We start from the raw sequence: 57,375 nt of genomic DNA on the forward strand, positions 1-57,375 counted from the left end.
GCATAAGGTAATTGGGTTAATACATAGACCATATACGTATATGGCTCAATATCATTGGCCTTAGCGGTTTCAATAAAACTATAATGAACTGCACTGGCATGTGCACCCTTTGGCGTATCTGAAAATAACCAGGCCTTTCTACCCACGCAGAATGGACGGATAGCATTTTCTGCCAGCACATTACTGATATTCAACCGACCATCTTCACAATAAACAGTCAGCTTAGGCCATTGATTATTAATATAGGTGAGTGCTTTTCCTGTCAAGCTGTCGTTCGGCACTTTGCCCAGGGTGTTATCGACCCATGTTCTTATTTTCTCAAGAAGCGGCAGGCTCTGTTTCTGACGAACCTTAAATTTTTCATTAACACTGGCTTCTTTTATCTCACGCTCAATTAAATACAGCTTATTGATATGGGCCAGTGCCACATCGGCTTTGTAGGCTTTTGATTGCTCTTTTTCTTTGGTTGTGCCGTCTGAGAATCTTTGAATTTACGGCGAGTGTGATCCCAGCAGCCGACCGATGTGGCATTATTTTGTGCACACACGGCATTGTAACCGGCATAGCCATCGGTTTGCAGATAGCCGCTAAAGCCATCAAGCAGGCGCAGTGGTACTTCCTTCTTACGAGAAGGATCGTATTCAAACAGCACACTGGGTTGTCAGGTGGCCCGCCACGACTGACCCACATGTATTTGTTCGAATGAGCACTGAGTCCCGGCTCTTTTAATACTTTGAGCACCGTTTCATCCATTTGGATGATGTCACCCGACAGTTGATGTTCTCGCATGAGGTTGATGAGCGGCTGGAACTGATGAGCCAGTTTAATAGCCCAATTGGCCATGGTGGCTCGGGTTATATCGCCGCCATAGCGTGATAATATGCCTTCCATTCGATACAGAGGCAAACCATCGGCATATTTTGAGATAATGATGTGTGCCATCAGGTGAATACTGCCCATTGATTTAGGTAATGGATGTTTTGGCATGACCGCAGCTTTCATTGAACGACTGTCTGTGTCATTGGTGCCTGCAAAGACGGCTTTTTCCTGGAAGTATTCCAGTATTTGGACTTTAGCTGGAATGATATCCAGCTCTTCTCTGACTTTAGTGTAAAAACCTCAATGGCACCGGCTTTTTCTTCATCTGTCAGATCGATGAAGACAGGGACTCTTGGAATAGTCTTTGAGAAAGGCTTCCTGCCTGTTTTTCTTTCTTCTTAGGCGAAGTGGTTTTAGGTTCAGGAGCCCCTCATCGTCAGCCGCCTGCTCAGCTTCATCAAATAAGCGTTCCTGACCATCACTTTTTTCACTGCTGGGTGCAAAGCGTTTACTACGAGCCAGACAAAGGGCTTCTTCCAGTATTTTTATACGGTGGTTTTTCTGTTCAATGACACTCAACAATTCATTCTTGTCCGCGTGTGAAAAAGCGGAAAATATAGAGTCGTTTTTGTGGATTCAGCCTTGTTTTGCATGGCTTTATTATAACAAAAAATAGACTAAAAGTACTTAAAATACAGACTCATAATGCAATTTCTTATGCGGTTTCATGACACTGATATCATAGCCGTCTAATAGCCAGTTGATTTGTTGTCCGGTGATATTCATCAGGTCATCTTCACCCTTTGGCCATTGAACTTTTCTTCTGAGAGACTTTTGTAATAGAGTACAAAACCGGTATTATCCCAGAAGAGGCATTTAATTTTATTACGCTGACGATTGGTAAAGGCATACAGATGGCCTGCAAAAGGATTATGACCTAATTCACATTCAACAATGGCACTGAGGCCAATAAAACTTTTACGAAAATCAACAGGCTTCAGATAGAGATACACCTGTGGCAGGCTGAGTGATGGACGTATGGCTGACTTCATTGGAACAGTCCTGCTAATTGTTTTACCAGCTGTACATTATCGGCAGTCACTCCTTCAATGCGTAGCTGATTGGGTAATTCTACAATTAATGCTGAGGTGCGGGCTGAATAGTGTTTCGGGGAGGATAGTTGAATAAAACCATTCCCCTTTGTCATCGCACTGGTTTGCGTTGTTGCACCCAGCAACTTACGCTTGTAATAGCCAAAACGTTTGATGGATAGCCCATGTTCCTGACAATAGGATGCCTGGCTGATACTGTTTTCATTCCATTGATTAACGTGGTCTTGCCAAAATTGTTTTGAGTTGGCTTGGGTTTCTGGTTTCATTGATATGTCTCATAATTAATCGATGGATTGATTATGAGGCAGGGGAGATATTTTTTGAATAACGCTAGATGGTTAAGCGCTTACGATGGAATTGGGATTTTCTTAGAATTTAAGGGGTAAACCCTTGAATATTTATTATCTATTAATAAATACAATGAGATAAATGTTGTTCTTAATTTAAAATGTCGGATTTTAAATTATGTGAACTGCATCACAAAATTACAAATATAATGGAATAGTAATACAGTGCTTGAAAAACTGTTTTTAGTGGAAATGAAGGGGAATTAATTGATGAGTAAAACCTGTTTTTTGCCAGTTTTTAAAAGCCAAAACGAAATGGAATGGGTCAAATATGAATCCATTTCATTTTGATTGTGAGACATTTGAGATTAGACAATGGTAAATTTTATTGCCGCTTTGAAGGCTTACAAAATGTTGTTTGCGCTCGCTTGAATAGTCGTTTTGACCAGTTGTGCAACGGAGCTGGCTTCCATTTTTTCCATCATTCGGGCACGGTGAACTTCCACTGTTTTAATGCTGACATTGAGTTCGTGAGCTATGACTTTGTTAGGCTTGCCTTCGGTGACTCGCATCATCACTTCATGCTCTCTAGGTGTTAGAGAAGAGATGCGTTTATCAATGGATTCGTTTTGAATGAGTGATTCCATTGCTTCGCTATTATTTTTCAGGCCTCGTTGAACAGCATCAAGAAGTAACTGATCATTAAAAGGTTTTTCAATAAAATCAAAGGCTCCGCGCTTTAAGGCACGGACTGCCATCGGTACATCACCATGACCGGTAATGAATATTAGCGGTAATGACATAGCTCTGTTTTTCATTTCTTCCTGGGCTTCTAAGCCGCTCATTCCGGGCATGCGTACATCCATGACAATACAGCCGGGCTCATTATTATAGTTTTCCAGAAACTCATCTGCACAGGTAAATGTGGTGACTTTCAGGCCAATAGATTCGATCAACCAAGCAGTTGATTGTCGGACAGCTTCATCATCATCTACGATAAAAACGATGGCATCATTGCTCATTAATATTACTTCCTAGTTGTTCTTCCTGAATAGGCAATGTTAAACAAAATCGCGCGCCCTGTTCGGTATTATTTTCAGCATAGAGTTTGCCATCATGTGCTTCGATGATGGAACTGCTGATAGATAAACCCATTCCCATGCCGCTAGTTTTAGTGGTAAAAAACGGATTGAAAATCCGCTTGAGCTTATCTTCACTGATTCCGTGACCACTGTCAATAACGCACAATTCGATAAATTTGTGATCCGAAAGTCGAGTGGAAACAATTATGCTGGGTTTTTCAATATTGGCCATCGATTCGATACCATTTTTGAGTAAATTGATCAGGACTTGTTCTATTTGAATAATATCCGCAAGGACCGGTGGTAGGTCTTCGGTGAGATCTAAAATGAGTTCAACCTGCTTGTTTTTTAGTTGAGTCTCTAAAAATCCAGTCACCTCATTGACGATTTGGTTGATTTCACTATAGGTTTTATGGGATTCGCCTTTTCTGACAAAACTACGCAGGCGGCGAATGATCCCCCCGGCTCTATCTGCTTGTTGTGCGGTGAGTTTAAGGGCATTCACAATGGCATCCAAATCAGTATTGCCCATATTGATTCGACGGATACAGCCCTGAACATAGGTATTGATTGCTGAGAGGGGTTGGTTCAGTTCATGGGCTAAGCCCGATGCCATTTCCCCCATGGTGCTTAGACGTGCTACGTGGGCTAATTCGGCCTGGTGAGTCAATGCTTGTTCCTGAGCATGCTGACGTTCTTTAATTTCCTGTAGCAAGGACTCTTTGGAGCTGGTAAGGCGATTATTCAAATCTCTTGACGATCTTAGGTATAAAATTAATATGATGACTAGAAAACAGATAATAATGAAGCTGATCCAATATTGCATTTTGCGTGAGGTGTCATTATTTTCGCTGAAGTTGCTATTACTGGATTTTTTTTCAAGAGAAAATAGCGCATTGAGGGAATGATAATTTTGCGCAATATCCCAATAATATTGTGATTGTTGCGCTGTTGATTGAGTAAGAGTGAAACTACTTCTCTGGCTGTTTGATTATCAGTGAACCATGCTTTGGCCAGAGGCCATTCTGGAATGAGTACTGAGCTATGCAAAAAAGGAGCTTGCCAACCACGGCGTGGATTAATGAGGCGTAATTGCTCTAAGCTTTCGTGGCTAAAGGTGTTTTCAAGTATGCCGGACTTTGCCACAATGGCATCGAAGCTACCGGCATAGAGTTGCGCTAAGGCCTGATTAATATTTTCGATGCGTTTAAGTTGTATGTTGGTGTTATTTATCAGGCCATTATTGGCAAGAAATTTTTCCAGAAACAGCCATGAGAGAGAGGAGTGGTCATTCACTATACCGAGGTTTTTATTTTTTAAATCTTGCAGGCGGGTGATATCTGAATTGTCATTTAAAGTATAAACAGACAAGCCTTCGGTAGTGACATATTGGTCACCATATTGCACTGTGCGAGAGAGTAGGCGTAATAGGCCGTATTTTTTTTCCAGCAAAATATAATTGATGGCATCAGTGATAATAAAATCAAGTTCATCGACATCTAAGGCGCTGCGAATTTGTTTGGCATCTAAAAATCGTGCACTGAAATGGTATTTTGGATGATTGTTTAAGCGTTCAAAGGTGTACTGCCAGGGGGTGTTTTTTATTGAATTCTGTGGGGTTTGGCTAAGAATACCGATGCTGATATTGTATTTTTTGTTTACTCTTGATTCTTTGACTTGGACTTGAGGCTGCTCTGAAATGATAAAAGGCGTCTGGCTGGGAATATCGCTGATCGCATAAGCCGGGAGGCTAGCGTTAAGTAACCCGCTACAGAGAAGAAAACTAAAGGACAGCATGAATTGCTTATTGAAGCCTTTGAAGCGCCTGCTGGATGTCACGATTACAGTCAAAATTGTTCCTTACCCGCTATGTCTTATGCCTATCCTATTGTCTACATAATCCTAAAAAAATCAGTTGAACCTACTGCGACCGCCTTATGCACTGAATCTTAAGGATTTTCCAGAACATTTTGACTTCACCCGTAGGGTGACTACGAATAAAGCCAAAATAACCTGTAAAACCCTTAATCTTCAGCACCTAAGTCGCTCTCGCTACGATTCAACTGATTATTTTAGGATAATGTATTTCTCCATGCCCTGTTTTTTTGGCTTAAGGATAGATAGCGTTAAGATAACGTGTAATGAATGAAAGGTAAAGCCCTGCTTTGGTTGCGGGCTTTGGTTTCTGGGAGTTTTAGGTTAATGCCTTTTTGCTATTATGGTTGAGGATTTCGACTAACTTATTGGATAATTCCTTTGGCTCAAACTTGGCAACATAGGCATCTGCACCGACACCGCGTCCTAATGACATATTGGCATCAGCGGATAAGGAGGAATGCATAATGACGGGGATGCCTGCAAAGCGTGGGTCATTTTTAATGTGTTTTGTAAGTACATAACCATCCATTTCCGGCATTTCAACATCAGTTAAAATGGCTTGAATATAATCTTTCACGGGTAGCCCAGTGGTTTCTGCCCGGGTGGCGATATCTTTGAGCTTTGTCCAGGCTTCAGCGCCATTCATTGCACTGACATGAGCGATACCCATGTGGTTTAGAGTGCGTTCAATTTGTGAGCGTGCTACGGATGAATCGTCGGCAAACATAATGGTATAACCCTGATCTTCCAGTGTGGCTATATCTTCGTAATAGGAGTCTTCCTGAGCAAAATGGGCGGTTTCAGCTAGGATTTTCTCCACATCCATAATCATGGCAATGCGCCCGTCTTGTAATTCTGTGACGGCAGTGACCAGACCGCCGAGCTTATCTTGCATCATTTGTGGTGGTACTTTAATGTCATTCCATTGTAAGCGTAAGATGTTTTCCACTGAATGAACCAGAAAACCCTGCATGTGTTTATTGTATTCTGTGACGATAAGGATCTGTGGTTCTTCGGAGATGTTGAGGTCACAAAATTTAGATAAATTAACCACCGGTACCATCGTGCCACGTAGACTGGTCATGCCCTCAACTGAATTGGGCATATCCGGTGCATGGGTAATGTCCGGTACTTGCATGACTTCACGTACTTTAAATACGTTGATACCATAAACTTCCTGGCGTGCGGTCGAATCATCCTTACCCAAACTGAATAGCAACACTTCGAGCCGGTTGGTACCGGCTAGATTGGTTCGCTCATCAACAGATTGAATAAAATTAGGCATAGTGGCGTTCTCTTTGTGTTGTATACGTTACTTGGTATTAATTTTATAAAAGTTTCTTTACACGAGATATATCGACAGTAAAAAATATAACTTTAATAGTTAATGCTATATGCAAAAATTATCTAAGTCCGATAGATACCCGTGATACTCTTCTTTCATAACTTATAGTAGTACAGAAGTTTGTATTTTTCCAAGAATAAAATGATACGGATGTGAATAGCTTAATTTCTTGTTTAGAAAATAATGGAATGTTTATATACTTGAAAAAAAATAGAAATTTTTCGATTTTTTCATCAATAATAGGTAAGATGTAAAAAAATTATTTTTAAACGCTCAATAACATAGTGTAATTTGAGTATGAATTAAGTAGTAAACAGGATATAAAAATGGCTGATACAATAACACAAGAGCGCCGCGTTCAATCTCGTTCGATCATTGAATCGTTAATTGATTCGCGCACCGATACATTGGCCCAATACAAGGATGTGATGTCCTATAAGCCTTTTGAGATGAATGACACTTTGAAGGAGGTTCTGGAAGATTTTTGTGAGTCGATGGTTGATTATAGCGCCAAGGCACACTTTAACCTCTATAATTATTTGGAAAACAACACCGAGCGCCGTCAGAGTGTCATTAAGATAGCCGATAGTATTTATCCTGAATTAGTTGATAATACCCAGCAAATTTTAGATTTCCATGATAAATATAATAGTGATGTGAATACTTTAGATTGTGAAAAATTGGAAGAATATCTTAATTCAGTGGGAGAGATTCTAGCCGATCGGATTAATCTTGAAGATGATGTAATCAGCGCGTTGTTATATGTAGATGGTGCTTAAACCCTTTATTAGAAAATAGTCTTGGCATACATGACACAGATCAAACCTTGTTTACCAATCAGATGTAGGATGTGGTGAGGAACGAACCGCATCAAAGACGTACATTTAAAACCATTGATGCGGTTCGTTCCTCACCACATCCTACCAATGTAAAGATAAATTAGCTTATTTGAGCTGTCCCGAATGCATTATTTTAAGACTCACTTTAAGTCAGACATCTCTTTCCTCAGATGCCATTCAGCATTAAAATCAGATCAATTTAATTCCCCTTATTATTCAAAATAAGCGCTTCATGGGGTAAAATAATCCAAGGATATAAGCTTAATTATGCAACAACTCACTCGCTTACTGGAAATTATGACGAAGTTGAGAGATCCCCAAAATGGTTGCCCGTGGGATCTGAAACAAGATTATCAATCGCTGGTGTCCTATACGCTTGAAGAGGCCTATGAAGTTGCAGAGGCGATTGAATTGGGCGATATGAATGAGCTCAAAAAAGAGCTGGGCGACTTGCTATTTCAGGTGGTTTTTTATGCGCAATTGGCCAAAGAAGAGGGTGTTTTTGAATTTGAAGATATTGCTCAGGCCATTTCAGATAAAATGATTATGCGTCATCCTCATGTCTTTGCCGGACATCATTATGAAGATGAAGCGGCATTTCTCAAAGCCTGGGAAGAACAAAAAGAGCTGGAAAAACAGCAGGCACAGACAGATACAAGTTTAGCATCTGAGACTGCCCAGCCTATTAGTTTAATGGCTGGCATCAGCAAAAATTTACCGGCGATGACCCGGGCTGTAAAAATCCAGAAAAAAGCCGCACAAATTGAATTTGACTGGGAATGTGCAGAAGAGCTACTGCCGGTGATTAAGGATGAGTTAGATGAGTTATCTGCTGAAATGGATCAGGCTAAGCAGGTAGAAAATTCCGAGCAATCAGTGCAATGTATTGAAGAAGAACTGGGTGATGTGTTATTTAGTTGTGTCAACTTGGCACGTAAACTCGATATCGATCCAGAAAAAGCATTACGTATGAGTAATCATAAATTTTCCCAACGCTTTAAAGCCATGGAAGCGCATTTTCAATATGATAGACAGAGCATGGAGCAAGCAACAATGAAAGAACTCGATGCTGTTTGGGCGATCATTAAAAAAAACTTAGCGGATAAAGAAAAATCCAGGGATTAGAAGCGTGTTATTTTTAGTCATAAAACAAAAATTGCTTAGCAGCAGATTGAGACCCATGCTGTTGTTAACAGTGTTATTAATCGTGCTATTAACGGGACTGCTCGCCAATGTGCCTGCCTTGGCTCAAGGCAATTTGTTAGCTAAAGCAATACCCGTTACGGTTAAAGCCTTGCAAGAATTAACCTTTCATCCAATAAAAAAAGCCCCGGCTCAGGTGGTGAGCCTGCAAAGTAGTTTACTGAGTGCAGAGCTTTCGGCACGAGTCATCAGTGTTGAAGTTAAAATTGGTGATAGCGTCAAAAAAGATCAATTACTCCTGAGTTTAGAGTGTGATGATTATGTGCTCAAGCAGCAACAATTGCTGGCTGAAAAGCGAGCTCTGCTTGCGGAGAAAAAATTTGCTGATTATCAATGGCAACGTTCTAAACAATTGATTAAGAGTAAAAGTGTTTCTCAGGAAGCCCATCGACGTTTGGCCACCGAAGTTGAAAAGTTATCAGCACGTATTGATTTACAGCAGGGCAGAGTCAAGCAGGCGCAGAAAAACATATCCCGTTGTCAGGTTGTCGCACCTTATAGTGGTGTGATAGCAGAACGTTTTATTCATGTCGGTGAATATGTCAGACCGAATACACCTTTAGTGCAATTGATTGATGTTGATGATCTTGAAGTTGAAGTACAAATGCCTATCGTTTTAGTGGATACTTTGGATTATACTGCGCTCAATTTTATCTATCGAAAGCAACGCTATCCTTTACACCTGAGAGCAATTATCCCCAGCGTTGAAACACGGGCAAGACATCAGCGAGTGCGTTTGAGCTTTGTTGCTAAAAAAGCCTCTCCCGATGCAGCAGGCATGGTGGAAATGATTTTACGATCAAACAATATACCGGCAAATTATTTAGTGAAACGAAATGCACAAGTCGGGCTCTTTCTCTTAGAAAAAAGAAGCTTAGAAAAAAGAAGCTTAGAAAAAAGAAGCTTAGAAAAAAGAAGCTTAGAAAAAAGAAGCTTAGAAAAAGGAAAGTTAGAAAAAATCAATGACAAGTCATCGATTCAATGGCAGGCACGTTTTTGGCCATTGAAAAACGCCTTAATTGGACGAGCAGCTGAAATCGACTTGCCCTCGGATACACAGGTGATTATCTCCGGTCGCAATGCCTTGAGTGATGGACAGCCTGTCCTATTAAACACTACTCAACAGCGGCTTAAATAGATTTTATGCCTAGCTCACTTCTACAACGTTTTTTACAACACCATGTGTTAGCCAATCTGACTTTTATTTTAGTGCTGGTGATGGGCACGTTAAGTTACCTGGCCATGCCCAAAGAAAAAGATCCGACAATTAATTTTAACTGGATACAAATTAATACCGTATTGCTTGATGCCTCAGCCGAGGATATTGAAAAGCGCATCACTCAGCCGATGGAAGAAGGGATCGCCAAAGTCTCGGATATTCGCTTTATATCATCCAGCTCCAGAGAATCGATGTCCAGTATTCTGGTGCGTTTTGAAGATCTGAGTGAGCGTATTTTTGATAAGCGCCTAGCCGATTTACGCCGGGAAATACAAAAAATTGAAAATACCCGACTACCCGAAGAAGCTGAATCACCACTGATTCTTGAACTAACGTCTTCAAGTGCCTTTCCAACAGCGACCTTAGTGCTGCAATCAAAAGCGTATGATGAAACGCTGCGTTTTTATGCGCAGGAACTGGATAAGGAAATGGAACGCCTATCTTATATAGAGCGGGTAGATGTGTTGGGTAGCAGTGATCCGGAAATGATTGTTAATATTAATATTGAACGTCTGAGTGGGCTTGGCCTATCACCTTCAGCCGTTGCACAAACCATTCAAAGTCAATTTAAAGACACCACAGCAGGCACACTGAATGTTGCTGATCAACAATGGCTGATCAGCATTAAGGGAACCAGTCATGATCCTGAATATCTGGCTCAATTACCGCTACAGGGAATTGAGCATCAGGTGATGCTAGGTGATATTGCACAAATTTATAGTGGTCAGGATAAGTTTAGCACCAAGGCAAGTTATAATGGTCAACCTGCTATTGTGCTGACTGTTTTCAAAAAAGATAAGGTTAATACCCTGCAAATGATTGACGATCTACGCGTATTCATTGCAGAAAAAATCGGCTGAGTCAGGTGACGGGAGTGACAGTTATTTTATTGGATGATAATACTGCGTTGACGCGCAAAGCCATTCAAATCATGCAAAATAATGCCTTAATTGGTTTGTCATTAGTGCTTCTCGTTACTTGGTTTTTTCTGGGATCGCGTATCGCTTTTTTTACAACGATCGGAATCCCTTTCACCCTGGCCGCGACTTTCTGGATTTTACATGCCCTGGGACAGACGGTTAATAACGCAGTGTTATTAGGTGTCGTCATTGTGTTGGGAATGCTGGTGGATGATGCCATTGTGGTGGTGGAATCCATGTATACTCGTATGCGTGAGGGAGTGGATAGTGTTCAGGCTGCGATAGAAGCAATTCAGGAGGTGTTTGCTCCGGTGACGGCCTCGGTATTGACCACTATGGCTGCCTTTTTACCACTCATGCTATTGCCCGGTATTATGGGTGAGTTTATGCTGGTGATACCTCTGGTGGTCACCATTGCGTTAGCAATCAGTTTAATTGAAGCTTATTGGATGCTACCGGCTCATCTTATTGTCAGTAAGCCGAATTATAGCTCAGAGGCTCATGCTTCAAAAATCAGGAGCCGCTTCGGACTCTATCGAGTACAAATATTTCGTGAACGTTTTACCCAGAAACTAAAAAGTGTTTACATCCGTTTTCTTATTGGCTCACTACGACAGCCTAAAATAATGTTATTGGGATTGGTGTTATTATTTAGCAGTGCTATCTATGCCTTGCAAAGTGGAAAAATTGTGATTGATTTTTTTGCTGGTGAACCCTTTCCTGTTATTTATGTGAATGTCAAAATGCCTGAAGGCACGCCATTGGATTACACCTTAACAGCCGTGCAGCAATTGGAAAACAATATCAAAGCGCAATTGGCCCGTGATGATTATCGGGATATGGCATCCTATGCGGGTTTCTATTTTACTCAAGTTGAACCCTTGTTTGGTGAACACTATGGACAAATCATTCTCTCGCTCAATGATATTTCTCCGCAAGATTTAACACACTTACACCAAACGATTAAACAGCAATTTAAAAAAATGACCGGTGTTAAAGAAATGTCCTTATTGCAATTAAAAGATGGCCCCCCAGTTAATAGAGCCGTTAGTATGAAGGTTCAGGGCGCTGACTTCGAATCTATTCAAGCCGCAGTAGTTGATCTAAAACGGTTTCTGGAAAGTTTATCAGATGTAGAAAATATCAGTGTTTTAGACAGTGCAGGCAGTATGGAATTGGCCTTGCAATTAAAGCAGGATGCCATTCATCGTGCCGGTTTGTCGCCTGCACAAGTGATCCGTGATATTCGTTTATTGGCCAGAGGGGAAATTGTTAGCTCGTATCAATACCGTGGTGAAGAAGTGAAGGTACGTGTGAAAGCCAGTTATCAGGATGATACCAATGCTGACTCCCAATCAATGCTGACGAATTGGCTACAAAGTCCCATTAGTTTTTTTGATACCCATAGTGATAAAGTCTTATCAATCCCATTGAGTGAATTGGTGGATGAAAAATACCAATTGTCACGTAGTCAGATCCGGCATTATAATTTACAACGTGTCATTGTGATCGAAGCAGATATTCAGTCTGGTGGACGCAATACCCTTGAAATTAATCATTTGATTCAAGCCTATTGGCATGACATGAAGATTAAGCACCCAGGAATTAGTCTGGACTTCTCTGGGGCTTTAGATGATTTGGAAGAAACATTGGCTGTTATGCCGTATTTGTTTTTAATGGGCATTGGCTTAATTTACTTGATTTTGGGCACTCAGTTTCAAAGCTATTTTCAACCTATATTAATTTTAGTCACGATCCCCCTCGCATTTACGGGTGTGGTCATTGGTTTATTTTTAACGTCAAATCCATTGAGTATTTATACCTTGTATGGCGTAGTGGCTTTGGTGGGGATAGCGGTCAATGCCTCAATCGTGTTGATTTCAGCTGCAAACACACGCCTTAGAGCCGGTATGAGTGTCAACCATGCCATTGTTTATGCGGCACGAAGACGGCTGATTCCCATACTGATCACCTCATTGACTACCATTGCCGGTTTGTTTTCTCTGGCCAGTGGCTTTGCTGGAAAGTCCTTGATCTGGGGGCCTTTAGCAACGGCTATTGTCTGGGGCTTAGCTTTTTCAACGATGTTGACTCTTTTTGTAATACCGTTACTCTATAAATTTTTTATGAACAATTCAAAGCAAGTTTGAGTGTGAAATTATGATGAACAATAACAAGCAATATTATGGACAAATCATTAGTGTTATATTGATATGGTTATTAGCCTTGAATGCCAATGCTGCTGAAGAAAAAAAATATGACTATCAGGATGATGCGCTTTATTTACGCTTTATCCAATTAACACCTTTGCAAATTGGGTCTTTTTATGAAGGGCGGGAATTTTCTAAAGGGGCAGTCGATAAGTTAATGGCTTCTTGTTATGTGACCGTGATTATAAAAAATCGTTCTAATGATTTTTTGTGGGTTGATATTGCCAAGTGGAATTTTACTCGACAAGGTAAAGTGATCAAGCAACAAGATAGGCAATACTGGGATCAGCAATGGGATGAAATTAATCTTAAACAAGCCCATCGTTCAACCTTTAATTGGACTCTGATGCCTGCTGTAAGGGATTTATATCCACAGGAAAGTGTCGGTGGACGTATTCCTATCCCCATGCAATCAGAGCCTTTTACCGTTGAGCTTAATTTCCCGACAGGGGAGAATAAGCAGGGTAAAATGAAAACAGTGGTAATGGATAATGTCATTTGTAAACAGGATGAAAAATAAACCATGACTCTTTTATTTAAACAAACAACAACTCTAAAACAAATATTAACAGTTATTTTTCTTAGCCTATTAATAATCACTCAGTCTTATGCGCTAGATAAGCTACCCCGAGGCATTATTTATCAAGATGGTCGAGATGCACCGCCTTTGCTATTAAAAATGCTTGATGGAGATGTTTATAATATTACCGAGTCAAAAGGCAAGTGGGTGTTTGTGCATTTTTGGGCAACCTGGTGTGGGCCATGTCGAAAAGAGATACCGACTATCCAAGCAATAGTGAATAAATTTGCCGATAGCCATCTTGATATTACCATTGTCAATACCGCCGAATCTGAGGATACGGTGTTTAACTTCTTGGGTTTATTAGCACCGGATATTAATACTTTGATGGACGAGGATGGGCTGGCGACAGAAAAATGGCAACCTAGAGGCCTGCCCGCTACTTTTTTTGTTGATCCCAATGGGAAGATTCGTTATTTAGCCTTGGGAGGAAGACCTTGGGATAAGGCAGATTATTTACAGTTTTTACAGCAGCTAAAAAATAAGCCCTAAATATAGGTGGGTAAAAATAAGCACGTGAATATTTTTCAGCAGCTCAGCTTGGTTTTTTTTCTCATATTATTCTGTGTGAAAAATAGCTATTCAGTCGATAATAAAGGGTTTACGGCGGTTGAAACTACCATTGCACAACTCCAGCAAGCCATAAAAAATCAAACGAGTGATTGTGAACAAATCACTGGCCAATTTATTAAGCGCATTCAAAGCTATGATAAAAGCACTCATCTAAATGCCATTATCCTGATCAATAAAAATGCCCTGCAAAGAGCAAAATCTCTCGATCAGCAATGGCAGAAAACTCATAAAATGAGTTCACTACATTGTGTACCCGTGATATTAAAAGATAATTTCAATACCGCTGATATGCCTACTGAGGCGGGTTCAATTGCCTTAAAGGGATCACAGCCTGCTCAGGATGCCTTTATGGTAAAACGCTTGCGTGATGCCGGGGCTATTATTATTGCCAAGTCAAATATGGCGGAGTGGGCATTCAGTGCCTATCAGACCATTAGTTCTACTCATGGTGAAACTCTCAATGCCTATAATCTTGATTTCGTTCCAGCAGGGTCAAGTGGTGGCACTGCTTCGGCAATTGCTGCGAACTTTGGTGTTATAGGTATGGGAACCGATACCGGTAATTCAATTCGTGGCCCGGCAGCGTATTTGTCCTTAGTGGGGCTACGTTCTACATTGGGCATGACTAGTCGTAGCGGTATTGTGCCACTCTTAGCCAACCGGGATGTTGCCGGTTCATTGACGCGTACCGTTACCGATGCAGCAAAAACTTTTTCAGTGCTTGCAGGCTATGATAAAAACGATTCGATTACTCATAATGAAGTGGCCAGACTGAAGACTGACTATACGATTTTCTTAAACAAATCTGCCTTGCAGGGGGTACGCCTTGGAGTGATGCGACAGATTTATGATACAGAGTTGGCTGATTTTGAGGTGATTGACTTAATGGATCAGGCTATAGTCGATTTACGTCAGGCGGGTGCGGTGATTATCGATCCTTTTGAGATTAAGAATTTTAAAACACTGAGTAAGGCGACAGGATTTTGCAGTCGCTTTCGTTATGATTTAAATCAATATTTAAATCATACTGTTTTTAGTGACAATACATCTGCCCCGATTAAGAAATTTCAGGACATTATTGAGCAAAAATTATTTAGCGAACAAAGTGCTGCGGATATGAAGTGGGCGGAAGCTGTACACATAGCCCCAAAAATGATGCAACCACCCTGTGTTGGTGTACAAAATGACCCACGGCGCAAGGCTTTTTTAAATGCAGTAGTCGATGCAATGGACAAAGCCAATATTGATGCCATTATTTACCCAAGCTGGAGTAATCCCCCAAGGCGCGTCGGTGATAATAACTCTCCCCATGGTGATAATAGTCCGATAATTGCACCCCATACGGGGCAACCGGCAATCACTGTGCCAATGGGTTATACACAGGGCAATTTACCAGCGGGCTTACAATTTCTCGCACGACCCTTTGATGATGGTAAATTATTAGCTTATGCATTTGCCTATGAGCAGTACAGCTTACATAGAAAAGCACCCGTGTTGTTTCCTCAACTAATTCACTAGTTGATACAGATGTCATAAATCAGTGCAGGATGATAAATCATGGGTATAGCCCTGAACCATACAAGTGCATTTTATGACACTTTTTGTCAATGAATGAAGAATAAATACAGAATAAACATCGTGGGTTGTTTTTCTTCGTGTTTTTGTGTGCAATAATAGTGCAAAAAATGCTCAAGCTTTCGTAGCAAAATTGCCAAAAGGGTTTTTCAATGTCTAAAATTCATCGCTTATCCGCTATTTCTCTGATCTCATTAGTAGCACTGTTTTTATCGAGCAATCTCTTTGCTGCAGATGCCATTAATGGTGCCGACACCGCATGGGTCATGATTTCCACTGTGCTGGTCTTGTTTATGACTCTGCCGGGTCTGGCATTGTTTTATGGAGGCCTGGTGCGTACCAAAAATGTCTTGTCAGTACTGATGCAGTGTTTTGCTATTACCAGTATTATGTCGATACTCTGGCTGGTCGCGGGCTATTCTCTAGCCTTTAGTGACGGCGGCTCAATGAATGCTTTTATTGGTGGTTTTGACAAAGTTCTCTTTGCCGGAGTGATGGAAGGCAGTGTTTCAGGCACGATTCCAGAAGGTTTGTTCGCCTTATTTCAAATGACTTTTGCCATTATTACCCCGGCTTTAATTGTCGGTGGTTTTGCTGAGCGGGCAAGATTTTCAGCCATGATGCTATTCAGCGCTATCTGGTTGTTTGTTGTTTATGTACCCATTACCCATTGGGTCTGGGCAGAGGGTGGTTGGTTATTTGAAATGGGTTTATTAGACTTTGCCGGTGGTACGGTAGTGCATATTACTGCTGGTGTCGCGGCCTTAGTGACAGCGATAGTTATTGGTAAACGTAAAGATTTTGGTGTTCATGCAATGCCACCACATAACCTAACCATGACCGTCATTGGTGCTGGCATGTTATGGGTTGGCTGGTTTGGTTTTAATGGCGGTAGCGCTTTAGCGGCTGACGGTAATGCTGCAATGGCGATGCTTGTCACCCATATTTCTGCTGCATCAGGCGCTGCAATGTGGGCCGCTATCGAATGGGTAAGACATGGCAAACCATCCGTACTGGGTATTGTCACCGGTATGGTGGCAGGCTTAGGTACAATTACTCCGGCTTCTGGTTTTGTAGGCCCTGCCGGCGCATTAGCGATTGGTCTGATTGCGGGTATGGTTTGTTACACCGCAACACAGGTAATCAAGGTTAAATTGAAACTGGATGATTCATTGGATGTGTTTCCCGTGCATGGAATTGGTGGCATTATCGGTACTTTTATGGCCGGTATTTTTGCTTCAGCGAGCTTGGGTGTTTTCTCTGGTCAGGGCTATGCCGAAGGCATGACGATGAGTAGTCAGGTTTGGGTGCAGTTAATCGGCATTAGCGCGACACTGACTTATACCGCAGTGATGACCTATATCATCTTAAAAGTAGTTGATAGGTTTGTTAGCCTACGAGTTGACCATGAAGAAGAAATTGAAGGTCTAGATATTGTTTCTCACGATGAACGTGGCTATGACTTCTAAATAAAGCCTGTTATTGAATGGATGGGATTCTCATCGCTATAAGCTGAGAATCCCTATGAAATATAAATCCTAACAAAAAAACTACTAATCCTCACCATATCCTACATTTGAAATGCAAAGTGGGTTGAGCTGTCCCCAAAAACGTATTAGTGTCAGGAATTTTTACAATCTATTTATCATTGTTTTATATTTGTTCATAATATCCGATAAAAACAGAGGATTTTAACGAATAATCCTTTATCTGTTCATTTAAACACCCCATTTACCTTCAAAAAAGCTAAATTCTGTCAGTAATTTTTACATTTTTAATTTTATAGTGGACCCCGAAAACTGGACAATAGGTTAAGATATAAGAGCTAACCTAACGGGGAACAAAAAAATGAGCACAAAAAGAAAAACATTCAACAACAAATTTAAAGCAAAAGTAGCCATTGAGGCTTTGAAAGGTCAAAAACAGTCGCAGAAATTGCGTCAGAATTTGAAGTGCACACCACCCAGGTCAATAGCTGGAAAAAGCAGATGCTTGATGGTGCAGCCGATACTTTTTCAAAAAAAATTAGAGAATAAAGATGCTGAACATGAAAAGGAAAAAGAACACCTGTACAGCCAAATAGGTCAACTAAAAGTAGAGGCTGACTGGCTGTCAAAAAAAGTTGAAGATGTTCAACTGAGTAGAGCAGAAAAGCGGTGTTGCATAGAAAAAGAGCACCCTCAGTTGAGCATCAAAAAACAATGTGAGCTTATCGGCCTGAACCGTTCAAGCTATTACTATCAACCTAAAAAGCCTCTGCAAAATAAAGATTTAACATTAATGAATTTGATTGATGAGTTGTACATAAAACATCCATTCTATGGCAGTCGTCAAATTCGTAATGCATTAAGATTGAAATGTTATAAAATTAATCGTAAAAAGTTCAACGGCTTATGCGGATCATGGGATTGGTTTCAGTGGCACCAAAACCCAATACCAGCAAGCCTTGCAAAGTAAATAACCTCTATCCATATTTGCTCAAAGGAATTGATATTAATAGGAATAACCAGGTTTGGTGCACAGATATCACGTATTTACGGATGCCACATGGATTTGTCTACCTAAGTGCTGTTATGGACTGGAGTAGCCGTTTTGTGCTGTCCTGGGAAGTGTCAACCAGCATGGAAGAAAGCTTTTGTATCAGTAGTCTGGAAACAGCACTGCGACGATATGGAAAGCCAGAAATCTTCAATACGGATCAAGGTGCTCAATATACTAGCAGAGCATTTACAGGTGTTCTAAAGGCCAATGATATAAAAATCAGCATGGACGGCAAAGGCAGAGCAATGGATAACATTATGATTGAACGACTCTGGCGAAGTGTAAAATATGAGGAAATTTACCTCAAGGATTACCAAAGTATTGATGAGCTAAAGAGCTCATTAAAGGAATATTTTGAGTTTTACAACCATGAACGACCACACAGTACACACGGTGGAAAACGCCTGCAGAGATCTATGGCGTGATGAAAGAAGTTGTTCCAGACTTAAAACGGGCAGCATGATGAGAGGATAATCAACTTTATTGGCAACCGTTTTATCCACATATCCACAGGCCAAGCCAGTAGCCCTGAGATATATCGCAAGCGTCTCTGGACTACTGGCAGACCTGTGGATATGTGGATAAGACTAATACTATAAATAACCAACAGAATTATATCTTAATATTTGAGAAAGCTGTCTTGACAATGGGGTCCACTGTACCACATAAAAAGTTTTTGCATTGCTGACACTCATAAACTTTCGTTTGAGAAAAAACAATTATCATCGTGACCTATAAAACTGCGATCAGCATATTCGTGTAAGGGTTTATCAATATCACTAAAATCGGGTTCGCTTAAATATAATGGCTGTTGGGTTTCTTTTTAAAGCCGATTAAGGCGAGTTTATTATCTGCTTTGACACAGACTCGATTGCTGATATAAGGACTCTCTTTATCAACTGAAACTTGTGTTTTCTTTATTTCAATGGCAATTTTTTGCTCAGGTCGTATGGCATTTGCAAATGAGAACTGGTAATTACTGAAATTCAGGTTATTCTTAGTAATAATGGTGTTTTCATTATTGTTTTGCCGGTGCTGGAAAAGTTTGTTTTCGATCAGGGATTCCAGCTGAAAACCCAGTACGATGGGGCCATGAAAAGGATTCTGATAGATATTTGACCAACGATGGCTATCATGAAATAAGTTAAAATCATCAGTGGCATTACGGGCAATATCAATGTGTATTTGGCTGAATACTTCACGCTGGGGTAATTCGCTAATTGTCGTAGAGGCCATAAAGAGAGATTACCTTTTTCTGGGTATTAATTATTTTATTTGTAAAATCTAGCACTTATAGAGTAATTCGTCTATAGCTTATTACTTCTTGATTACCCATAAAGCTCCGCCATTTTTAGGAGCTTTCCATTCATAGGTGGCGTTTTCATCGCCACGCATAAAAAACCTTGGCATCATGTCTTTTAAGTTAAAGCGTCTATTAAACCGATAACAAAATTCAGCAAGATACCGAGGTAAATGTTTTGAGTTAATGGAATGATAGCTTCCCTTCATAGAGTTTTTAATATTACCTATCATAGTGTTAACCCAGATAAACTCAATTTTATCAACACTTGCCGCACCACCACCCGTGACGATTGGAACATGCTTACAGTCAGCTTCTTTAACCGCAGGAAAACAATTTAACCCATCTGAGTAAACAGTACTTCCAGGTGTTAAATGAGTTTGTGCCCATCGTTTTATTTCACTGGATTTAAACCCTTTAAGCACATTTAAATTCATTGCAATCGGGTGTCCATCTTCATTAGTAGAAACGGCTGCAACGAACGGTGTTTTATTTTCTGAACCACGACCTCTGGAGCCGCCTCTGTGCTCACCACCCCAGTAGGCATCATCAATTTGAATGATGCCTGATAAAGGTTTACTGTCATCACGTTCTTTCATAACCTGCATGATCTTTTGTTTCATACTCCAGGCTGTATTGTAGCTTACCTTAAGCTGTCTCTTTAATTCTAATGCTGAAACCGCTGTCTTCAATTGAGTCATAAGATGAATCGCTAAAACCACTTAGATAAAGGCAGTTTGGTACTATCAAATATTGTCCCACAGGTTGCTGATGTCTGATGATGACAATGGTGGCACTGATAAAGATGGCGATGTTCTAGAGTGCAATAAGTCTTATTGCCACACTCTGGGCAAACAAATCCATCAGGAAATTTCCATTTAAATAAGGCTTGTCGGCACTGTTTGTCAGTGCCATAATCATTAAAAAGCTCAAATAAACTATAACCTTCTTGAAACTGAATTTTATTTTTTGACATCATTCTACTCCACACATAATCTATACTTTAATTATAGTATAATTATAGTATAATTATAGTATAATTATAGTATAATTATAGTATAATTATCGAAATATGGCGGAGCTTTGTGGGTAATCAAGTATTACTTTGTGTGGAGAGCCCCAATGAATCATATTCTTCAAGAGATACTAAATGATCAACGATTTCCTGAAGGCTCAGCATGGCAACGTCGTGTTTTTAGCAATAAGGACATGATTGTTGAAGAAGGACAGGCGGGTGGTTCGTTGTTTTACATAGAGTCAGGTTGTTTGCGCGTGTCTGGCAATATTGAATTAGAATCCAAAAAAAATATTCAGCCGGGTATCTGGGAGTTGGAGCAAGGAGAGATATTTGGGGAAATTGCTCTGTATCAATCGCAGTTTCGTACTGCCTCTGTGTGCGCCATATCGGATGTGACTTTAGTTGAAATTAATGGCGAAAAGCTCAGTATTTATCTGGATGATAATCCTCAACGGGGCTACTTGTTTTATAAAGGTCTGTTTGAAATTTTAATCGGTCGTTTAGATCGAGCCAATCATCGAGTCAGTGATCTCTTTGCCTGGGGCTTAAAAGTTCATGGCATTAAAGAACATTTGTAAGGGAGAATAAAATACTTGACGCTATTTTTTCAGTTGTTTAATAAATGATTTAATTTTATTTTTTACTTTATTAATTTCTTGTTGCTGCTGTTCATTTTTTTCACGAATGGCAACTTCTTTAAGTTCGTTGGCATGTATTTTTTTCTGTAAATGAATTTTTTTACGGATTTTTTCTTTGGAATTGTCATCAATCTTAATATGCAAAAAATCTTTATCTTTTCTTAAAATATAACGCGCTAGTTTATCTAGATAAGCTTCATTAACTTGATTGGGATTGATCTTCTGGGTTCGATGCTCGAAATTATCATGGTTCTGAATGTTTAGGGTAATATTTGAATTTTCCTTATCGACAGAAAATTTGAATATGATGGGAATTTTTTTACTGATTTGAAAACTGATGCCATTATTTTTTATGGTGCCAATGCTATGATTTTGCTTGAAGGAGACTTTATGCTGTGATAAAAATTCTTTTTCCTGATCAGCATCAATAGCGTGTTCAACAATGTGAGTAAAACTCTCTTCATTTTCATCCAGACATTTGAAACGAAGATATACTTCGGTCAACTTTTCAAAATCAGCAATGCCGCCATGTTGATCAGTACTGAGTTTATAATCCTGTTGATGTAAATGCACTAATGCAGGATAACGTGTTGAATAATGATTCACCTCAATCGGTGTTTCAATGATATTAAGATAATCAATCAATTCCTTAAAATAGGAAAATATTTGCTGCATTTTAGGCAATATTGACGTTTGATAATATTGCTCCTGTTGCTCCTGAGTTGCTAAATCATCTTGTTGAACTGTTTGCTGTTGATTGGCTTGTTCGCGTAAATCATCAAGAATACCCATGGTTTCACTCTTAGTCTTATTTTTATTTTTATTTTTATTTTTATTCCTGCTATTCACCTATAGTATATCTGGACTTAGATATATCTGCTATATTGATATTAATATTTTTATATGAATTTGGGTTGTTTTAGCGGCCAATGAGGGGGATTTATAATGGATTATGATGTGATTATAGCGGGAGCAGGGCCAGCAGGTTTAAGCGTGGGCTCTGAACTATCAAAAGAACTTAAAGTACTGGTGATTGATAAAAAAGAAAAAATCAGTGATTGTCATCGTAGTTGGCTGGTGCCGGATCTCTGTGTACAAGGAGGTAATGCCCAGGAAATAACACAGTGCGCACATAATGGTGTGACTCATTTCTTAACCAAAACCTTTGGTGGTGCTTGTGTTAAATGGGATGCCTTATTGAAATATTATTTTATTGATGAGCATAAAGTCCTGCCTATGTGGGGTGATATATTGGAATCTAACGGGGCGAAAATTTTACTGGGTTGCCTCTATCAAGACAGTGAAGTTGAGCAAGATAAAGTCATAGTAAGCACTTCAGAAGGAACCTTTACCACTCGTTTGCTGATCGATGCATCGGGTTATAATTCTCCTATTCGTAAGAAATATAACATCATGGAAAAGGGCTATTATTGGTGGTCTGTTTATGGTGCCATTGTCGAATTTCCAGATGGCCTAAATGATATGGAAGTGGGCGATTATATGCTCTGGCAAACGTTCAAAGATACCAATGCGCATGTTGATACCTCGATGGCACATGGCCGTCCGGTATTGGAATATGAAATTCTAGATGACAAAACAGCCTTTGTCTTTATTTTTTACTTACGTAAAAATCAAGTAGAAAAAGACATGATGCACGAAGAATTTGATCATGTATTACGTCATGAAAAATCCATGAAAAACTACGAGAACTGTACCATCAAAGAATGGAAGTTTGGTTGGTATCCCATGGGGGGAATGAATTCACAAAAAGTAGCAGAAGATAGGGTTACTTTTATTGGTGATGCTGGTTGTTGGACTGCTCCCTGCGGCTGGGGATTTTCTTTTGTGGTTGATAACTACAAAAAATATGCCGCGAACTTGTTGGCGAGCATTAATAATGAGCAATTTGATAAATGCCATTTAGTTAATTTGATTCAACTGTCGGTGCGTACCAAAAGCCAAGTGCTAATTGATCAAATTACCACCCATTTTCTTGCCAATGCCAGTGCGCCAATGCTGGATAAATTTATTAATTTATTTGAACCCGGTGGTCCCTTGGGCGATAAAGGGCCTCTACTCTGTGAAAAATTATTCACCTTGACTCTCAGCGATGATGACGTGAAGTTTATGCTTAAAGTAGCTGTGAAGTACTTTGACCTACGTGAATTGATGCATATCATGCCCCATGAAGATTATTTTCTATTGTTGGAAGAAGTTAAAGAGTATGTAGAGGCTGAAGTGCTGGATGGACTGCATGAATTGTTAAGCATCTTTAAGCACAAGAAAATTCGTTCAGTACATATTAATGGCTTTGATTTTAGTTGAGTATGGTTTTTAATGTGGCTATACTTAACCGGACACACAACTTAAAATAACTAAAAGATAAAAAGTGTGACCTAAAATGAATGATCAAACAAAAAAACCGAATAAAAGCTATACATCAGAATTTAAAGAATCAGCTGTCAAATTAGCTAATGAGACGGATCAACCCGTTTCTCAGACTGCCAGGGAGCTAGGTGTTAATGTAAATACTCTACATACCTGGATCAGTAAATATTCCAAACTGATGTGTCAACACTTTTCCGGACAGTTTTCTAAATATTTTTTTGGCTGTTTCAAGTGATTTTTGTCATTTTGTATTTCCTATCATTTTAGTTTCTCATGTTAACTTTAAACAGATGAAGAGAAAGGGCTTTGCCCTCTGGAACGATAGAGCCGTTCCATTCACCCAAGGTATTTTCACAACGGTAATGATCCTGTTACAATATCTTCACGGCACAGGCTGAGGAGCCGATGGCCGTCAACGGTAATGGGCGGCATTTATGTCGCCTTTTACCCCTCTTCAATCAATCGATTTAAGCTATTTCCTGCTGTATTTCATAATCGACTGGTGACAAATAATCATTAGCCGAATGAAGTCGCTCCCGATTATAAAATACCTCAATATATTCAAATATTGCCTGCTTTGCTTCTACTCTGGTTTTGAATCGACAATGGTGCGTCAATTCAGTTTTCAAACTATGAAAGAAGCTCTCTGATACAGCATTGTCCCAGCAATTTCCTTTGCGGCTCATAGACTGAATTATGTTATGATCCGACAATATTTTTCTATGACTATCAGAGGCATATTTGCTACCTCGGTCAGTATGCCAAAGCAATCCATCCATTGGTTTACGCTTCCATATGGCCATCAGTAAAGCATCATTGACTAGCTTGGCTTTCATTCGCTCATCCATCGACCAGCCAACAATTTGCCTAGAGAATAAGTCAATGACAACCGCTAAATATAACCAGCCTTCCTTGGTGGCAATATAGGTAATATCACCCACATAGTAGCGATCAGGTTGAGAGACAGTAAACTCTCTTTCCAGTAAATTTGGAGATATACGCTTATTATGCTTGGAATTAGTCGTCGCTTTAAAGCGTCTCTTCGTTTTACAAAACAAACCGGCTTTTTTCATTAATCGACCAATTCTCCGGCGGCTTATATGAACGCCTTTTTCAGCCAGTTTTCTTTTTAAGACGACGGGTTCCATAAGTCTTGCGACTGTCTTCAAACAGTTTTTTAGCTGCTCAGTAAGCGCTTCATTTTCTTTCTCTCTATCCGTTTTAGGAGAGCTAACCCAATCATAATAGCAACTACGGGAAACATCCATAAAACGGCACAGAATCGTTACCGGGTAATCTTTAGCCTGATCAGTTATCCATGCGTACTTCACAAAGTTTCCCTTGCAAAGTACGCTGTGGCCTTTTTAATAAATCACGCTCCTGAATCACTTTTGCCAATTCTTTTTTCAGACGTTTTACTTCATCATAAATGTGTTCATCACTTCTATTGGCTACCGTCTTCACCGGTTTGGAATATTTACTGATCCAGGTATGTAGAGTATTTACATTAACACCTAGCTCCCTGGCAGTCTGAGAAACGGGTTGATCCGTCTCATTAGCTAATTTGACAGCTGATTCTTTAAATTCTGATGTATAGCTTTTATTCGGTTTTTTTGTTTGATCATTCATTTTAGGTCACACTTTTTATCTTTTAGTTATTTTAAGTTGTGTGTCCGGTTAAGTATAGCCACATTAGCTTCAAGTGCATCATTTGCTAAAAACGTTGAATCAAAATAATAGAATGACAATCCATTCAATACCTTCGTAGCATGAGTATTAATCGAGCTAAGCAGATCATCATTATAAACTCTGAAAGGGACAGTCAAACCGTTTTTTACAAACTCAAGGCTCCTATTGCTTCTAACTAAAATGGCGATTTCTGATAATGAAGAGGCTAAACCATCATCAATTAGCTTATTTATAGTGTATTAGGTGGGTGGCTATAAATGTATTATTAGGTGGGTGGCTATAAATGTATTACTAACGCTAATGATATTTTCTGGTTATGATTTTTATCTTAAGAAATTGAAATAATTCCCCACAATTCATCAGGAGTATAAATGGGTAATTTGGCTTGCTTATAATCCTTTGTATTTCTTGTAACCAAACCATTTACACCGCAACACTCACCAGAATAATATTGAACTGCATCTTCAAAATCTCTGAATCCAGATTTGAGAGACATATTAAGCACCTTTGTGTTAACTTCTGAGATTTTAAATATATTTAGTAATTTTTCTATCTCTATTCTTGCTGCACTTCGATTTGTTTGTTTCGAGATTAGATAGTCTAATGTAATGTGGCTATACTTAACCGGACACACAACTTAAAATAACTAAAAGATAAAAAGTGTGACCTAAAATGAATGATCAAACAAAAAAAACCGAATAAAAGCTATACATCAGAATTTAAAGAATCAGCTGTCAAATTAGCTAATGAGACGGATCAACCTGTTTCTCAGACTGCCAGGGAGCTAGGTGTTAATGTAAATACTCTACATACCTGGATCAGTAAATATTCCAAACCGGTGAAGACGGTAGCCAATAGAAGTGATGAACACATTTATGATGAAGTAAAACGTCTGAAAAAAGAATTGGCAAAAGTGATTCAGGAGCGTGATTTATTAAAAAGGCCACAGCGTACTTTGCAAGGGAAACTTTGTGAAGTACGCATGGATAACTGATCAGGCTAAAGATTACCCGGTAACGATTCTGTGCCGTTTTATGGATGTTTCCCGTAGTTGCTATTATGATTGGGTTAGCTCTCCTAAAACGGATAGAGAGAAAGAAAATGAAGCGCTTACTGAGCAGCTAAAAAACTGTTTGAAGACAGTCGCAAGACTTATGGAACCCGTCGTCTTAAAAAGAAAACTGGCTGAAAAAGGCGTTCATATAAGCCGCCGGAGAATTGGTCGATTAATGAAAAAAGCCGGTTTGTTTTGTAAAACGAAGAGACGCTTTAAAGCGACGACTAATTCCAAGCATAATAAGCGTATATCTCCAAATTTACTGGAAAGAGAGTTTACTGTCTCTCAACCTGATCGCTACTATGTGGGTGATATTACCTATATTGCCACCAAGGAAGGCTGGTTATATTTAGCGGTTGTCATTGACTTATTCGTAAACGTCAATTAAAACCCACGTTCACAATAAGCTTCAGTTAGCTCAAACTATGATCTTCAATTCGTAATTTGGAGATACAAATGAGCAACCATTCAAAAGATGCTTCGATGAAGCAACACATAGAGGCCTGCCAAGCCAGTAACTTAAGCCAGGCAGTTTATTGTCAACAACATAAGATACCCTCTCATATTTTTAGCTATTATCGAAAGAAGTTGGGTATGTTAGCTCATCAAAACAGGTCAACACCAACAATCAACTCATTCCCATTAATTTACTGGCCAATTCCCCCACAAGCAATGCAATTAAAGTAAGCCATACCAATGGTTTCAGTTTGGAAATCAATTCTGATACGAACCTGAATCAGCTCAAGTCCATTCTGGATTTGCTCAGGACTGTTTCATGATAACGGGCATCACAGTCAATCAGGTTTATCTGGTTTCTGGTGTTACCGATATGAGAAAAGCAACCAATGGGCTATCACTGATTGTCTCAGAGCAATTGGAACACAATCCCTTTGATGGCAGTGTCTTTGTTTTTTGTAATCGTCAGCGAGATAAACTTAAAATACTGTACTGGGAGCGTAATGGTTTCTGGCTTTACTATCGTACACTTGAAAAGGGAAATTCCAGTGGCCGATGGAAAAAGAACAACCCACTCTTTCGTTAACACTGAGAGAATTACAGTGGTTACTGGATGGTTTATCTTGCACACAACACCATGCTCACCCTGAAATTCATGGTCTGGAAAACAACTAAAAAAGTCCCTTTAGATGCGCATTAAACAGAATAAATACAAGCATTTAACGCTCATTTTTAGTATAATATAACGCATGAGTTCAACAGACAAAAATACTACCAGAAGAGATACCAACGCTCAAAAACAGGGTGCTTGAACTCCAGTCAAAAGTGGACTGGTATGAGGAACAATTTCGTCTGTTGCAACACAAACGGTTTGGTACTTCCAGTGAAAAAGAAGCCCACCCCGACTTCTTTAATGAGGCAGAAACGTTCGCCGAAGAAGCACCGGAAGTCCGTGAAACCATTACTTATGAGCGTAAAAAGCCCGGTCGTAAGCCTTTACCTAAAGACCTACCTCGTAAAGTTGTTCGTCATGAGTTATCTGAAGCAGAACAAGTCTGTGACTGCGGTCATCACTTGCATGAAATTGGTGAAGAGACCTCAGAGCAACTGGAAATTGTTCCTGCTCAGGTATATGTTGTAGAACATGTTCAGGTTAAATATGCCTGTCGTGCTTGTGAGGAAGGCGTTAAAACTGCTCCTAAGCCTGCACAGCCCATTCCTAGAAGTTTTGCATCACCCAGCCTGCTGGCCTATATCATTGTTTCTAAATTCCTAGACAGCTTGCCTCTCTATCGACAGGAAGCGATATTTAAACGCTATAAGATAACACTTTCCAGAGCCAGTATGTCCAACTGGGTGCTTAAATCAGCTGAATTACTCAAACCCTTTTATAATCGGTTGTTGTATTATCTCATTAGGCAGAAAATCATCCAGGCCGATGAAACAACGATGCGAGTGATCCATGATGGACGTGAGAATTGCCCTAAATCTTATATGTGGCTCTATCAAAGTGGCGGCTATCATTCCAAGTGTCCCATTGTTTTGTATGAGTATCAGCCTACTCGTGCAGGCCAACATGCCAAAACCTTTTTAACGGGGTTTTCAGGTTACCTGCAAACGGATGGCTTTCCCGGTTATCATATATTCGAAAATGAGAACAGTGAAGTCACTTTATTAGGCTGCATGGCACATGCTCGTCGCAAGTTCCATGATGCCTTAAAAGCATTACCCAAGAACAGTCAGAAAAAGCCTGGCATGGTACAAATGGCGATCAGTAAAATTGCTAAATTGTATGCGATTGAAAAACAAATCAAACCGCTCAATGCTGAACAACGTTACCTGATCCGTCAGGAAAAAAGCAAACCACTACTGGATGACTTAAAAAAAAGTGGTGTGATGATAAAGTGACTAAAACAACAAAAGACAGTAAGTTGGGTGTCGCTATTCGTTATGTGATCAATCAATGGAAGTATCTGACTGTCTATCTTGAAGAGGGCAACCTCCAGATTGATAATAATATGGCAGAGCGGCGGATCAAACCCTTTGTGATTGGGCGCAAAAACTGGGTCATGAACCAAAATCCTCGTGGTGCTGAGGCCAGTGCTATTTTATATTCAATCGTGCAAACAGCGAAAGCAAACAACCTAGAGCCCTTTGCCTTTTTAACACACATTCTGACTGAGTTACCTAAGCTGGGCAGGCATTATGATGATGAGGCTTTAGAGCAATTGTTGCCATGGAATTTGACTGAAAAAATTCAGCCTTTAAATAAAGTGGAATGATACGTCAACGTGGGAAGTTTTGACGTATACGAATTACTCAAACCCTTTTATAATCGGTTGTTGTATTATCTCATTAGGCAGAAAATCATCCAGGCCGATGAAACAACGATGCGAGTGATCCATGATGGACGTGAGAATTGCCCTAAATCTTATATGTGGCTCTATCAAAGTGGCGGCTATCATTCCAAGTGTCCCATTGTTTTGTATGAGTATCAGCCTACTCGTGCAGGCCAACATGCCAAAACCTTTTTAACGGGGTTTTCAGGTTACCTGCAAACGGATGGCTTTCCCGGTTATCATATATTCGAAAATGAGAACAGTGAAGTCACTTTATTAGGCTGCATGGCACATGCTCGTCGCAAGTTCCATGATGCCTTAAAAGCATTACCCAAGAACAGTCAGAAAAAGCCTGGCATGGTACAAATGGCGATCAGTAAAATTGCTAAATTGTATGCGATTGAAAAACAAATCAAACCGCTCAATGCTGAACAACGTTACCTGATCCGTCAGGAAAAAAGCAAACCACTACTGGATGACTAAAAAAAAGTGGTGTGATGATAAAGTGACTAAAACAACAAAAGACAGTAAGTTGGGTGTCGCTATTCGTTATGTGATCAATCAATGGAAGTATCTGACTGTCTATCTTGAAGAGGGCAACCTCCAGATTGATAATAATATGGCAGAGCGGCGGATCAAACCCTTTGTGATTGGGCGCAAAAACTGGGTCATGAACCAAAATCCTCGTGGTGCTGAGGCCAGTGCTATTTTATATTCAATCGTGCAAACAGCGAAAGCAAACAACCTAGAGCCCTTTGCCTTTTTAACACACATTCTGACTGAGTTACCTAAGCTGGGCAGGCATTATGATGATGAGGCTTTAGAGCAATTGTTGCCATGGAATTTGACTGAAAAAATTCAGCCTTTAAATAAAGTGGAATGATACGTCAACGTGGGAAGTTTTGACGTATACACTTATTCTCTAGGCAAATTGTTGGCTGGTCGATGGATGAGCGAATGAAAGCCAAGCTAGTCAATGATGCTTTACTGATGGCCATATGGAAGCGTAAACCAATGGATGGATTGCTTTGGCATACTGACCGAGGTAGCCAATATGCCTCTGATAGTCATAGAAAAATATTGTCGGATCATAACATAATTCAGTCTATGAGCCGCAAAGGAAATTGCTGGGACAATGCTGTATCAGAGAGCTTCTTTCATAGTTTGAAAACTGAATTGACGCACCATTGTCGATTCAAAACCAGAGTAGAAGCAAAGCAGGCAATATTTGAATATATTGAGGTATTTTATAATCGGGAGCGACTTCATTCGGCTAATGATTATTTGTCACCAGTCGATTATGAATACAGCAGGAAATAGCTTAAATCGATTGATTGAAGAGGGGTAAAAGGCGACATAAATGCCGCCCATTACCGTTGACGGCCATCGGCTCCTCAGCCTGTGCCGTGAAGATATTGTAACAGGATCATTACCGTTGTGAAAATACCTTGGGTGAATGGAACGGCTCTATCGTTCCAGAGGGCAAAGCCCTTTCTCTTCATCTGTTTAAAGTTAACATGAGAAACTAAAATGATAGGAAATACAAAATGACAAAAATCACTTGAAACAGCCAAAAAAATATTTAGAAAACTGTCCGGAAAAGTGTTGACACATCAAATGTTGTAATAGTCGTTGCACACAAATAACCTTCAATGTTATTGTTCTCTACAGAGCTAACAATATTAGCTGACAGCTCAACAAAGGGCTCTCTGTTTAATAAAACATCAAGAATAATATTAGTGTCAAATACTATCTTCAAAGGTATTTTTCCTCTAAATGTTTTTTATAATCATTTTTATCAATATTATTGGAGTCTAAAATCCCAATTAATGACTTTGTGATGGGAGATATTCCTGATTTTCCGGCCTGTTGTGTCAACATGTGAAAGTAATCAGCTACAACTTGAGAAAGTGACTTATCATGTTGTTTTGCATAATCTTTTGCTTCTTGTATCAAAGAGTCTTCTAGTCTGAGTGTTAATTTTGTTTGCATAACTGAACCTCTTGACGTATCAAATAAATATAACTATACGCCAAAAGAAATTAGAAAACAACACGAATATATAAGATCAGGGATTTGTGTATATTTTGATCATAACGCCTAAATCACTGGGAAATTTGTCGTTGGCGTTTTTTCAGCCAATGACAAATTTTTCCATGTGGATTTTCTGGTTAGACTGTTCTATATTATGTAATAACATTTGTACTAACATAAAAGGCGTTGATGATGTTAAAAGTAAAAGTTACCTCAATTGGCAATTCTATGGGAATTTTACTGCCAAAAGAAGCTCTTATCAAGATGAAAGTATCCAAAGGAGATGCTTTGTATCTTGTAGAAAGTCCAGAAGGCTTCACTTTAACACCGTATCAAGAGGATTTTGAAAGCCAAATTGAAGCGGCTGAAAACATAATGAAACGATACCGAAATACTCTTCATGAGCTAGCTAAATGAGAGAACCTGTTTGGGTACTTGATGAAATTGTTGAATCAGTACACTCCATGCTTTTGGCAGAACATGGGGGTGGAAGTGGAATTCGAGATAAAGCTCTTTTAGATTCTGCAATCGCTAGAGCCAAACAAAAATTTAGCTATGATTCAGATGTTTCAATTTTTGATCTTGCTGCCGCTTATAGCTTTGGTATTGCAAAAAATCATCCATTTGTTGATGGAAACAAAAGAACAGATTTCACTATTGGCACTTTGTTCCTTGAAATTAATGGTTTCAAACTTAATGCAACTGAAGTTGATGCCACTGTCACTTTTGAAAATTTAGCAACAGATATCATTAACGAAAATGAACTGTCATCATGGTTCAAGAAATGCTGTATTAAAGTCTAACGCCGAGTTCACCAGACCGAAAAGTTACGTAGCTTTTGTGGCATTATAGCGAAGCGCCACAAAAGGTGCGTAATTTTTTGGGTCTGCGTGCAACGTTTCGTTAGGGCTGTTGGTTCCAAGAAATATCAACTTTACGATGCTGTGAAATACAATCTCGAAGATAAAGATTAATTAAGCTTTGATAAGGAACACCTGAATCTTCAGCCATGCTTTTGAAATAATTAATTACATCTTCACCTAGCCTCATTGTTACAGGTTTCTTTAGTTTTGATGCATATGGATTTTTACGTGACTTCATTTTAGACAAATCATATTCTTTTTTCATGATGTTTCACCTTGATACAGCTTTCGCTCTTTTGCGGTTGCTTTACGAGCTGATATGATTCGAATGAGATTACCTGAGTCTTTTTCACAATGACAAATAAGCAGTATTCGTGATTGATTGCTATGACCAAGTATTAGAAACCTATCTTCTTCTCCTGAATTTTCATCATCAAAGAATTGAATAGCGAAATCATCGTAGAATACTGACTGCGCCTCTTCGAAGGTTACGCCATGTTTTCTTTTGTTTGATGGTGCTTTTGAGGGATTCCATTCGAATTCAATCATAAATACATTGTATTTACATTAACAGAAATGTCAAGATGTGGTTTTATAGCCCTAACGCCTATTTCAATTGACACAGGGACAAGGAAAGACTTTGTAAAAAAAGTTTTCCTTTCAAATCCACTCGGTTTATTTTTAAAAATCGCTAAGTCCCTGAGATCCATTGCAAATTTTGGTTAGAATTTAATTTTGTGATGCAACTAGAAATAAAACCCCGACTCCAAACAATTGAATAAAAAATGGTTTTTTTGCAATATCCCAATGAAGTATTATAAAAACAAGTGCAACCGGACTTATTAACAGACAAGCCAAACCCCAAATAATTCCTACTTTAAAAGCTTCAATTAGCAACAGTATTCCACCAACTACAATAATAAATACAGCTATTAATGCTATAATTTCTGACATTTGTTATTCCTATTCCTATTCTTAAAAACGACTGTCATTTTCACAAGGAATACCATCATAATCACCATCCATTTTTGTATTTGGACAGTTATTATTAAAGAATATAGCTTCTGCTCTTGAATTCATTTGGCTACAGTATTGCCTTTCATCACATTTGAAACTTGAAATTCTACGATTTTTGGGTCTATCATTTTTATATGTTGTACTTGGAACTACTGTTAATGAGCCTTTAATTGGTTCATATCTTTCACATATGGTTCCTTTTGGCACGCTCCCATATATAACTTCACCATCTTTAGTAATGCATTTTTTTTGTTCTCCTAAATCAGAGATGCTTATCGAACTCTGAAAAAATGGTAAGTCATTTTGTTTGTATAGTAAGTTTCCGTACCATCCAATTATTAGAACTACGGTAATTATAATTATTTTTTTCATTTCTATTTTTACTTTAATCTAACGACCTAGCTCAGCGGCAGGCGAAAGTGGCGCGTATTTTTGCTTCGCAAAAATCGCGACGCTTTTGACTGTCAGCTGTAGCGTATTGTTGGACGAACCGCTATCGCGGAGAAAACAGCTCATCACTCTAATTTAGTGTAACCTCATAAATTACCGCTTACACCAATAAGCAGGTTTGTGTGATCTCTTCAAATAACAGAGGTTACAACCTAATGAAAACACCAAATAATAAACAATTCAAGCAATATTATGCATTACACTGCAAACATTTAAAACTTAAAGGCCTGCAACCCAAAACCATTGATGCATACTCCCGTGCCATTCGACGAATTGGTGAGTATTTTAATGGAAAACTAAACAATCTGACTGAAAACCAACTCATCGACTACTTTCATGCACTTCTAGAACGGCTTTCTTGGAGTGCCGTAAAGCTTGATCTCTATGGTTTAAAATTCTTTTATATTCATGTTTTGAAGAGAAATTGGGTTGATATTCCTATTATTAAGCCACCTAAAATCGTTCGTATCCCAGACATTATCACCATTGATGAAGCCAATAAACTTTTTCTTTCAACTCGCAAACTCAGTTATCGTGTATTGTTCTTCACCTTGTACAGCATGGGACTTCGATTGGGTGAAGGGCTTCGTTTACAAGTAGGCGATATTGATGCCATCAATTGTCGAGTACATATTCGCAATGCCAAAGGCAATAAAGACCGACTGGTTCCCTTGCCTACCAGACCGGAGTCTTGGCCACCCATGATCTAAACCCAGTGTAATACAAATAATAAGCTGAAACAAATGCTCATGGGATAGCATTACTTGAATATTGTACGTTTATATTCTATACTTTCCATTCAGCTGTCATCCCGATTAAATGGAGTTAATCAAATGTCCACCCCAAGAAGCCAACAAATCAGTCTTTCAGATACTATAGTGGACCCCGAAAACTGGACAATAGGTTAAGATATAAGAGCTAACCTAACGGGGAACAAAAAATGAGCACAAAAAGAAAAACATTCAACAACAAATTTAAAGCAAAAGTAGCCATTGAGGCTTTGAAAGGTCAAAAAACAGTCGCAGAAATTGCGTCAGAATTTGAAGTGCACACCACCCAGGTCAATAGCTGGAAAAAGCAGATGCTTGATGGTGCAGCCGATACTTTTTCAAAAAAATTAGAGAATAAAGATGCTGAACATGAAAAGGAAAAAGAACACCTGTACAGCCAAATAGGTCAACTAAAAGTAGAGGCTGACTGGCTGTCAAAAAAAGTTGAAGATGTTCAACTGAGTAGAGCAGAAAAGCGGTGTTGCATAGAAAAAGAGCACCCTCAGTTGAGCATCAAAAAACAATGTGAGCTTATCGGCCTGAACCGTTCAAGCTATTACTATCAACCTAAAAAGCCTCTGCAAAATAAAGATTTAACATTAATGAATTTGATTGATGAGTTGTACACAAAACATCCATTCTATGGCAGTCGTCAAATTCGTAATGCATTAAGATTGAAATGTTATAAAATTAATCGTAAAAAGTTCAACGGCTTATGCGGATCATGAACATGGTTTTGGCCACCCATCATTTGATATCAAATGATGGGTGGCCTTAACTGATGCTTTCTTCTAGTTGCTCCAATTAAGCCTAAAATGCCTGAAGCAAACAACCAAATTGTCGCTGGTGTAGGTACAGGTACAGCAGATACTGTATTAATGAGACCATAAGTGACATTATCAATTATTCCACCAGAACCTAACGGTAGAATTCTATTTCCATCAATTGCACTTGCTAGCCTGCTGTAGGAAACTGTTTTAAAAGTATTGGCCGTATCAACTATCCCAAAAAATTACTTGTTCCATCCCCTATAATGGCTTTAGTATTTCTGGATTGTGCATTTAAAGTAATTTTAGCCAATAAATTAGAACCATAATTAGAACCATCATAAACGCCAAAATCCAAACCAAAAGCATTAATTCCACTATCAAACTCAAAAGTGCCACTGCCACTTGTTGATAGGTAGTTGGGATTAAATCCTTGAGAAGTATTATTTCCACAATCAAAATTGTTTACGCATCCATATACAGATGTTGTGAATTTATAGCTTCCGCGATTAATACCAGATAAATAATTTCCTTGATGAATATTATCAAGGCCATCAATGGTAAAATTTGTAACAAAACTTTCAAAAACCGCTCGATCATCAAAAGTGATTAATGTGGCCTTAGAGTTAACAGAAATAGCTAAAAAAAATAGGGTGAGTAAAATTAGTTTTTGATTCATTTTCATACGATAATCCTTAATTTATATATAGTTATTAAAAAAAAGCATTAATTATGCCAATAATATTTATTTCTTTATTTTCAATTGGATAAAGAAAATTTAGTATTTAATGAATCTTTAATGTGTAAAAAAAATGGACAATGTTTTAAGTTCGAATTTTGATAGTTTTTGACCTAAAACAGAACATGGTTAAGGCCACCCATCATTTGATATCAAATGATGGGTGGCCTTAACTGATGCTCATTGGGTGGAATAATTATTTATTATGGATAAGGAAGTTCTTAACGAAACAAACTATGCAGCAGTTAACAGGAAATTATTATTGTAACGGTTGACAAGTATACATTTACTGTGAGGCAATGCAGATGGATATGTTGCTGTAAATTTTGCCCCCAGGTATGCAAAACACACGTCACACCCAGTTGACCACGCAAGCATTTATGGGTTTTGGAAAACTGTCTTTTTAGAATCAGAAGTTATGTTAAATGTTGTAGGGTATCCTGACGGTTGGATCGTATTCTGAAAAATCTTTAGTGTTTCTGGTGACCAGTAGTCGTTCGGAAACTAATGCAGTCGCATGAATAATTGCATCGGGTAGTTTTATTTTTCTGTTTTTTCTTATTTCAACAGCTTTAATACTGATAGGCTGATCCAGATTGATTGTCGTAAAAGTTTGAGACAGCCATTGTTCAATATTAATATGAGGGTTTTTGTCCCCACCTACCATTACTTCCATCCATGTGATTGTGCTTACTGCTTTATCTTTGAATAATTCAATCTCATCTTTGGCTGATTGAATGCCATTTAGATAATCAATAAGAATACAGGTATCAAATAAAGCTTTCACCATTCATCCCTAAGTTTTTCTTGATAGCTAAGCCCATCGTCACTTTTATTTTTCCATGCTCCAAAGGCATCAATATGAGGCTGTTTATTATTTTTAACAAATAAATCAATAGCTCTACGAATAGCTTCGGCTCTGGAAATGCTGAATTTATCACACAGCTCGGATAGAGAGTGTATTTGACCTTCGGGTATATCAACTAATGTTTTCATAATTTTTACCGATATATGATATCTATATAGTATATGCTTAATGTTATATGCCTTCAACTGCATTTAATGCCAATTATGTTAAATTGGCGCACCTAAAATGCGCTAAATGACCTGAAAAGACAGGTTTTAAACTATTATTTGTATCAAAAAAGCTGATTTTAGTTTAGCAGTTTTTATTAATTGATCAAAATGACGTTTTTTTAGTAAATATTATGTTTTTGGCCTAAACACAATGGTTTCATGGACTGTTGTCCCGTTTTATTGGAGAGATAATCTTCTGATACCTATACAACGTTGTACTCTAATAGTACTCATGAAATTGAAGAACCAAATTTACGTGTACGTATTCGCTAAGCTGAGTCTTTGTCTAAAAAGTTTCAAATGGACTAATGGATGGCGCTTATAGGACTTCACCAGTTTGTGCTGAAAAACGCACTCTAAAATGGTAAAAAAGCTCGAAATGTGTTATTTTTCGCGCTTCTAAATCATTTATTTATATCACATTATGTGGGGAAGCATACTGATGCCCGGTAAGTTGTATATTCAAACCTTTGGTTGCCAGATGAACGAGTATGACTCGGCTAAAATGGCTGACGTATTGCGTGAATCCCATGGTGTAGTGCAGGTGCAAGAACCTAAAGATGCCGATATTTTATTGTTAAATACTTGTTCTATAAGAGAAAAAGCTCAGGAAAAAGTGTTTTCCTTATTAGGTCGCTTTCGCCAGTTAAAAGAACTCAATCCTAATATTGTTATTGGAGTAGGGGGTTGTGTTGCCAGTCAGGAAGGGGAGTTGATTCGTGAGCGTGCACCTTATGTAGACTTGGTGTTTGGTCCTCAGACTCTGCACCGTTTACCGCAAATGCTGAATGAAGTCTCGACCATTCATAAGCCTGTGATTGATGTCTCTTTTCCCGAAATTGAAAAATTTGACAATTTACCCGAGCCACGCGCCGATGGACCTAGTGCCTTTGTCTCGGTTATGGAAGGCTGTAGTAAATACTGTACTTTCTGCGTGGTACCTTATACCCGTGGTGAAGAAATCTCCCGTCCTTTGGATGATGTGATTGCTGAAATTGCTTCCTTAGCGGGGCAGGGCGTTATTGAAGTCAATTTATTAGGCCAAAACGTTAATGCCTATCGTGGTGAAACCCATGAGGGTGATATTGCTGATTTAGCGATGCTGATACACTATATTGCCCAGATAGAAGGCATACAGCGAATCCGTTACACCACCTCACACCCCAATGAATTCTCCGACTCCTTAGTAGATGTCTATCGTGAAGTGCCTGAACTGGTTAGTTTCCTGCATTTGCCGGTACAAAGTGGCTCGGATCGTGTGTTGAGCATGATGAAACGCGGCCATACCGCTTTAGAATATAAGAGTAAGATTCGTCGTATCCGTGAGGCGAGACCGGATATTTACATATCCTCCGACTTCATTATTGGCTTCCCCGGTGAAACGGAAGCAGATTTTCAGGCCACGATGAAACTCATTGATGATGTACGTTTTGACCAGAGCTTTAGCTTTATCTATAGCCCCAGACCGGGAACACCAGCCTCTGCTTTGCCGGATGATGTACCCATGGCGGTGAAAAAAGAACGTCTGAGTCAGTTGCAGGCACGTATCAATGAATTTGCCCATGAGTATTCACAAGAAATGGTGGGTAGCGTGCAACAAGTATTAATACATGGTATTTCCAAAAAAGACAAGGCTGAAGTATCAGGGCGTACTGAAAATAATAGGGTGGTGAATTTTGATCCACAAGGGCAGGATTTAATTGGTCATATTATCCCAGTCAAAATTACTGCGGTTTATAGTAATTCATTACGGGGTGAGTTGGTTTAATGACGAAAATAGAAACAAGTTCAGCACAATTGGTGCTGGAACCCGTGGATAATCACCGTTTGGTGAATCTTTGTGGTCAATTAGATGAACACTTACGTTTAATTGAACGACGTTTGGCTGTACAAATTGCCAACCGCAGTAACCGTTTTAAAATAACCGGCAAGCCCAAAGACAGGGATGCGGCAATTTCGGTCTTAGAAATCCTTTATGAAGAAAGTGCTAATGGTATTCTTGACCCGCAGAGGGTGCATTTGTTCTTACAAGAATCAGGCATTGAAGCACAGCTAAAAGACACGGCTAAGGCGCATAAGCTCGAACCAAATGGTGAGCAAATTGATGATATTTCAATTTTAGCGGGGCGTAGTTTAATTAAACCACGCGGTACCAATCAACTGAGTTATTTACGCGGTGTTTTACAACATGATATCAGCTTTGGTATTGGTCCTGCCGGTACGGGAAAAACCTTTTTAGCGGTTGCCTGTGCGGTTCAGGCCTTGGAACGTGATGAAGTTCGACGTATTATTCTAACCCGCCCTGCGGTGGAAGCAGGAGAAAATCTGGGTTTTTTGCCGGGTGATCTATCGCAGAAAATCGATCCCTACTTACGTCCACTTTATGATGCCTTATATGAGATGTTAGGCTTTGAGAAAGTCAGTAAATTAATTGAACGCAATGTGATTGAAGTTGCGCCATTAGCCTTTATGCGTGGTCGTAGTCTCAATGAATCCTTTATTATTCTGGATGAGGCACAAAATACCACTCAGGAGCAAATGAAGATGTTTCTGACCCGTATTGGTTTTGGCTCAACGGCTATTATCACTGGTGATATCACCCAGATTGATTTACCCGGTGGTCGTCCATCAGGCTTAAAGCATGTGATTGAAGTGTTGGCAAAAGTGAAAGGCGTTAACTTCACCTTTTTCAATTCCAAAGATGTGGTACGCCATGTTTTAGTGCAACGTATTGTTGATGCCTATGAAAAAAATGACCAATTACAAGCCAAACTCGAAGAAAAAGATCACTCAAAAAATAACTATAGAAGTGACCACCATAGCAAAGCCAGACGTTCAGACCGATGAGTGATGACTTTAGCCTGTATCTGGATCTGCAAACTATCGTTTCTTCTGATAGCATTCCGGTACAAAGTAAAATGGAAGCATGGCTTAGACAAGCTTTGATTATCGAAGCAGAATCGGTGTCACTGCCTTTGGATGATGAGTATGAGTTAACCATTCGGGTTGTTGATAAAGAAGAAATTCGTGCTTTGAATGATACTTATCGACACATTGATAAACCGACCAATGTACTGTCTTTTCCCTACGAAGATTTATCCTTCGACTCCCCGATGGCTATTCCTTTGGAAGTTCAATTGCCTTTATTGGGTGATATAGTGATTTGTCATGATATTGTTATAGAAGAAGCAGCCGCACAAAATAAACTCCTTGAGGCACATTGGGCGCACATGGTTATTCATGGCTTATTGCACCTCAAAGGCTATGATCATATTGAGGATGATGAAGCAGAAATCATGGAAGCATTGGAAGTGAAAATCCTGCAACAGCTTGAGATTGCTAATCCTTATTTATAACTACCCACCTTGAATACCGCTGATTTTGCATGTTTCTATAGGCTCATGTAGAATTACCCATCATTGATAAGACACAGACAAGAACCGGTTTATACGAAATTATGAAAGAAGAACGACCCAGTAAGGCCTCTGCATTGAAAAGTAGGGGTCGAAAGCTATTACAATGGATTGGCAACACCTTGATTGGCGAAATCAGTGATAAATCACGTTTAATGGAAATACTGCGTGATGTTCAGTCGCGTAATATCATTAGTAATGAAACCCTCTCCATGATCGAAGGGGTGATGGAAGTGACGGACATGCAAGTGCGTGAAGTCATGGTTCCACGCTCACAAATGACCGTTATTGAACGCGATGCCAATGCGGATGATATTCTTGCCTGCATTATTGACTCCGCACATTCACGCTTTCCTGTCATTGGTGACAATCGTGACGATGTTGAAGGCATTATTCTGGCGAAAGATATGCTTAATTTCTTTGCTAAGGAAGATCATCATTCTTTGGACTTAAAAGAATATATGCGACCAGCGGTGTTCATTCCAGAAAGTAAGCGTCTTAATGTTCTGTTGAGGGATTTTCGGGCAAATCGTAATCACATGGCCTTGGTGGTCGATGAATATGGTGGCGTTGCGGGCCTAGTAACAATTGAAGATGTATTGGAAGAAATTGTCGGCGAAATTGAAGATGAGCATGATGTCGAAGAAGACAGCAATATCAGCTCTCATGGCGAAGGCATTTATACCGTTCAGGCGCTCACTGAAATTGATGAATTTAACGCCTTTTTTAAGTCTGACTTTAGAAATGACAAATTCGACACCATCGGCGGTATTATTATGAATGCCTTTGGTCACATGCCACAGCGTGGTGAAGAAATTGAGCTAGGCAATTTTCGTTTTAAGATCAGTCGTGCCGATCACCGGCGGATTCATAGTCTCAGAGTGATCCGTATTGCCGTCACAGGTCGCTCCTCTTAAGTGTCATGGGTATAGGGAATGATGACTAAAAGGAATACCATGCCTCTGCCCGCTTCTTACCCTGTTGACTCTTATTGTTCGCGAGCGAGTCTGCTTGAGTTTTTACCACAGCAATGGCTGGTTGTACTCACAAAGGGGTGGTCGTCCTGGTTTTTAGCGGCCTTGCTGGGAGCAATCATTCCCTTATCCTTTGCGCCATTTAATGTCCAATACCCATTTTTGGCCTATCTACTTTTTTTCCCCATCAGTTTATTTGTCTATCAAATATTACATAGCCATTCAGCCAAAGAGGCTTTTTATAAGGGCTGGGTGTTTGGCACTGCTTTTTTTGGCGTGGGCGTGTCATGGGTTTATGTTGCTATACATGATTTTGGTGCAGCACATTGGTCTTTGGCGGTGTTATTTACCAGTTTATTTGTTCTGATTCTATCCGTGTTTTACGGCTTTTTTGCCTGGAGTGTTTTTAACACCACTAAAAAGTTACAAGGCAGACATGATACAAGCCTGATATTGTTTTATGTGCCTTTGCTTTGGGTGTTATTTGAATGGCTACGCAGTTGGGTGCTCACGGGCTTTCCCTGGTTGCTTGCAGGCTATCCCATGATCGATACACCCTTGTCGGGGTATGCGCCTGTGGTGGGTGTTTATGGCCTATCTTTTCTGGTATTACTTGTAGCCATGTTATTGAGCTTGAGAATTAAGCCTATTGTGAGTGTGTCAGGTATGGCTTTAATTATTATTGGTGGGGTGTTATTAGGGCAGATTCAATGGTCCAAGCCTGTAGATGAACCTTTATCGGTCGCTTTAATTCAGGGCAATGTCAACCAATCAGTCAAATGGAATCGTCAGCAATTAGAAGCGACTAAAAAACTTTATGTGGCATTAAGCAAGCCACATTGGCAGGATAATGACCTGATTGTCTGGCCAGAAAATGCCATCCCGGTGTTTTATCATACCCTGGAAAATAACTTCTATCATCACTTGGATTTGCAAGCACGAAAAACGAATACGGAACTGGTCGTTGGCTTGCCGGTTTTTGATGATAAAACCGAGCAATATTACAATGCCATGACCAATTTTGGTGGTCAGCAAAGTTATTATTATAAAACCCATCTCGTGCCTTTTGGTGAATATGTGCCTTTGGCATCACTCATTCGTGGCATTGTGAAGTTCTTTAATATGCCGATGTCAAGCTTTAGTGCTGGTGAAGCCGATCAAGATGCGGTGACGGTCAAGGGACATAAGGCGGTAGTGACGATTTGTTATGAAGATGTTTTTCCACAGGATATGATGCAACAAATTCCCCAATCACAATTTATGATCAACTTGTCTAATAATGGCTGGTATGGTGATTCATTTGCACCACATCAACATTTAGAGATGTCACGTATGCGAGCCTTGGAAACCAGTCGTGATTTAATTCGCAGTACCACTAGTGGTATTTCTGCATTGATTGATGCCAGCGGCAAAGTTTTAGTCCAAGGGCCGCAATTTAAAGCAGCGGTGGTTAAAGGCAAGATTCAGCCGAGAACGGGCACGACACCCTATGTTTTTTGGGGTAATCATCCCATTATTTTATTGTTTATTATTGCTGCTCTTGTAATGTTCAGACAAACGAGAGGCTGATATTTTATCGGATGATAAATATTAACTTATGTCTGAGTCTGTTAGTGCTTTTAGTCTCCAACCCTGCGATGGCAAAAATAATTGCATCATATCAAGTTGAACTTGATGCGGTATGTACTAGCCAACAGAGTTTATTAGTGCTTAGTGGGGAGGATATTCCAGCTCTATTGAATGTGCCTTTGAATCATATTGCGCTATTAAACCGTCAGCAAAAAAAATATATTCAGTACTTTTTCAGCTTGATCAAAAAGATGAGCAAGGACGTTATATACTGGCTGAAATCAATAAAAATGCTTTGCCTAGAACGCTAATAAGCAAGCAAGATGAATTCGTTTTTAGAAAAAAAGATTTAGGACAACGCATTGAAACAGGTTTGGAAGTATTAAAACCTATTGAGCTAATTGAAGTACAAATTCTGCAAACTTCAGATGAGAGTGGAAGAGGTGGTTGGATTTATATTGCCATCGACCCACGGAATGAAAAAACCTCTTTTTTGTCCAAAGAAGTGTCCCCAGTAAAAAGTGGTCAAGAGCTATCGAATGACATTGAATATAATCAGCATAGCGATACACTGACAAGTTTGTTGTATAAAATGAGTTTTTCCCAAGAGAAGCCGTTTTTACTGAATGCTTTTCATTGGCGTTTATCTGCGAGTGAAGATCAGGAGAATCTTTGGAGTCCTGATGTAACAGACACCATGAAAATTCGTCACCTTGGACGCTTTTTAGGCTTTGCATTCAAACGTACTGATGATGACTATGATTCTCAATTGATTGCGGTTAAAGAAGGCCCTTTACGGGTCATTCGACGCACTGAAAATCATGTTAAAGTCTTATGGAAATTAAAAAGCCCCGCTTTGTATATTGATTATGTCATGATGCCTGATGGCTTTGTGATGAATAGCATGATTGATATCCCATTTAATTTATCATTTTTTTTTAGCGATCTCATCACCCTGACGACAATGGATTGGGACGATAGTGCAGAGCGACCTGCTTTAAAAGTGCTGGCTGAGCAGGCAAACTTAATTCTGCCGGTTAATGGCTATGATTCAGCCGATAAAATCGCTTTTAATGGGCTTCCTGAGCAACAGTTTGCTTTGAGTAGTGACTTAGGAAATTTTGCTGTGCGTCTGGAAATACCGGATGACTTTCCTATTCATTCACAATTATATTTAAAAGATGCTCAGGATGAAATTGATATGCCGGAAAACATTCCGGGTCAGTTTGGTAATGTGGGCTTTAAAACCACGGGCTGGGAAAATATTGATACCGAGCTGCACCATCTTAAATTTACAGTCTGCGTGGATAAACCATAAGTTCTGCCATCAAGCCTGTGAAAATTTGAAAGTTCGTAAGTTTTTATTTTCTCGGCTATAATCATAAATTAGTATTCATTAATAATACAGGTATGCTGTGGACGGTTTGGCACCAACATTTCATTTTTCTTATCAAGACTCGACGCTTGCAATCAAATTGCAGGGTAATTGGCTGCGGGATGCTGAATTTCCTGAGCACTTTGATGATGAAGTGTTGCAACAATTTAAGCAAAATTCAGAGTTGAATAAAGTCAGCATTTGTATGACAGAGGTCAGTGCTTGGAACTCAGCCTTATTGACCATGGTTTTATCCCTGAGCGAGCTTTGTGACAAAAAGCAAACTAAATTTGATGTCTCGCAGCTTCCCTTAGAAATGGTTCGCCTGATCAAATTATCCACGAAAATCCCGCCTAGACTAGGTGATGCACCACCCGCTAAAAACACCTCTTTTTTGCACAATGTAGGTAGTAATACCCTGGCATCGGTGAAAGAAGTGGGTGAAGTGATTCACTTTATTCGTGATGCGGGTGTGGCTTTTTGGGCCATGCTCAGAGGTAAAGCAATTTATCGTTCTTCTGATACTTGGCTCATTATGCAGCAAACAGGTGCTGAAGCCATGCCTATTGTGAGTCTGCTTAATTTTCTTGTCGGGGCTATTTTAGGTTATATCGGTGCCATGCAATTGGAAAAATTTGGCGCGGAAATTTTTATTGGCGATATGGTTGGCGTAGCGATGACCCGTGAGATTGCGGCTATTATTACAGCGATTATTATGGCTGGACGTTCAGGGGCTGCTTTTGCGGCACAATTGGGGACCATGAAAGTTAATGAAGAAATTGATGCATTAAAAAGCATGGGTATCTCACCGATGGAGTTTCTGGTCTTACCCCGCATGATAGGTATGATGCTGATGATGCCGTTATTGGCCGTTTACGCCAACTTCATGGGGATTCTGGGTGGTGCTTTAGTCGCTTATGGCATGCTCAATATTACCTTTGAGCAATATATTGATGTAGTGATAAAATCGGTTGGCTTAAATGATGTCGCTGCCGGTGTGTTTATGGCCACGGTTTTTGGGGTTATTGTGGCGGTCGTCGGTTGTCAAAAAGGCATGAGCTGTGGCAAAAGTGCCGAGGCTGTGGGTGCTTCAACGACAGCTGCCGTGGTTACTGCAACGGTGATTATCTTTATTAGTGCGGCTATTTTAACCGTACTCTATGGTGTGATGGGGATCTGATAATGACAGAGCAGACAATCATTTCCTCCCACATCACCAAAGATTGCTCGTATGAAGATGCCATTATTGTTGAAGATCTTACTATGGGCTATGATGGCAATATCATTCAACAGGATCTAAATTTTACCGTTAAGCGTAATGATATTTTTGTCATTATGGGCAATAGTGGTAGTGGTAAGAGCACCCTAATGAGAGCTATGACGGGTTTAAATCAGCCCTTAAAGGGCGATGTGTTTTATCATTGCGATAATTTACACAATGGCTTGTGGCAAGCAACTGAAGCAGTACAATTAAAAATTATGACGCAGTTTGGCGTCATGTTTCAGGGTGGCGCTCTGTTCAGTTCAATGACCCTACTAGAAAATGTTTCACTGAGGTTGTTACAAACCACACAATACAGTGCGAGTAGAATTCGTAAAATTGCCTCTTTTAAATTGTCGCTGGTGGGACTAAAGGGCTTTGAACATTATTATCCCTCGGAAATCAGTGGTGGTATGCAAAAACGGGTGGCTATTGCGCGGGCGATGGCGATGGATCCACCGATTTTATTTTTTGATGAGCCTTCAGCCGGACTTGATCCCCTAAGCTCAAAATTATTAGATGATTTATTATTGGAATTAAAAGACAGTATGGGCATTACAATGGTGGTAGTGACTCATGAACTCGACAGTATTTTTTCCATTGCCACCAATGCAATTTTTCTCGATCATGGACAAAAAACCATTATTGCCCGAGGCAATCCTAAGGAAATGTTAACCCATAATCATCATGAACAAGTTCAGGCTTTCCTCACTAGAGGAGTAAAACTGTGAATCTTACTATGAAAGAAGCGATGAGTAAAATATAATGTGGCTATACTTAACCGGACACACAACTTAAAATAACTAAAAGATAAAAAGTGTGACCTAAAATGAATGATCAAACAAAAAAACCGAACAAAAGCTATACATCAGAATTTAAAGAATCAGCTGTCAAATTAGCTAATGAGACGGATCAACCCGTTTCTCAGACTGCCAGGGAGCTAGGTGTTAATGTAAATACTCTACATACCTGGATCAGTAAATATTCCAAACCGGTGAAGACGGTAGCCAATAGAAGTGATGAACACATTTATGATGAAGTAAAACGTCTGAAAAAAGAATTGGCAAAAGTGATTCAGGAGCGTGATTTATTAAAAAGGCCACAGCGTACTTTGCAAGGGAAACTTTGTGAAGTACGCATGGATAACTGATCAGGCTAAAGATTACCCGGTAACGATTCTGTGCCGTTTTATGGATGTTTCCCGTAGTTGCTATTATGATTGGGTTAGCTCTCCTAAAACGGATAGAGAGAAAGAAAATGAAGCGCTTACTGAGCAGCTAAAAAACTGTTTGAAGACAGTCGCAAGACTTATGGAACCCGTCGTCTTAAAAGAAAACTGGCTGAAAAAGGCGTTCATATAAGCCGCCGGAGAATTGGTCGATTAATGAAAAAAGCCGGTTTGTTTTGTAAAACGAAGAGACGCTTTAAAGCGACGACTAATTCCAAGCATAATAAGCGTATATCTCCAAATTTACTGGAAAGAGAGTTTACTGTCTCTCAACCTGATCGCTACTATGTGGGTGATATTACCTATATTGCCACCAAGGAAGGCTGGTTATATTTAGCGGTTGTCATTGACTTATTCTCTAGGCAAATTGTTGGCTGGTCGATGGATGAGCGAATGAAAGCCAAGCTAGTCAATGATGCTTTACTGATGGCCATATGGAAGCGTAAACCAATGGATGGATTGCTTTGGCATACTGACCGAGGTAGCCAATATGCCTCTGATAGTCATAGAAAAATATTGTCGGATCATAACATAATTCAGTCTATGAGCCGCAAAGGAAATTGCTGGGACAATGCTGTATCAGAGAGCTTCTTTCATAGTTTGAAAACTGAATTGACGCACCATTGTCGATTCAAAACCAGAGTAGAAGCAAAGCAGGCAATATTTGAATATATTGAGGTATTTTATAATCGGGAGCGACTTCATTCGGCTAATGATTATTTGTCACCAGTCGATTATGAAATACAGCAGGAAATAGCTTAAATCGATTGATTGAAGGGGGTAAAAGGCGACATAAATGCCGCCCATTACCGTTGACGGCCATCGGCTCCTCAGCCTGTGCCGTGAAGATATTGTAACAGGATCATTACCGTTGTGAAAATACCTTGGGTGAATGGAACGGCTCTATCGTTCCAGAGGGCAAAGCCCTTTCTCTTCATCTGTTTAAAGTTAACATGAGAAACTAAAATGATAGGAAATACAAAATGACAAAAATCACTTGAAACAGCCAAAAAATATTTAGAAAACTGTCCGGAAAAGTGTTGACACATCAATAATATGGGTGTAGTTCCTTTAAAACGACAAAATTCATTACCCAAAGTTGTTAACCTCTAAAAAATCATAATTTCTTTTTTTTGACATTTTCTTATAAAACTTCCAATACATTTCAAAGTCACCACTGGATTTTAGTGAGCGTAATTTCAATACTGCTTCTGCTCCCTGCAGACTCCAACGAGCACCGGTTATATCAAGTCGGTCATTAATGAGGTGACTGCACCTTCAATAACGCCACTGGCAATAGGATAACCCGCTTTTAATGCGATGCCATACTGCAACCGCTCTTTATTTTTTAGTAAATAATCAGCACATTTATCAATATTTTCTCTACTTTCTATTTTCCGTCTTGTGGCACTGAGTCTGATCCCTTTGGCTACTTGTGAACAATGGCCATTAAGTATTTTGACTGCTCTTTCAGCTATCCATTCCTCAACCGCTTCGTCACCTTTATCAAAGAAGCACCAAGCTGCTTTCAGAGATATTCCAAGACATGGATAAAGTCCATTACAATAGTTGCTTTGATGCTCAGTTTCTTCATCACTTTTTTGATGAGTTTGATCTGGTGAGGTAAACCATCAATTAAAATAACCCATTCCCTCTTTTGTTTTGGATCTCTTTGTAGTGCTTCCTGAAATGCTTCCTCAATAACAGTTTCTGCCTCTCGCTCAACACTCGCCCAAACCCGCTTATTTCTAATGGGGGTTCGAAAAGAAACGACATTATCATCTTCTGCTACTTTCATAATAGATTCAGCAGCACGAATATGAGATTGTACGGTATAAACGGCAGCCACTTGTGCCATACGTTTTCGGTCTTTTTCTCTCCCTGACTCAGACGACTTTTGAGCTTCTTATTCTTCTGGGCATTTTTCTTTGTGCATTCTCTTAAACCTTCAGGTCGCATAACTATCCCTTTTCCATCAAAGGTTAAGACCAGAAAATCTGATGTTTTTTCGGGTTCAATAAATCGTTTTTCTTATAAAAACCTTCAAAATCCTGAGCAACATCTCTCACTATATTGAGGCACTGTCTTTTGGGCACATGACCAGCAGTTGTACTATCAATACTTTCAACGACATCATCGAATGAACCTCGAATGGCTTCTTTAGACACTCTGAAATAAATACCATCACTGTAACTGTTAGTTGATAAATTCAGTTCAGCATCAATAGGAAATAAACTGTCTTTATTTCTTTGACTATAACCATTTCTGGTGGCAGTGACCTGACCAAACAAACTATTCAGCGAACGATGGGTGTTTGTACGGACATAATTCAGCTTGTCTCCTGAAACGGTGTTAACACAGCTTCTTTTTTCCTCGTTGGCGGCTTTTAAATCTAGCCAGCCCTGCAGTAGTCGTCTTAAAATTTCCTGACCTTCCTTGTTAATAAAATCTTCTATGTCACCATGTTCACAATTTTTATGTTTATCTGTTTGTAATTGTTTAATCAACTGTTCAAGTTGATCCTGAGCACCAAAAAAGAATGAATAATCGTTTGAATTTAGGTATGCTATGTTCATGAGAGAGGTCTTTTTATTGGGTTATGAAACTAAGAAGCTTATAAAACAATATTTTGATCTTTCTCTTTTCATTTTTCAAGCATTAACTATTGAATTTATTGTTTATTTTCATCGTTTTAGAAGATCTGCACCCAAATAATATGAGCATAAAAGCTAATCCATCCGTTGTGGGTGGTTTTGTTATTGGCGCAATCATTTTAGTGGTTGTTAGTTTTTTGGTGTTAGGGTCAGGTCGATTATTAAAAAATGACATGCGCTTGATGGCTGTGTTTCCTGGCACAGTGAATGGCCTGCATGTTGGATCACCAGTACTTTTTCGGGGGGTGAATATTGGCTCAGTAGTTAAAATTGAGTTATATCATAACCATAAGACACAACAGAGTTTAGTGCCTGTTTATCTGGATCTTAAGCAAGAAGTGATGGAGTTAATGATTCAGGGTGACGATGCCTCTAGCCTTACAGAAGAGCAGGCATTGAAGTTGATGGTTGATTTAATTAAACAGGGACTTCATGCACGGCTTACCTTAGAAAGTTTGGTTTCGGGCAGACAAAATGTAGAATTTGAATTTGATCCAACCTTACCGATTAAGCTCACCGGTATTGATAAAAAATATCTTGAAATCCCAACGTCAGAATCTGATTTTAATAAATTGCAAAATTTATTTAAGAGCATTCCACTTAAAGAATTAACGGATGGTTTGATTGTAACAGTGACTGAGCTGAATAAAATGTTTGCCAGTAAGGATAGTCGAGAAATATTTAATAATATTAATGCCACTATTATCGGTAGCCGAAAATTTATTGATAATCTCAATGAACAAGTTGTTCCACTATCTCAGTCTACTCAACAACGCCTAGCTGAAGTACAGGTGTTGCTACAAAACACTGAACAACAGTTGACTAAAACCTTATTGGAACTCACAAGCTTGTCCATGAATGTGAATGAGAAACTGACAAATTTAACAGAATCTGCAACCACTGCATTCGATAAAAGTGAAGTGGTATTGGATAATATGAATGCCATTGTTGATAAAAAAAGTACCACCCGAACTGAATTAGAGCGAAGCTTAAAAGAACTTTCACGTGCGGCTAAATCCATGCGGGTTTTTACCGAATATTTAGAGCGTCATCCTGAGGCAATTATTCAGGGTAAAAAATATTAAGCAATAACGCTGTTCTATCGAGTTGAAAAGAGAAAATATGATGAATAAATTAAATCTGCGCCATGTCCCATTAGTTCCAATGCTATTATTGCTAAGTCTTTTTATTAGTGCTTGTGGGACATCACAAAAAACAGATTTCTATCAATTAGAGGAACGCAGTGCGCTATCCTTGATGGACATAGAAAAGGGGGCTGTCATTGGTGTGGGTCCTATTAACCTGCCTGAATACATTAATCGTCCGCAAATTGTGACCCGATTATCTAAACATCATTTAAAAGTTTCGGAATTCAATCGCTGGATAGAACCCGTGAATGATAGTGTGAGACGCTTATTGGTCATTAACCTATCAAATAACCTTAATTCCAATCGTGTCTATAGTATTCCGGGTTATGACCGAGCACAGTCGCTGGATTTACGCATTGGTATTGATGTGGGACGCTTTGATGGGCAACTCGGCAAAGACGTTTTATTAGAAGCCCGCTGGAGCCTGTATGATAAAAATGATAAAGCTATTCTAACTAAGGTGTCATTGATTAGCATGCCTGCTAATGGTCAAGATTATTCTGCACTGGTTTTGGCAATGAACAATGCTTTGCAGGCATTGGGTGAAGAAGTGTCACAGGCAGTGGCCAAACATCTGGCCAAGTAGTTATTGTTATGAAAATCTTAAACATAAAATAGAGTTTTATATTGATGGATTTAAAAGTATTGATGTTAAAAATAATTATTTTATTATTAGTTCCTGCGCTTAGCTTTTCTCACTCTTTGAATTCTGTTTTCAAGCAAGTTAATCCCACTGTTGTGGTTGTTCATATTGAAGGTGAAAATTCCAAGTTTAAAAAAATATCCAGTGCAGAAAAAAATAGCTTGGTAAAAAAAGATATTGGCTCTGGCGTTGTGATTAGTCAGGATGGAAAAATCATGACGGCTTCTCATTTGGTGCATTCTGCGGATAAGCTCAGTGTGGAGTTTCTTAATGGTGACTTGATTCCCGCTCGTGTACTATCCTCTGTCCCTCATGCTGATGTTGCTCTGATTCAATTAACCCGTTTACCAAAAAATCTACAAGTCGCCCCATTAGGCGACTCAGATAAAGTGTTAGTGGGGGATGATGTTTTTGTCGTGGGCGCACCCTATGGTTATAGTCATACGGTGAGCAAAGGAATCGTCAGCGCTCGTTATAAACCCGGTGATACGAATATTGAATTAAAATCCAGTGAACTCATACAAACCGATGCGGCCATTAATCAGGGGAATTCCGGTGGCCCGATGTTTAATGAAAAGGGTGAGGTGATTGGTATCGTGAGTCATATTATTTCTCGCTCAGGAGGTAATGAAGGGCTTGGCTTTGCAGTAACATCTAATATGTCAAAACGCTTGTTGTTGGAGGAAAAGCCTGTTTGGAGTGGCTTGGATGGTATTATTATCAGCAATTTGACTCAGGCGCTAAATGTGCCTCAGCCTGCGGGATATCTGGTACAACATGTTGCACAAAGCTCTATCGCCGATAGAATAGGTATTCGTGGCGGTTCGATTCCTACCAAAATTTATGACACTCAATTTTTATTGGGCGGTGATGTGATTCTTGAAATGTTGGGTATTACCATTGAAAATAATCCTGACTCATTTAAAAACATAAGAAATAAACTGGCAGCACTGAAATATGGAGACAAGGTGACAGTGAAACTCTTACGGGCTGGAAAAATTATTCATTTATCAACAAGGCTGAAAAATGAATATTGATATGACACTAATTAGTGTCCACCCTACGATTATTTATATAAAAAACCTATTTACGGATAGGCACTAATTATCTAAAATCATGAGTCATAATGGCCTGGAGAGAGAATACCGTTGGCATCAATGGCTTGTTTAATGCTAGCTATAAACTGTTGATAATCCGCTTCGGGCTCTGGTAAACCCTGCATAGAATGTATGCCTAATCGATAGGGATAATAACCTGCATCAGTGAGTTGTTTGAATAATTCATCATGGCATTGTTGTGCTCGCCTATCCTCACCTTCAATTTCCCTATCATAAGAAAGCGCTACCACACAATCCATTGTTCGTTCGGTAATAAGCGTAATGGAAACGGCTGGCTCAAATTGGTATTTGCTAAAAACCGCTTCAACCATTGACCATATTTCTAATGCATATTGTCCATCAGTGGGCGCTACGGGAGACAGCCACATCAAACCACAGGCATCTTGTTCGGGAGTGTTTTTTCTTGTCGTTTCTTTGGCATTATGTCTGGTTTTGCGCCAATAAGTGCTGGGGATCATCGCATTAGTGGGCACGCCTTTGGTGAGTCCGACCACGGGTTTAATGATTTTCAGCATCTCTGATAAATTGATCCCAGTGAGCCATTGATAAGGTTTCTGTATAGCTTCGGCAAATTTTAATAGACGATCATCAATGAAGCGTAACTTTTTTACCTTGCCTTTTAATTGTTTTTTTATCAGCTTACGAGCCAAGGCCACTTGAGCTTTACTACCATATAAAGCACCTGAGGCATTCCAAGCACCAAAGTCCCAGGTTTTAGAAAGTTCTTTAAGGTGAGCTTTAGAGAGTGGTGTTTTATGTTCAGTTTTGTCCCAGGGATATGAGCCGATTGATTGCAGTACTTTATAGTCATTGGCAATGTGCATAGCAGAGTTGATTGTGCCATTGAGTCGTAAGGGTCTTAATAAATTGACCACCTCAGCAAGCTGCTCATGCTTTTTGACACTAAAATAAAAGGTCTGGGAGTATTCTGGTGCGGGCATTAGCCAAAGAGTAATTTGGGTGATAATACCGAAATTAGACTGGGTAAATAAGCCATCAATATAAGGACCTACGCCCCATTTATAAACGCCTCTGGCCTTGGCGTTGGGAAAACGGCCAAAGCCGGTGTGAATACAATTGCCATTGGCAAGTACGACCTCCATGCCGCCAACCTGAGCAAAGTGATCACCATAGGGGGTGTGGCCAAAACCTCTTTCGGCAATGTTCCCTATTAGGCTATGGTGAGTAAAAGAACCCGTTGCATCCATCCATAAATTTGATTTGTCCGCTTGCAAAAACTGATAAAGCTGTGCTTGTGTGACCCCAGGTTCAATTGTAATGTGTGCCAGCTCGGCATTAAAATCAACAATATTATTCATTCTTTTTAATTCAAGAATAATGCAATTGTTAGCACTGGGAACTTTAGAGCCGTAACCCACATTCAAACCGGTGCTGACAGGATAGAGTGGCAGGTGAAATTCATTGGCTATTCGTAAGCACTGCTGTACTTGTTCTCTTGATGCAGGTTTAACAATGGCCAGTACTTTATTATCGGTCTGATAGGTGGCTGTTTCATAATTGTTACGAATAGTTTGTTCAGTGATGACAGCATCACTGCCCAGCAGTTCTTTGAATTTTTGAATTGCTTGCGTGAAATTATCAGACATAGGGAGTTCTCAGTTAAAATAATGTCAATGCTACTATTTTTATATTATTTTTTCTGCTGAACCGCAAGCAAAATGGTTATTGCCACCAAGTGGTTAAAAAGGGTACGTAGGTTATTAATAATAGCCAGACTAACATAATGAGCAAGAAGGGGAAGGTGGCTTGAAAGAGTTTCAAAATTGGTTGTTTAAAACGCTGACTGGCAATAAATAAATTAATGCCTACGGGTGGGGTCATATAACCAATTTCGAGGTTGGCAAGAAAGATAATACCCAAATGTACAGGGTCAATATTATAGCGTAGTGCGAGTGGCATAATGAGGGGCACGACGACGACGATAGCAGAAAAAATATCCATCATGGCGCCAACCACCAATAGAAATAAATTCAACAACAATAAAAATTGCAGTGGACTACTGACAAATTGTTCGACAAATTCTAATAATTGCATCGGTAGCTGCGAATCGATCAGTAAGTTAGTGAGACCCATGGCCATACCCAAAATGATTAAAATACTGCCGACGAGTGTGGTGGTATCAATAAGGATATGAGGTAGATCTTTTATAAGATTAATTTTTTTACTGATCACTGTTTCAACAAATAAGACATAGGCGGCTGTGAGAGCCGCAACCTCGGTAATGGTAACGAAGCCACCGAAGATGCCGGTAAAAATAAAAATGGGTAAGAGTATGTCCCAGATACATTCACGAATGGCTTTGAGCGTTTCGCGCATGGAAAAATCTTGAGTGGGAATATCAAATTTAGGGGCAGAATAGATGCTGTAGATTGAGAGCATCACTAATAGCACTAGGCCGGGTATCATGCCGGCCACAAATAACTCATCAATGCTGACACCGGAGACAATGCCATACAATAAAATAGCCATACTGGGTGGAAATAAGAGTCCCAGTGAACCGGAGGTAGTTAATAAGCCCAGACAAAATTTATGACGATAATGGGCGTGTTCCAACATCGGATAAAGCAAGGCGCCTAGGGCAATAATCGTTACCCCTGAAGCGCCGGTAAAAGCAGTAAAAGCAGAACAGGATACGATGGTGACTATCGCCAATCCGCCGGGCATCCAGCCCAGTAAGGCATTAAATAGTTTAATCAGGCGCTTGGTGCCATCGCCAGCGGCTAGGGTAATGCCGGCAAAGGTAAACAAGGGGATGGCAATTAAATTGGGCTGCGAGGCGAGGCGATAGATTTCGATAATGAGACCTACCGGATCGAGATCAGCGGAATAACTGGCGACCAAGCCTCCAGCACCCATGATGGCAAATAGGGGCGTGCCTAATATGGCCAGCAGAATTAATACAAGAATAATAGCAATCATAAGTTCTTTTAACGTATCTCAGAACAGGAGGGACAGTGTTCTTGTGGATCTTTGGGTCTCTCTTCTAAAATACGTTCTTGTTCAAAGCCGGTGATGGTGAGTAATAATAAATGCAGAGATAAAATAGAAAAACCAACCGGTAAAATTAAAGCCAGATAAACTGACCAGCGTTCATTGGACGGTGCATATTCATATTCATCCAGCCAAAAACCAACGGCATTCCAGGCAAAAATAGCACTGATAATTGCACACAGTAATAATACCGGACGGATCAGTTTTTGTTGTTGCTGTTTGTTGAGTAAGGGGACGAGAATATCTATTTTTATATGGCGGTTTTGTTCAGAAACTAAGGCAGCGCCCATAAAAATAATAAAGAGGATTAAATGGCGTGAAATGACATCCATTTGTGAAAAACCGGTATCAAAAAAATTACGGGCAATGATTTGTACGATAGCGAAGATCAATAATAATAATAGGCTACCGGCTGCGACCAGTTTTTCAAAAACAATTAAGCTGTGTTTTATTTTAAAAAGTATTCTGAGCCAGAGAGGCATTATTCTTTACCGCTTGTTTTACTAAAACTAAAGTTGCTAAAATTATAGTTGCTAAAATCATTTTGATTGGGCACGAAACTCTTCTAATAAAGTCGTAGTCCGGGTGAACATTTTTTTGGAAATATAATCAGACTCAATGAGCTTTGCCGCTGCTTTATTTCTCACCTCGATCATTTCTTGTTTTTCCTTTTCGTTCCAGTCCCACATGAACTTAATACCACTTTCTTTGAGCAATATTTTGCTTTGCTTATTATCACGACGCGTAATACGGTTAATATTTTGCCCCGCAATCTTGCCGGTTTCTTTTAATAATTTTTGCAGATCATCGGGGAGCTTCTTAAAAAAGCGATTACTGACCACTAAGCTACCAATGCCATTGGTCATAGCGATGTTGGTGGCGTAGGAAAGTTTGGTATGCCATTGCATGGTTAATGCGCCAAAAGTAGAGTTATAAACCGTATCAATGCTGCCATGTCGGGCTGTTAATTGGGTATAGACATCAATAATTGAGAGTGGCACAGGTGAAATACCGGAAGCTTCAGTAAATGCTTCGCCCACGGGGTCGCCCTGCCATAGCCAGATGCGTCTTTTTTGCAGATCGGCTAAGGAATTGATGGGTTTTTTAGAGAAAAAGTGAATACTGCCAATTTCTGGCCAGCCTAATAATTCAAAGCCCTTATAACGAAACCCAGCCTCAATTTCTGGCATGAGATGTTCACGCACATAATCGGATTCATCGGTGTTTTTGAATAAAAAAGGCATTTCCAATACCCGTGCCGACGAATAAATCCGGCCAATGCCGTAGCCAGTGAAGAATGCGCCTTGTAATTGTCGGCTGCGAATTTTTCGTAAAACATCGGGCTCATCACCCATCACACCGCCAGGATACATTTTAAATTTAAGGCGGCCATTACTTTTTTTGTAGACTTCGGCGGCCCAGCGATCAATTTCTTTCATCCAGGCCGTATCAGGTGGCACCAGGGTGGCAAATTTAAAGGTGTATTGTGCTTTGGCATGAATCGTTGCTGAAAACAGTATACTAAAGAATAGTGCTAATACAGTTACATAACGCATAGGGTATCGTTTTAAAACCATTGCTCTTCCTTGTTGAGTAATAGGGAAGCCTTATATTTGGATATTTGATTGATAAGTGCTTGTTCCGGATAAAGCGCATCATCTGCTTGTTGAATTTGGGTCAATAAATCATGGAAAGCCTGTTGATTAAAACGCTGTCGCTCCAGATATTGCGCCTGTAATAAATTAATAATGAGTAGCTTGTTTTGCGTGGCCTTATTGGCCGCCGCAAAGTGTTGTTCTGACAAGGCGAAATTGCCGCCAAGCATAGGGGACTTACTGCCATAATACACCCCGAAAAAGACATGAGCGCCGCTCATATAATAATTTTCATCCAGTTCCAGTACTCGCTGCATCAGCATCACGGCCTTAGGTAGCTGTGCCAGATTGCGGGCTTTATCTCGATTTAAGTCAATGGATTTTGCCCAGCATGAAGCTGCCCAAAAGAGTGCCGGTACAGCGCTTTTACCCAGCTTGTCGATACGTTGTTGTAAGTCATTAAGTTCGCCATTGAGCATTTTATCGGTGATGCCATGGTCAGCTAAGAGCTGCTTCGCATGGGAAAAACCTTTGTCGTACAAGGCGGCTGCTCGCTTAGGATTGGCTTTGACTGCTAGGCCATTCTTCATAAAGCCATCT

Annotated in this window: 61 protein-coding genes and 10 pseudogenes (2 of these 71 cut by a window edge); 39 read left to right on the plus strand and 32 right to left on the minus strand. The window is 39.6% G+C overall.

Annotated features, from left to right (window positions below):
- Both JEU79_RS17415 and JEU79_RS28785 read right to left on the minus strand, forming a co-directional pair.
- Positions 1-428 carry the 5' portion of an IS66 family transposase gene (locus JEU79_RS17415; RefSeq protein ID WP_198265128.1) on the minus strand. The gene continues 85 nt to the left of window position 1, outside the view, so 428 of the gene's 513 nt are visible here — the first part of the coding sequence; its start codon is at positions 426-428; the stop codon falls past the left edge of the window.
- Positions 395-1,002 (minus strand): annotated as a pseudogene (locus tag JEU79_RS28785) (IS66 family transposase). The gene JEU79_RS17415 and the pseudogene JEU79_RS28785 overlap by 34 nt, the downstream one beginning before the upstream one ends.
- On the opposite strand from JEU79_RS28785, the gene JEU79_RS27630 reads away from it, so the two are divergent.
- Positions 986-1,114: a hypothetical protein gene (locus JEU79_RS27630; protein WP_281400858.1), complete on the plus strand. Its 129-nt coding sequence runs from the start codon at positions 986-988 to the stop codon at positions 1,112-1,114. The pseudogene JEU79_RS28785 and the gene JEU79_RS27630 sit on opposite strands and share 17 nt — an antisense overlap.
- Positions 1,115-1,140: 26 nt before the next feature.
- On the opposite strand, the gene JEU79_RS17425 is transcribed toward JEU79_RS27630, so the two are convergent.
- The 8 genes from JEU79_RS17425 to JEU79_RS17460 all read right to left on the minus strand — a co-directional run bounded on the left by JEU79_RS17425 (position 1,141) and on the right by JEU79_RS17460 (position 6,463).
- Complete coding sequence (locus JEU79_RS17425; protein ID WP_198265130.1) at positions 1,141-1,401, minus strand: IS66 family transposase; 261 nt, start codon at positions 1,399-1,401, stop codon at positions 1,141-1,143.
- A 105-nt stretch (positions 1,402-1,506) separates the two neighbouring features.
- Positions 1,507-1,605: an IS66 family insertion sequence element accessory protein TnpB gene (locus tag JEU79_RS17430; RefSeq protein WP_198262440.1), complete on the minus strand. Its 99-nt coding sequence runs from the start codon at positions 1,603-1,605 to the stop codon at positions 1,507-1,509.
- Positions 1,605-1,871: an IS66 family insertion sequence element accessory protein TnpB gene (gene tnpB / locus JEU79_RS17435; protein WP_198265131.1), complete on the minus strand. Its 267-nt coding sequence runs from the start codon at positions 1,869-1,871 to the stop codon at positions 1,605-1,607. Before tnpB (JEU79_RS17435) ends, JEU79_RS17430 begins: the two co-directional genes overlap by 1 nt.
- On the minus strand, positions 1,868-2,197 hold the full coding sequence (gene tnpA, locus JEU79_RS17440; protein WP_198263342.1) for an IS66 family insertion sequence element accessory protein TnpA: 330 nt from the start codon (positions 2,195-2,197) through the stop codon (positions 1,868-1,870). The genes tnpB (JEU79_RS17435) and tnpA (JEU79_RS17440) overlap by 4 nt, the downstream gene beginning before the upstream one ends.
- Positions 2,198-2,622: 425 nt before the next feature.
- Positions 2,623-3,240 carry a response regulator transcription factor gene (locus JEU79_RS17445; RefSeq protein WP_198265132.1) on the minus strand — a complete coding sequence of 206 codons (618 nt, stop codon included), beginning with the start codon at positions 3,238-3,240 and terminating at the stop codon, positions 2,623-2,625.
- Positions 3,230-4,048 (minus strand): sensor histidine kinase, encoded by an 819-nt coding sequence (locus JEU79_RS17450; protein WP_198265133.1) that lies wholly within the window; start codon positions 4,046-4,048, stop codon positions 3,230-3,232. The genes JEU79_RS17445 and JEU79_RS17450 overlap by 11 nt, the downstream gene beginning before the upstream one ends.
- Before the next feature lie 38 nt (positions 4,049-4,086).
- Positions 4,087-5,151: a PhnD/SsuA/transferrin family substrate-binding protein gene (locus JEU79_RS17455; protein WP_198265134.1), complete on the minus strand. Its 1,065-nt coding sequence runs from the start codon at positions 5,149-5,151 to the stop codon at positions 4,087-4,089.
- 343 nt (positions 5,152-5,494) lie between these two features.
- On the minus strand, positions 5,495-6,463 hold the full coding sequence (locus JEU79_RS17460; RefSeq protein ID WP_198265135.1) for a chemotaxis protein: 969 nt from the start codon (positions 6,461-6,463) through the stop codon (positions 5,495-5,497).
- A 386-nt stretch (positions 6,464-6,849) separates the two neighbouring features.
- On the opposite strand from JEU79_RS17460, the gene JEU79_RS17465 reads away from it, so the two are divergent.
- The 10 genes and pseudogenes from JEU79_RS17465 (at position 6,850) to JEU79_RS17510 (ending at position 18,646) form a co-directional block, all read left to right on the plus strand.
- Complete coding sequence (locus JEU79_RS17465) at positions 6,850-7,302, plus strand: Rsd/AlgQ family anti-sigma factor (RefSeq protein ID WP_198265136.1); 453 nt, start codon at positions 6,850-6,852, stop codon at positions 7,300-7,302.
- A gap of 327 nt (positions 7,303-7,629) precedes the next feature.
- On the plus strand, positions 7,630-8,487 hold the full coding sequence (gene mazG, locus JEU79_RS17470; protein ID WP_198265137.1) for a nucleoside triphosphate pyrophosphohydrolase: 858 nt from the start codon (positions 7,630-7,632) through the stop codon (positions 8,485-8,487).
- A 55-nt stretch (positions 8,488-8,542) separates the two neighbouring features.
- Positions 8,543-9,703 carry an efflux RND transporter periplasmic adaptor subunit gene (locus tag JEU79_RS17475; RefSeq protein WP_198265138.1) on the plus strand — a complete coding sequence of 387 codons (1,161 nt, stop codon included), beginning with the start codon at positions 8,543-8,545 and terminating at the stop codon, positions 9,701-9,703.
- A gap of 5 nt (positions 9,704-9,708) precedes the next feature.
- Positions 9,709-10,644 carry an efflux RND transporter permease subunit gene (locus JEU79_RS27635; protein ID WP_198265139.1) on the plus strand — a complete coding sequence of 312 codons (936 nt, stop codon included), beginning with the start codon at positions 9,709-9,711 and terminating at the stop codon, positions 10,642-10,644.
- A gap of 14 nt (positions 10,645-10,658) precedes the next feature.
- Entirely contained in the window at positions 10,659-12,854 is a 2,196-nt protein-coding gene (locus JEU79_RS17485) for an efflux RND transporter permease subunit (RefSeq protein ID WP_198265140.1), read from the plus strand.
- A gap of 13 nt (positions 12,855-12,867) precedes the next feature.
- Positions 12,868-13,434, plus strand: a complete 567-nt coding sequence (locus tag JEU79_RS17490) for a hypothetical protein (protein WP_198265141.1) — start codon at positions 12,868-12,870, stop codon at positions 13,432-13,434.
- A 3-nt stretch (positions 13,435-13,437) separates the two neighbouring features.
- A complete protein-coding gene (locus tag JEU79_RS17495; RefSeq protein ID WP_198265142.1) occupies positions 13,438-13,986 on the plus strand; it encodes a TlpA family protein disulfide reductase in 549 nt (182 codons plus the stop codon).
- 75 nt (positions 13,987-14,061) lie between these two features.
- Positions 14,062-15,585, plus strand: coding sequence for an amidase family protein (locus tag JEU79_RS17500; RefSeq protein WP_246540370.1), 1,524 nt, complete (start codon positions 14,062-14,064; stop codon positions 15,583-15,585).
- 209 nt (positions 15,586-15,794) lie between these two features.
- Complete coding sequence (locus JEU79_RS17505) at positions 15,795-17,111, plus strand: ammonium transporter (protein WP_198265143.1); 1,317 nt, start codon at positions 15,795-15,797, stop codon at positions 17,109-17,111.
- Positions 17,112-17,490: 379 nt separating this feature from the next.
- Positions 17,491-18,646 (plus strand): annotated as a pseudogene (locus tag JEU79_RS17510) (IS3 family transposase).
- A gap of 332 nt (positions 18,647-18,978) precedes the next feature.
- Here the strand turns inward: JEU79_RS17510 and JEU79_RS17515 are convergent.
- Together JEU79_RS17515 and JEU79_RS17520 are read right to left on the minus strand one after the other, a co-directional pair.
- Entirely contained in the window at positions 18,979-19,419 is a 441-nt protein-coding gene (locus JEU79_RS17515; protein WP_198265144.1) for a hypothetical protein, read from the minus strand.
- 92 nt (positions 19,420-19,511) lie between these two features.
- Positions 19,512-20,459 (minus strand): annotated as a pseudogene (locus JEU79_RS17520) (IS1595 family transposase).
- Positions 20,460-20,605: 146 nt separating this feature from the next.
- On the opposite strand from JEU79_RS17520, the gene JEU79_RS17525 reads away from it, so the two are divergent.
- Entirely contained in the window at positions 20,606-21,079 is a 474-nt protein-coding gene (locus tag JEU79_RS17525) for a cyclic nucleotide-binding domain-containing protein (protein WP_198265145.1), read from the plus strand.
- Between the two features lie 21 nt (positions 21,080-21,100).
- Here the strand turns inward: JEU79_RS17525 and JEU79_RS17530 are convergent, their stop codons facing one another.
- Positions 21,101-21,988 carry a hypothetical protein gene (locus tag JEU79_RS17530; protein ID WP_214660616.1) on the minus strand — a complete coding sequence of 296 codons (888 nt, stop codon included), beginning with the start codon at positions 21,986-21,988 and terminating at the stop codon, positions 21,101-21,103.
- Between the two features lie 96 nt (positions 21,989-22,084).
- Between JEU79_RS17530 and JEU79_RS17535 the strand changes: the two genes are divergently transcribed.
- Positions 22,085-23,464: an FAD-dependent monooxygenase gene (locus JEU79_RS17535; RefSeq protein WP_198265147.1), complete on the plus strand. Its 1,380-nt coding sequence runs from the start codon at positions 22,085-22,087 to the stop codon at positions 23,462-23,464.
- Between the two features lie 76 nt (positions 23,465-23,540).
- Positions 23,541-23,702: pseudogene (locus JEU79_RS17540) on the plus strand (transposase); the annotation flags it as partial.
- A gap of 292 nt (positions 23,703-23,994) precedes the next feature.
- Here the strand turns inward: JEU79_RS17540 and JEU79_RS17545 are convergent.
- The 3 genes from JEU79_RS17545 to JEU79_RS25795 form a co-directional block, all read right to left on the minus strand.
- Positions 23,995-24,858, minus strand: a complete 864-nt coding sequence (locus tag JEU79_RS17545; protein ID WP_246540372.1) for an IS3 family transposase — start codon at positions 24,856-24,858, stop codon at positions 23,995-23,997.
- Positions 24,836-25,156 (minus strand): transposase, encoded by a 321-nt coding sequence (locus tag JEU79_RS26750; protein ID WP_198263033.1) that lies wholly within the window; start codon positions 25,154-25,156, stop codon positions 24,836-24,838. The genes JEU79_RS17545 and JEU79_RS26750 overlap by 23 nt, the downstream gene beginning before the upstream one ends.
- A gap of 388 nt (positions 25,157-25,544) precedes the next feature.
- Entirely contained in the window at positions 25,545-25,712 is a 168-nt protein-coding gene (locus tag JEU79_RS25795) for a hypothetical protein (RefSeq protein ID WP_214660617.1), read from the minus strand.
- A gap of 183 nt (positions 25,713-25,895) precedes the next feature.
- On the opposite strand from JEU79_RS25795, the pseudogene JEU79_RS28790 reads away from it, so the two are divergent.
- The 8 genes and pseudogenes from JEU79_RS28790 to JEU79_RS17590 form a co-directional block, all read left to right on the plus strand.
- Positions 25,896-26,646, plus strand: a pseudogene (locus tag JEU79_RS28790) (IS3 family transposase); the annotation flags it as partial.
- 83 nt (positions 26,647-26,729) lie between these two features.
- The gene (gene tnpA, locus JEU79_RS17565; RefSeq protein ID WP_198265152.1) at positions 26,730-26,960 is read left to right on the plus strand and encodes an IS66 family insertion sequence element accessory protein TnpA; all 231 of its coding nucleotides are present in this window, start codon (positions 26,730-26,732) and stop codon (positions 26,958-26,960) included.
- Between the two features lie 88 nt (positions 26,961-27,048).
- Positions 27,049-27,315 carry an IS66 family insertion sequence element accessory protein TnpB gene (gene tnpB / locus JEU79_RS17570; RefSeq protein ID WP_198263387.1) on the plus strand — a complete coding sequence of 89 codons (267 nt, stop codon included), beginning with the start codon at positions 27,049-27,051 and terminating at the stop codon, positions 27,313-27,315.
- A 239-nt stretch (positions 27,316-27,554) separates the two neighbouring features.
- On the plus strand, positions 27,555-28,637 hold the full coding sequence (tnpC, locus tag JEU79_RS17575) for an IS66 family transposase (RefSeq protein WP_246540373.1): 1,083 nt from the start codon (positions 27,555-27,557) through the stop codon (positions 28,635-28,637).
- The gene (locus JEU79_RS26755; protein ID WP_198264260.1) at positions 28,634-29,011 is read left to right on the plus strand and encodes an IS66 family transposase; all 378 of its coding nucleotides are present in this window, start codon (positions 28,634-28,636) and stop codon (positions 29,009-29,011) included. Before tnpC ends, JEU79_RS26755 begins: the two co-directional genes overlap by 4 nt.
- A 9-nt stretch (positions 29,012-29,020) precedes the next feature.
- The gene (locus tag JEU79_RS17580; RefSeq protein WP_198265153.1) at positions 29,021-29,551 is read left to right on the plus strand and encodes an IS66 family transposase; all 531 of its coding nucleotides are present in this window, start codon (positions 29,021-29,023) and stop codon (positions 29,549-29,551) included.
- On the plus strand, positions 29,544-29,951 hold the full coding sequence (locus JEU79_RS27640) for an IS66 family transposase (protein WP_214660618.1): 408 nt from the start codon (positions 29,544-29,546) through the stop codon (positions 29,949-29,951). The genes JEU79_RS17580 and JEU79_RS27640 overlap by 8 nt, the downstream gene beginning before the upstream one ends.
- Positions 29,952-29,977: 26 nt before the next feature.
- Positions 29,978-30,388, plus strand: a pseudogene (locus JEU79_RS17590) (IS3 family transposase); the annotation flags it as partial.
- A 262-nt stretch (positions 30,389-30,650) separates the two neighbouring features.
- Here JEU79_RS17590 and JEU79_RS17595 read toward each other — a convergent pair.
- On the minus strand, positions 30,651-30,827 hold the full coding sequence (locus JEU79_RS17595) for a PIN domain-containing protein (RefSeq protein WP_198265155.1): 177 nt from the start codon (positions 30,825-30,827) through the stop codon (positions 30,651-30,653).
- Entirely contained in the window at positions 30,824-31,060 is a 237-nt protein-coding gene (locus JEU79_RS17600; RefSeq protein ID WP_198265156.1) for a DUF6364 family protein, read from the minus strand. Before JEU79_RS17600 ends, JEU79_RS17595 begins: the two co-directional genes overlap by 4 nt.
- Positions 31,061-31,294: 234 nt before the next feature.
- On the opposite strand from JEU79_RS17600, the gene JEU79_RS17605 reads away from it, so the two are divergent.
- A complete protein-coding gene (locus JEU79_RS17605) occupies positions 31,295-31,519 on the plus strand; it encodes an AbrB/MazE/SpoVT family DNA-binding domain-containing protein (protein WP_198265157.1) in 225 nt (74 codons plus the stop codon).
- Positions 31,516-31,905, plus strand: a complete 390-nt coding sequence (locus JEU79_RS17610) for a type II toxin-antitoxin system death-on-curing family toxin (RefSeq protein ID WP_198265158.1) — start codon at positions 31,516-31,518, stop codon at positions 31,903-31,905. The genes JEU79_RS17605 and JEU79_RS17610 overlap by 4 nt, the downstream gene beginning before the upstream one ends.
- Positions 31,906-32,005: 100 nt before the next feature.
- On the opposite strand, the gene JEU79_RS17615 is transcribed toward JEU79_RS17610, so the two are convergent.
- From JEU79_RS17615 to JEU79_RS17630, 4 genes are all read right to left on the minus strand, one after another.
- Positions 32,006-32,230: a CopG family antitoxin gene (locus JEU79_RS17615; RefSeq protein WP_198265159.1), complete on the minus strand. Its 225-nt coding sequence runs from the start codon at positions 32,228-32,230 to the stop codon at positions 32,006-32,008.
- Positions 32,227-32,514 carry a BrnT family toxin gene (locus JEU79_RS17620; RefSeq protein ID WP_198265160.1) on the minus strand — a complete coding sequence of 96 codons (288 nt, stop codon included), beginning with the start codon at positions 32,512-32,514 and terminating at the stop codon, positions 32,227-32,229. Before JEU79_RS17620 ends, JEU79_RS17615 begins: the two co-directional genes overlap by 4 nt.
- 180 nt (positions 32,515-32,694) lie before the next feature.
- Complete coding sequence (locus tag JEU79_RS17625; protein ID WP_198265161.1) at positions 32,695-32,919, minus strand: hypothetical protein; 225 nt, start codon at positions 32,917-32,919, stop codon at positions 32,695-32,697.
- A 21-nt stretch (positions 32,920-32,940) separates the two neighbouring features.
- The gene (locus JEU79_RS17630; protein ID WP_198265162.1) at positions 32,941-33,354 is read right to left on the minus strand and encodes an excalibur calcium-binding domain-containing protein; all 414 of its coding nucleotides are present in this window, start codon (positions 33,352-33,354) and stop codon (positions 32,941-32,943) included.
- Positions 33,355-33,587: 233 nt separating this feature from the next.
- On the opposite strand from JEU79_RS17630, the pseudogene JEU79_RS17635 reads away from it, so the two are divergent.
- Together JEU79_RS17635 and JEU79_RS17640 are read left to right on the plus strand one after the other, a co-directional pair.
- Positions 33,588-34,109: pseudogene (locus JEU79_RS17635) on the plus strand (tyrosine-type recombinase/integrase); the annotation flags it as partial.
- A gap of 263 nt (positions 34,110-34,372) precedes the next feature.
- The gene (locus JEU79_RS17640) at positions 34,373-34,930 is read left to right on the plus strand and encodes a transposase (RefSeq protein ID WP_198265164.1); all 558 of its coding nucleotides are present in this window, start codon (positions 34,373-34,375) and stop codon (positions 34,928-34,930) included.
- A gap of 271 nt (positions 34,931-35,201) precedes the next feature.
- Here JEU79_RS17640 and JEU79_RS17645 read toward each other — a convergent pair whose 3' ends face one another.
- The 4 genes and pseudogenes from JEU79_RS17645 to JEU79_RS17660 all read right to left on the minus strand — a co-directional run bounded on the left by JEU79_RS17645 (position 35,202) and on the right by JEU79_RS17660 (position 36,704).
- Complete coding sequence (locus JEU79_RS17645; RefSeq protein ID WP_198265165.1) at positions 35,202-35,654, minus strand: hypothetical protein; 453 nt, start codon at positions 35,652-35,654, stop codon at positions 35,202-35,204.
- A gap of 347 nt (positions 35,655-36,001) precedes the next feature.
- Positions 36,002-36,079 (minus strand): annotated as a pseudogene (locus JEU79_RS28795) (transposase); the annotation flags it as partial.
- 50 nt (positions 36,080-36,129) lie between these two features.
- Positions 36,130-36,498, minus strand: coding sequence for a type II toxin-antitoxin system VapC family toxin (locus tag JEU79_RS17655; RefSeq protein WP_198265166.1), 369 nt, complete (start codon positions 36,496-36,498; stop codon positions 36,130-36,132).
- Entirely contained in the window at positions 36,492-36,704 is a 213-nt protein-coding gene (locus tag JEU79_RS17660) for a CopG family transcriptional regulator (protein ID WP_198265167.1), read from the minus strand. Before JEU79_RS17660 ends, JEU79_RS17655 begins: the two co-directional genes overlap by 7 nt.
- A 523-nt stretch (positions 36,705-37,227) precedes the next feature.
- On the opposite strand from JEU79_RS17660, the gene miaB reads away from it, so the two are divergent.
- The 10 genes and pseudogenes from miaB (at position 37,228) to JEU79_RS17710 (ending at position 47,367) form a co-directional block, all read left to right on the plus strand.
- Complete coding sequence (gene miaB / locus JEU79_RS17665; protein WP_198266059.1) at positions 37,228-38,553, plus strand: tRNA (N6-isopentenyl adenosine(37)-C2)-methylthiotransferase MiaB; 1,326 nt, start codon at positions 37,228-37,230, stop codon at positions 38,551-38,553.
- Positions 38,553-39,632, plus strand: coding sequence for a PhoH family protein (locus tag JEU79_RS17670; RefSeq protein ID WP_198265168.1), 1,080 nt, complete (start codon positions 38,553-38,555; stop codon positions 39,630-39,632). Before miaB ends, JEU79_RS17670 begins: the two co-directional genes overlap by 1 nt.
- Positions 39,629-40,141: an rRNA maturation RNase YbeY gene (ybeY, locus tag JEU79_RS17675; RefSeq protein ID WP_198265169.1), complete on the plus strand. Its 513-nt coding sequence runs from the start codon at positions 39,629-39,631 to the stop codon at positions 40,139-40,141. The genes JEU79_RS17670 and ybeY overlap by 4 nt, the downstream gene beginning before the upstream one ends.
- 101 nt (positions 40,142-40,242) lie before the next feature.
- Positions 40,243-41,115 carry a CorC family transporter gene (locus JEU79_RS17680; RefSeq protein WP_198265170.1) on the plus strand — a complete coding sequence of 291 codons (873 nt, stop codon included), beginning with the start codon at positions 40,243-40,245 and terminating at the stop codon, positions 41,113-41,115.
- Between the two features lie 18 nt (positions 41,116-41,133).
- Positions 41,134-42,741, plus strand: a complete 1,608-nt coding sequence (lnt, locus tag JEU79_RS17685; protein ID WP_198265171.1) for an apolipoprotein N-acyltransferase — start codon at positions 41,134-41,136, stop codon at positions 42,739-42,741.
- A 68-nt stretch (positions 42,742-42,809) separates the two neighbouring features.
- Positions 42,810-43,052, plus strand: coding sequence for a hypothetical protein (locus JEU79_RS17690; RefSeq protein ID WP_198265172.1), 243 nt, complete (start codon positions 42,810-42,812; stop codon positions 43,050-43,052).
- Positions 43,037-44,059 (plus strand): hypothetical protein, encoded by a 1,023-nt coding sequence (locus JEU79_RS17695; protein WP_198265173.1) that lies wholly within the window; start codon positions 43,037-43,039, stop codon positions 44,057-44,059. Before JEU79_RS17690 ends, JEU79_RS17695 begins: the two co-directional genes overlap by 16 nt.
- A 106-nt stretch (positions 44,060-44,165) precedes the next feature.
- A complete protein-coding gene (locus tag JEU79_RS17700) occupies positions 44,166-45,296 on the plus strand; it encodes an MlaE family ABC transporter permease (protein WP_198265174.1) in 1,131 nt (376 codons plus the stop codon).
- Positions 45,297-45,298: 2 nt separating this feature from the next.
- Entirely contained in the window at positions 45,299-46,108 is an 810-nt protein-coding gene (locus JEU79_RS17705) for an ABC transporter ATP-binding protein (protein ID WP_198265175.1), read from the plus strand.
- Between the two features lie 98 nt (positions 46,109-46,206).
- A pseudogene (locus tag JEU79_RS17710) lies at positions 46,207-47,367 on the plus strand (IS3 family transposase).
- A gap of 327 nt (positions 47,368-47,694) precedes the next feature.
- Here JEU79_RS17710 and JEU79_RS17715 read toward each other — a convergent pair.
- Positions 47,695-49,181, minus strand: a pseudogene (locus tag JEU79_RS17715) (ISKra4 family transposase).
- Positions 49,182-49,321: 140 nt separating this feature from the next.
- Between JEU79_RS17715 and JEU79_RS17720 the strand changes: the two are divergent.
- The 3 genes from JEU79_RS17720 (at position 49,322) to JEU79_RS17730 (ending at position 52,087) form a co-directional block, all read left to right on the plus strand.
- On the plus strand, positions 49,322-50,344 hold the full coding sequence (locus tag JEU79_RS17720) for an MlaD family protein (RefSeq protein ID WP_198265176.1): 1,023 nt from the start codon (positions 49,322-49,324) through the stop codon (positions 50,342-50,344).
- 40 nt (positions 50,345-50,384) lie between these two features.
- Positions 50,385-50,993 (plus strand): PqiC family protein, encoded by a 609-nt coding sequence (locus tag JEU79_RS17725; protein WP_198265177.1) that lies wholly within the window; start codon positions 50,385-50,387, stop codon positions 50,991-50,993.
- A gap of 62 nt (positions 50,994-51,055) precedes the next feature.
- A complete protein-coding gene (locus JEU79_RS17730; RefSeq protein WP_214660619.1) occupies positions 51,056-52,087 on the plus strand; it encodes a S1C family serine protease in 1,032 nt (343 codons plus the stop codon).
- A 77-nt stretch (positions 52,088-52,164) separates the two neighbouring features.
- On the opposite strand, the gene JEU79_RS17735 is transcribed toward JEU79_RS17730, so the two are convergent.
- The 5 genes from JEU79_RS17735 to JEU79_RS17755 all read right to left on the minus strand — a co-directional run.
- Positions 52,165-53,775 (minus strand): FAD-binding oxidoreductase, encoded by a 1,611-nt coding sequence (locus JEU79_RS17735; protein ID WP_198265179.1) that lies wholly within the window; start codon positions 53,773-53,775, stop codon positions 52,165-52,167.
- Positions 53,776-53,851: 76 nt separating this feature from the next.
- Positions 53,852-55,108: a TRAP transporter large permease gene (locus JEU79_RS17740; protein WP_198265180.1), complete on the minus strand. Its 1,257-nt coding sequence runs from the start codon at positions 55,106-55,108 to the stop codon at positions 53,852-53,854.
- 8 nt (positions 55,109-55,116) lie between these two features.
- Positions 55,117-55,662, minus strand: coding sequence for a TRAP transporter small permease (locus tag JEU79_RS17745; RefSeq protein ID WP_198265181.1), 546 nt, complete (start codon positions 55,660-55,662; stop codon positions 55,117-55,119).
- Positions 55,663-55,719: 57 nt separating this feature from the next.
- Positions 55,720-56,757, minus strand: a complete 1,038-nt coding sequence (locus JEU79_RS17750) for a TRAP transporter substrate-binding protein (protein WP_198265182.1) — start codon at positions 56,755-56,757, stop codon at positions 55,720-55,722.
- Positions 56,748-57,375, minus strand: partial view of a TRAP transporter TatT component family protein gene (locus JEU79_RS17755; protein ID WP_198265183.1) — the 3' portion only. The gene runs 272 nt beyond the window's last position; only the last 628 of its 900 coding nucleotides appear in the window; its start codon lies off the right edge, out of view — the gene reads right to left on this strand; its stop codon occupies positions 56,748-56,750. Before JEU79_RS17755 ends, JEU79_RS17750 begins: the two co-directional genes overlap by 10 nt.

The organism is sulfur-oxidizing endosymbiont of Gigantopelta aegis (assembly GCF_016097415.1).
Taxonomy (GTDB): domain Bacteria; phylum Pseudomonadota; class Gammaproteobacteria; order GRL18; family GRL18; genus GRL18.

Bases quoted from the DNA above. Each gene is read 5' to 3' on its own strand.
- JEU79_RS27630 (WP_281400858.1), top strand. From the start codon at position 986: ATGACCGCAGCTTTCATTGAACGACTGTCTGTGTCATTGGTGCCTGCA.
- JEU79_RS17430 (WP_198262440.1), bottom strand. From the start codon at position 1,605: ATGAATATCACCGGACAACAAATCAACTGGCTATTAGACGGCTATGAT.
- tnpB (WP_198265131.1), bottom strand. From the start codon at position 1,871: ATGAAGTCAGCCATACGTCCATCACTCAGCCTGCCACAGGTGTATCTC.
- tnpA (WP_198263342.1), bottom strand. From the start codon at position 2,197: ATGAAACCAGAAACCCAAGCCAACTCAAAACAATTTTGGCAAGACCAC.
- JEU79_RS17445 (WP_198265132.1), bottom strand. From the start codon at position 3,240: ATGAGCAATGATGCCATCGTTTTTATCGTAGATGATGATGAAGCTGTC.
- JEU79_RS17460 (WP_198265135.1), bottom strand. From the start codon at position 6,463: ATGCCTAATTTTATTCAATCTGTTGATGAGCGAACCAATCTAGCCGGT.
- JEU79_RS17465 (WP_198265136.1), top strand. From the start codon at position 6,850: ATGGCTGATACAATAACACAAGAGCGCCGCGTTCAATCTCGTTCGATC.
- mazG (WP_198265137.1), top strand. From the start codon at position 7,630: ATGCAACAACTCACTCGCTTACTGGAAATTATGACGAAGTTGAGAGAT.
- JEU79_RS17475 (WP_198265138.1), top strand. From the start codon at position 8,543: ATGCTGTTGTTAACAGTGTTATTAATCGTGCTATTAACGGGACTGCTC.
- JEU79_RS27635 (WP_198265139.1), top strand. From the start codon at position 9,709: ATGCCTAGCTCACTTCTACAACGTTTTTTACAACACCATGTGTTAGCC.
- JEU79_RS17490 (WP_198265141.1), top strand. From the start codon at position 12,868: ATGAACAATAACAAGCAATATTATGGACAAATCATTAGTGTTATATTG.
- JEU79_RS17495 (WP_198265142.1), top strand. From the start codon at position 13,438: ATGACTCTTTTATTTAAACAAACAACAACTCTAAAACAAATATTAACA.
- JEU79_RS17505 (WP_198265143.1), top strand. From the start codon at position 15,795: ATGTCTAAAATTCATCGCTTATCCGCTATTTCTCTGATCTCATTAGTA.
- JEU79_RS17515 (WP_198265144.1), bottom strand. From the start codon at position 19,419: ATGGCCTCTACGACAATTAGCGAATTACCCCAGCGTGAAGTATTCAGC.
- JEU79_RS17525 (WP_198265145.1), top strand. From the start codon at position 20,606: ATGAATCATATTCTTCAAGAGATACTAAATGATCAACGATTTCCTGAA.
- JEU79_RS17535 (WP_198265147.1), top strand. From the start codon at position 22,085: ATGGATTATGATGTGATTATAGCGGGAGCAGGGCCAGCAGGTTTAAGC.
- JEU79_RS26750 (WP_198263033.1), bottom strand. From the start codon at position 25,156: ATGAATGATCAAACAAAAAAACCGAATAAAAGCTATACATCAGAATTT.
- JEU79_RS25795 (WP_214660617.1), bottom strand. From the start codon at position 25,712: ATGTCTCTCAAATCTGGATTCAGAGATTTTGAAGATGCAGTTCAATAT.
- tnpA (WP_198265152.1), top strand. From the start codon at position 26,730: ATGAGCAACCATTCAAAAGATGCTTCGATGAAGCAACACATAGAGGCC.
- tnpB (WP_198263387.1), top strand. From the start codon at position 27,049: ATGATAACGGGCATCACAGTCAATCAGGTTTATCTGGTTTCTGGTGTT.
- JEU79_RS27640 (WP_214660618.1), top strand. From the start codon at position 29,544: ATGACTAAAAAAAAGTGGTGTGATGATAAAGTGACTAAAACAACAAAA.
- JEU79_RS17600 (WP_198265156.1), bottom strand. From the start codon at position 31,060: ATGCAAACAAAATTAACACTCAGACTAGAAGACTCTTTGATACAAGAA.
- JEU79_RS17605 (WP_198265157.1), top strand. From the start codon at position 31,295: ATGTTAAAAGTAAAAGTTACCTCAATTGGCAATTCTATGGGAATTTTA.
- JEU79_RS17610 (WP_198265158.1), top strand. From the start codon at position 31,516: ATGAGAGAACCTGTTTGGGTACTTGATGAAATTGTTGAATCAGTACAC.
- JEU79_RS17615 (WP_198265159.1), bottom strand. From the start codon at position 32,230: ATGAAAAAAGAATATGATTTGTCTAAAATGAAGTCACGTAAAAATCCA.
- JEU79_RS17620 (WP_198265160.1), bottom strand. From the start codon at position 32,514: ATGATTGAATTCGAATGGAATCCCTCAAAAGCACCATCAAACAAAAGA.
- JEU79_RS17625 (WP_198265161.1), bottom strand. From the start codon at position 32,919: ATGTCAGAAATTATAGCATTAATAGCTGTATTTATTATTGTAGTTGGT.
- JEU79_RS17630 (WP_198265162.1), bottom strand. From the start codon at position 33,354: ATGAAAAAAATAATTATAATTACCGTAGTTCTAATAATTGGATGGTAC.
- JEU79_RS17640 (WP_198265164.1), top strand. From the start codon at position 34,373: ATGAGCACAAAAAGAAAAACATTCAACAACAAATTTAAAGCAAAAGTA.
- JEU79_RS17645 (WP_198265165.1), bottom strand. From the start codon at position 35,654: ATGAAAATGAATCAAAAACTAATTTTACTCACCCTATTTTTTTTAGCT.
- JEU79_RS17655 (WP_198265166.1), bottom strand. From the start codon at position 36,498: ATGGTGAAAGCTTTATTTGATACCTGTATTCTTATTGATTATCTAAAT.
- JEU79_RS17660 (WP_198265167.1), bottom strand. From the start codon at position 36,704: ATGAAAACATTAGTTGATATACCCGAAGGTCAAATACACTCTCTATCC.
- miaB (WP_198266059.1), top strand. From the start codon at position 37,228: ATGCCCGGTAAGTTGTATATTCAAACCTTTGGTTGCCAGATGAACGAG.
- JEU79_RS17670 (WP_198265168.1), top strand. From the start codon at position 38,553: ATGACGAAAATAGAAACAAGTTCAGCACAATTGGTGCTGGAACCCGTG.
- ybeY (WP_198265169.1), top strand. From the start codon at position 39,629: ATGAGTGATGACTTTAGCCTGTATCTGGATCTGCAAACTATCGTTTCT.
- JEU79_RS17680 (WP_198265170.1), top strand. From the start codon at position 40,243: ATGAAAGAAGAACGACCCAGTAAGGCCTCTGCATTGAAAAGTAGGGGT.
- lnt (WP_198265171.1), top strand. From the start codon at position 41,134: ATGATGACTAAAAGGAATACCATGCCTCTGCCCGCTTCTTACCCTGTT.
- JEU79_RS17690 (WP_198265172.1), top strand. From the start codon at position 42,810: ATGGCAAAAATAATTGCATCATATCAAGTTGAACTTGATGCGGTATGT.
- JEU79_RS17705 (WP_198265175.1), top strand. From the start codon at position 45,299: ATGACAGAGCAGACAATCATTTCCTCCCACATCACCAAAGATTGCTCG.
- JEU79_RS17720 (WP_198265176.1), top strand. From the start codon at position 49,322: ATGAGCATAAAAGCTAATCCATCCGTTGTGGGTGGTTTTGTTATTGGC.
- JEU79_RS17725 (WP_198265177.1), top strand. From the start codon at position 50,385: ATGAATAAATTAAATCTGCGCCATGTCCCATTAGTTCCAATGCTATTA.
- JEU79_RS17730 (WP_214660619.1), top strand. From the start codon at position 51,056: ATGTTAAAAATAATTATTTTATTATTAGTTCCTGCGCTTAGCTTTTCT.
- JEU79_RS17735 (WP_198265179.1), bottom strand. From the start codon at position 53,775: ATGTCTGATAATTTCACGCAAGCAATTCAAAAATTCAAAGAACTGCTG.
- JEU79_RS17740 (WP_198265180.1), bottom strand. From the start codon at position 55,108: ATGATTGCTATTATTCTTGTATTAATTCTGCTGGCCATATTAGGCACG.
- JEU79_RS17745 (WP_198265181.1), bottom strand. From the start codon at position 55,662: ATGCCTCTCTGGCTCAGAATACTTTTTAAAATAAAACACAGCTTAATT.
- JEU79_RS17750 (WP_198265182.1), bottom strand. From the start codon at position 56,757: ATGGTTTTAAAACGATACCCTATGCGTTATGTAACTGTATTAGCACTA.